At 56.9% G+C, this 57,671-nt stretch carries 46 protein-coding genes and 9 pseudogenes (1 of these 55 running past the window's edge); 21 read left to right on the forward strand and 34 right to left on the reverse strand.

The features are described from left to right. Both IPP88_12980 and IPP88_12985 read right to left on the reverse strand, forming a co-directional pair. Positions 1-795, reverse strand: a 795-nt coding sequence (locus tag IPP88_12980) for a hypothetical protein (protein ID MBL0123598.1), incomplete at its 3' end; no start/stop codon positions are given. A gap of 615 nt (positions 796-1,410) precedes the next feature. Further along, positions 1,411-1,572, reverse strand: coding sequence for a hypothetical protein (locus tag IPP88_12985; GenBank protein ID MBL0123599.1), 162 nt, complete (start codon positions 1,570-1,572; stop codon positions 1,411-1,413). A 158-nt stretch (positions 1,573-1,730) separates the two neighbouring features. On the opposite strand from IPP88_12985, the pseudogene IPP88_12990 reads away from it, so the two are divergent. Together IPP88_12990 and IPP88_12995 are read left to right on the forward strand one after the other, a co-directional pair. After that, positions 1,731-2,395, forward strand: a pseudogene (locus IPP88_12990) (heavy metal response regulator transcription factor). A 12-nt stretch (positions 2,396-2,407) separates the two neighbouring features. Continuing rightward, positions 2,408-3,801: pseudogene (locus IPP88_12995) on the forward strand (heavy metal sensor histidine kinase). A gap of 789 nt (positions 3,802-4,590) precedes the next feature. On the opposite strand, the gene IPP88_13000 reads toward IPP88_12995, so the two are convergent. Both IPP88_13000 and IPP88_13005 read right to left on the reverse strand, forming a co-directional pair. Beyond that, entirely contained in the window at positions 4,591-4,818 is a 228-nt protein-coding gene (locus IPP88_13000) for a DUF2274 domain-containing protein (protein ID MBL0123600.1), read from the reverse strand. 28 nt (positions 4,819-4,846) lie between these two features. Next, positions 4,847-5,668 carry a hypothetical protein gene (locus IPP88_13005; protein ID MBL0123601.1) on the reverse strand — a complete coding sequence of 274 codons (822 nt, stop codon included), beginning with the start codon at positions 5,666-5,668 and terminating at the stop codon, positions 4,847-4,849. An 836-nt stretch (positions 5,669-6,504) separates the two neighbouring features. Here IPP88_13005 and IPP88_13010 point away from each other — a divergent pair. Both IPP88_13010 and IPP88_13015 read left to right on the forward strand, forming a co-directional pair. Beyond that, complete coding sequence (locus tag IPP88_13010; protein MBL0123602.1) at positions 6,505-9,273, forward strand: TraM recognition domain-containing protein; 2,769 nt, start codon at positions 6,505-6,507, stop codon at positions 9,271-9,273. A gap of 57 nt (positions 9,274-9,330) precedes the next feature. After that, entirely contained in the window at positions 9,331-9,534 is a 204-nt protein-coding gene (locus IPP88_13015; GenBank protein ID MBL0123603.1) for a transposase, read from the forward strand. Positions 9,535-9,866: 332 nt separating this feature from the next. On the opposite strand, the gene mobB is transcribed toward IPP88_13015, so the two are convergent. The 14 genes and pseudogenes from mobB to IPP88_13085 all read right to left on the reverse strand — a co-directional run bounded on the left by mobB (position 9,867) and on the right by IPP88_13085 (position 27,700). Then, complete coding sequence (gene mobB / locus IPP88_13020) at positions 9,867-10,364, reverse strand: molybdopterin-guanine dinucleotide biosynthesis protein B (GenBank protein ID MBL0123604.1); 498 nt, start codon at positions 10,362-10,364, stop codon at positions 9,867-9,869. Positions 10,365-10,621: 257 nt separating this feature from the next. Next, positions 10,622-11,362 (reverse strand): molecular chaperone TorD family protein, encoded by a 741-nt coding sequence (locus IPP88_13025; GenBank protein ID MBL0123605.1) that lies wholly within the window; start codon positions 11,360-11,362, stop codon positions 10,622-10,624. Further along, entirely contained in the window at positions 11,359-12,657 is a 1,299-nt protein-coding gene (locus tag IPP88_13030; protein MBL0123606.1) for a molybdopterin-dependent oxidoreductase, read from the reverse strand. Before IPP88_13030 ends, IPP88_13025 begins: the two co-directional genes overlap by 4 nt. A 59-nt stretch (positions 12,658-12,716) precedes the next feature. After that, positions 12,717-13,529 (reverse strand): ATP-binding protein, encoded by an 813-nt coding sequence (locus IPP88_13035; GenBank protein ID MBL0123607.1) that lies wholly within the window; start codon positions 13,527-13,529, stop codon positions 12,717-12,719. Between the two features lie 73 nt (positions 13,530-13,602). Then, positions 13,603-15,087 (reverse strand): annotated as a pseudogene (locus tag IPP88_13040) (IS21 family transposase). 100 nt (positions 15,088-15,187) lie between these two features. Beyond that, positions 15,188-15,964, reverse strand: coding sequence for an IS1380 family transposase (locus IPP88_13045; GenBank protein ID MBL0123608.1), 777 nt, complete (start codon positions 15,962-15,964; stop codon positions 15,188-15,190). Positions 15,965-16,375: 411 nt separating this feature from the next. Further along, complete coding sequence (locus IPP88_13050; protein MBL0123609.1) at positions 16,376-16,579, reverse strand: hypothetical protein; 204 nt, start codon at positions 16,577-16,579, stop codon at positions 16,376-16,378. 398 nt (positions 16,580-16,977) lie between these two features. Further along, positions 16,978-17,967 carry a hypothetical protein gene (locus IPP88_13055; GenBank protein ID MBL0123610.1) on the reverse strand — a complete coding sequence of 330 codons (990 nt, stop codon included), beginning with the start codon at positions 17,965-17,967 and terminating at the stop codon, positions 16,978-16,980. A gap of 14 nt (positions 17,968-17,981) precedes the next feature. Beyond that, positions 17,982-18,680 (reverse strand): AraC family ligand binding domain-containing protein, encoded by a 699-nt coding sequence (locus IPP88_13060; GenBank protein ID MBL0123611.1) that lies wholly within the window; start codon positions 18,678-18,680, stop codon positions 17,982-17,984. 170 nt (positions 18,681-18,850) lie between these two features. Further along, positions 18,851-20,689: a 2Fe-2S iron-sulfur cluster binding domain-containing protein gene (locus tag IPP88_13065; protein ID MBL0123612.1), complete on the reverse strand. Its 1,839-nt coding sequence runs from the start codon at positions 20,687-20,689 to the stop codon at positions 18,851-18,853. Continuing rightward, a pseudogene (locus IPP88_13070) lies at positions 20,686-21,370 on the reverse strand (PepSY domain-containing protein). The gene IPP88_13065 and the pseudogene IPP88_13070 overlap by 4 nt, the downstream one beginning before the upstream one ends. A gap of 86 nt (positions 21,371-21,456) precedes the next feature. After that, on the reverse strand, positions 21,457-24,168 hold the full coding sequence (locus tag IPP88_13075) for a TonB-dependent receptor (GenBank protein ID MBL0123613.1): 2,712 nt from the start codon (positions 24,166-24,168) through the stop codon (positions 21,457-21,459). 270 nt (positions 24,169-24,438) lie between these two features. Then, entirely contained in the window at positions 24,439-25,995 is a 1,557-nt protein-coding gene (gene hutH / locus IPP88_13080) for a histidine ammonia-lyase (GenBank protein ID MBL0123614.1), read from the reverse strand. A 1-nt stretch (position 25,996) separates the two neighbouring features. Next, the gene (locus IPP88_13085; protein ID MBL0123615.1) at positions 25,997-27,700 is read right to left on the reverse strand and encodes a urocanate hydratase; all 1,704 of its coding nucleotides are present in this window, start codon (positions 27,698-27,700) and stop codon (positions 25,997-25,999) included. A gap of 125 nt (positions 27,701-27,825) precedes the next feature. On the opposite strand from IPP88_13085, the gene hutC reads away from it, so the two are divergent. Beyond that, a complete protein-coding gene (hutC, locus tag IPP88_13090) occupies positions 27,826-28,566 on the forward strand; it encodes a histidine utilization repressor (protein MBL0123616.1) in 741 nt (246 codons plus the stop codon). Positions 28,567-28,716: 150 nt separating this feature from the next. Here hutC and IPP88_13095 read toward each other — a convergent pair whose 3' ends face one another. Together IPP88_13095 and IPP88_13100 are read right to left on the reverse strand one after the other, a co-directional pair. Beyond that, positions 28,717-29,355 (reverse strand): hypothetical protein, encoded by a 639-nt coding sequence (locus tag IPP88_13095; GenBank protein ID MBL0123617.1) that lies wholly within the window; start codon positions 29,353-29,355, stop codon positions 28,717-28,719. Between the two features lie 11 nt (positions 29,356-29,366). Beyond that, a pseudogene (locus tag IPP88_13100) lies at positions 29,367-30,121 on the reverse strand (HupE/UreJ family protein). Between the two features lie 455 nt (positions 30,122-30,576). On the opposite strand from IPP88_13100, the gene IPP88_13105 reads away from it, so the two are divergent. The 3 genes from IPP88_13105 (at position 30,577) to IPP88_13115 (ending at position 33,574) form a co-directional block, all read left to right on the forward strand. After that, positions 30,577-31,236: a HutD family protein gene (locus IPP88_13105; GenBank protein ID MBL0123618.1), complete on the forward strand. Its 660-nt coding sequence runs from the start codon at positions 30,577-30,579 to the stop codon at positions 31,234-31,236. Positions 31,237-31,522: 286 nt separating this feature from the next. Further along, on the forward strand, positions 31,523-32,704 hold the full coding sequence (hutF, locus tag IPP88_13110) for a formimidoylglutamate deiminase (protein ID MBL0123619.1): 1,182 nt from the start codon (positions 31,523-31,525) through the stop codon (positions 32,702-32,704). A gap of 609 nt (positions 32,705-33,313) precedes the next feature. Beyond that, positions 33,314-33,574: a hypothetical protein gene (locus IPP88_13115; GenBank protein ID MBL0123620.1), complete on the forward strand. Its 261-nt coding sequence runs from the start codon at positions 33,314-33,316 to the stop codon at positions 33,572-33,574. 143 nt (positions 33,575-33,717) lie between these two features. Here the strand turns inward: IPP88_13115 and IPP88_13120 are convergent, their stop codons facing one another. Together IPP88_13120 and merR are read right to left on the reverse strand one after the other, a co-directional pair. Then, the gene (locus IPP88_13120; protein ID MBL0123621.1) at positions 33,718-34,095 is read right to left on the reverse strand and encodes a hypothetical protein; all 378 of its coding nucleotides are present in this window, start codon (positions 34,093-34,095) and stop codon (positions 33,718-33,720) included. 441 nt (positions 34,096-34,536) lie between these two features. Then, the gene (gene merR / locus IPP88_13125; protein MBL0123622.1) at positions 34,537-34,980 is read right to left on the reverse strand and encodes an Hg(II)-responsive transcriptional regulator; all 444 of its coding nucleotides are present in this window, start codon (positions 34,978-34,980) and stop codon (positions 34,537-34,539) included. A 75-nt stretch (positions 34,981-35,055) separates the two neighbouring features. On the opposite strand from merR, the gene IPP88_13130 reads away from it, so the two are divergent. The 3 genes from IPP88_13130 to IPP88_13140 are packed head-to-tail and all read left to right on the forward strand — an operon-like array spanning position 35,056 to position 36,352. Beyond that, complete coding sequence (locus IPP88_13130) at positions 35,056-35,694, forward strand: hypothetical protein (protein MBL0123623.1); 639 nt, start codon at positions 35,056-35,058, stop codon at positions 35,692-35,694. A 12-nt stretch (positions 35,695-35,706) separates the two neighbouring features. Continuing rightward, the gene (locus IPP88_13135; GenBank protein ID MBL0123624.1) at positions 35,707-36,057 is read left to right on the forward strand and encodes a mercury transporter MerT; all 351 of its coding nucleotides are present in this window, start codon (positions 35,707-35,709) and stop codon (positions 36,055-36,057) included. A 7-nt stretch (positions 36,058-36,064) separates the two neighbouring features. Beyond that, the gene (locus IPP88_13140; protein MBL0123625.1) at positions 36,065-36,352 is read left to right on the forward strand and encodes a cation transporter; all 288 of its coding nucleotides are present in this window, start codon (positions 36,065-36,067) and stop codon (positions 36,350-36,352) included. 339 nt (positions 36,353-36,691) lie between these two features. Here IPP88_13140 and IPP88_13145 read toward each other — a convergent pair. The 6 genes and pseudogenes from IPP88_13145 to IPP88_13170 all read right to left on the reverse strand — a co-directional run bounded on the left by IPP88_13145 (position 36,692) and on the right by IPP88_13170 (position 39,948). After that, positions 36,692-37,038 (reverse strand): annotated as a pseudogene (locus tag IPP88_13145) (transcriptional regulator). Positions 37,039-37,056: 18 nt separating this feature from the next. Continuing rightward, the gene (locus IPP88_13150; GenBank protein MBL0123626.1) at positions 37,057-37,533 is read right to left on the reverse strand and encodes a HigA family addiction module antidote protein; all 477 of its coding nucleotides are present in this window, start codon (positions 37,531-37,533) and stop codon (positions 37,057-37,059) included. A 433-nt stretch (positions 37,534-37,966) separates the two neighbouring features. Then, positions 37,967-38,404: a PIN domain-containing protein gene (locus IPP88_13155; GenBank protein ID MBL0123627.1), complete on the reverse strand. Its 438-nt coding sequence runs from the start codon at positions 38,402-38,404 to the stop codon at positions 37,967-37,969. Further along, a complete protein-coding gene (locus IPP88_13160) occupies positions 38,394-38,639 on the reverse strand; it encodes a DUF2191 domain-containing protein (protein ID MBL0123628.1) in 246 nt (81 codons plus the stop codon). Before IPP88_13160 ends, IPP88_13155 begins: the two co-directional genes overlap by 11 nt. Before the next feature lie 339 nt (positions 38,640-38,978). Beyond that, on the reverse strand, positions 38,979-39,380 hold the full coding sequence (locus IPP88_13165; protein ID MBL0123629.1) for a hypothetical protein: 402 nt from the start codon (positions 39,378-39,380) through the stop codon (positions 38,979-38,981). Beyond that, entirely contained in the window at positions 39,373-39,948 is a 576-nt protein-coding gene (locus IPP88_13170; GenBank protein ID MBL0123630.1) for a nucleotidyltransferase domain-containing protein, read from the reverse strand. The genes IPP88_13165 and IPP88_13170 overlap by 8 nt, the downstream gene beginning before the upstream one ends. Positions 39,949-40,295: 347 nt before the next feature. Here IPP88_13170 and IPP88_13175 point away from each other — a divergent pair, with 347 nt between their 5' ends. After that, positions 40,296-40,406: a hypothetical protein gene (locus IPP88_13175; protein ID MBL0123631.1), complete on the forward strand. Its 111-nt coding sequence runs from the start codon at positions 40,296-40,298 to the stop codon at positions 40,404-40,406. A 65-nt stretch (positions 40,407-40,471) separates the two neighbouring features. Here IPP88_13175 and IPP88_13180 read toward each other — a convergent pair. From IPP88_13180 to IPP88_13190, 3 genes and pseudogenes are all read right to left on the reverse strand, one after another. Further along, positions 40,472-40,851 (reverse strand): annotated as a pseudogene (locus tag IPP88_13180) (type II toxin-antitoxin system VapC family toxin). After that, positions 40,838-41,095, reverse strand: a complete 258-nt coding sequence (locus tag IPP88_13185) for an AbrB/MazE/SpoVT family DNA-binding domain-containing protein (GenBank protein MBL0123632.1) — start codon at positions 41,093-41,095, stop codon at positions 40,838-40,840. Before IPP88_13185 ends, IPP88_13180 begins: the two are co-directional and overlap by 14 nt. A gap of 298 nt (positions 41,096-41,393) precedes the next feature. Next, positions 41,394-42,239 (reverse strand): replication protein RepA, encoded by an 846-nt coding sequence (locus tag IPP88_13190; protein MBL0123633.1) that lies wholly within the window; start codon positions 42,237-42,239, stop codon positions 41,394-41,396. Positions 42,240-43,244: 1,005 nt separating this feature from the next. Here IPP88_13190 and IPP88_13195 point away from each other — a divergent pair. Further along, positions 43,245-44,462 (forward strand): AAA family ATPase, encoded by a 1,218-nt coding sequence (locus IPP88_13195; GenBank protein ID MBL0123634.1) that lies wholly within the window; start codon positions 43,245-43,247, stop codon positions 44,460-44,462. 14 nt (positions 44,463-44,476) lie between these two features. Further along, positions 44,477-45,463: a ParB/RepB/Spo0J family partition protein gene (locus IPP88_13200; GenBank protein ID MBL0123635.1), complete on the forward strand. Its 987-nt coding sequence runs from the start codon at positions 44,477-44,479 to the stop codon at positions 45,461-45,463. Positions 45,464-46,072: 609 nt separating this feature from the next. On the opposite strand, the gene IPP88_13205 is transcribed toward IPP88_13200, so the two are convergent. Then, complete coding sequence (locus IPP88_13205; protein MBL0123636.1) at positions 46,073-48,016, reverse strand: tyrosine-type recombinase/integrase; 1,944 nt, start codon at positions 48,014-48,016, stop codon at positions 46,073-46,075. A gap of 628 nt (positions 48,017-48,644) precedes the next feature. Between IPP88_13205 and IPP88_13210 the strand changes: the two are divergent. The 4 genes and pseudogenes from IPP88_13210 to IPP88_13225 all read left to right on the forward strand — a co-directional run bounded on the left by IPP88_13210 (position 48,645) and on the right by IPP88_13225 (position 52,921). Continuing rightward, a pseudogene (locus IPP88_13210) lies at positions 48,645-50,006 on the forward strand (ATP-binding protein). A 1,048-nt stretch (positions 50,007-51,054) separates the two neighbouring features. Further along, on the forward strand, positions 51,055-51,594 hold the full coding sequence (locus IPP88_13215; protein MBL0123637.1) for a 3'-5' exonuclease: 540 nt from the start codon (positions 51,055-51,057) through the stop codon (positions 51,592-51,594). A 446-nt stretch (positions 51,595-52,040) separates the two neighbouring features. Beyond that, positions 52,041-52,469: a DUF2384 domain-containing protein gene (locus tag IPP88_13220; protein MBL0123638.1), complete on the forward strand. Its 429-nt coding sequence runs from the start codon at positions 52,041-52,043 to the stop codon at positions 52,467-52,469. Positions 52,470-52,483: 14 nt separating this feature from the next. Further along, positions 52,484-52,921 (forward strand): RES family NAD+ phosphorylase, encoded by a 438-nt coding sequence (locus tag IPP88_13225; protein ID MBL0123639.1) that lies wholly within the window; start codon positions 52,484-52,486, stop codon positions 52,919-52,921. 278 nt (positions 52,922-53,199) lie between these two features. Here IPP88_13225 and IPP88_13230 read toward each other — a convergent pair. Then, a pseudogene (locus IPP88_13230) lies at positions 53,200-55,133 on the reverse strand (ParB/RepB/Spo0J family partition protein). Between the two features lie 72 nt (positions 55,134-55,205). Between IPP88_13230 and IPP88_13235 the strand changes: the two are divergent. Continuing rightward, complete coding sequence (locus tag IPP88_13235; protein ID MBL0123640.1) at positions 55,206-55,373, forward strand: hypothetical protein; 168 nt, start codon at positions 55,206-55,208, stop codon at positions 55,371-55,373. Between the two features lie 320 nt (positions 55,374-55,693). Here the strand turns inward: IPP88_13235 and radC are convergent, their stop codons facing one another. Then, positions 55,694-56,200 (reverse strand): DNA repair protein RadC, encoded by a 507-nt coding sequence (gene radC, locus IPP88_13240; GenBank protein MBL0123641.1) that lies wholly within the window; start codon positions 56,198-56,200, stop codon positions 55,694-55,696. 404 nt (positions 56,201-56,604) lie between these two features. On the opposite strand from radC, the gene IPP88_13245 reads away from it, so the two are divergent. Together IPP88_13245 and IPP88_13250 are read left to right on the forward strand one after the other, a co-directional pair. Further along, positions 56,605-56,745 (forward strand): hypothetical protein, encoded by a 141-nt coding sequence (locus tag IPP88_13245; protein MBL0123642.1) that lies wholly within the window; start codon positions 56,605-56,607, stop codon positions 56,743-56,745. Between the two features lies 1 nt (position 56,746). Next, positions 56,747-57,671, forward strand: partial view of a ThiF family adenylyltransferase gene (locus IPP88_13250; GenBank protein MBL0123643.1) — the 5' portion only. The gene runs 710 nt beyond the window's last position; the window shows 925 of its 1,635 coding nt (coding positions 1-925); it begins with the start codon at positions 56,747-56,749; its stop codon lies off the right edge, out of view.

Genomic DNA, 57,671 nt, shown 5'->3' on the forward strand with positions numbered 1-57,671 from the left:
ACGGCCGTGCCCCAATCGAACAGTGGCAGCTCGAGCGAAATTTCGTACCCACGGCGTAGCGGCGCCTCGTTTGACGTTTCGCGCGTTACACCGAATTCGAGCACGTTGATGAAACGCGTGGCTTTGCTCAATCCCAGGTTTGACGCGAGAGATTCGGCGGAAAGCTTCGCCCCCATGACATCGAGCCGCGACTGCATCGCGCGCTGCTCGATATCCGGTCGATCCTCTGCCGCCTTTGGCAGATCCGGCAATCGCTCCGGCAATGTGTACACGGTTTGTGCTCCCAAATAGTCCCAGCAAGCGCGTCAGCGCTTCGCGTGAGTGCAGGCGGGCCTGCTCGGCGCGCGCCAGATTGTGCGCGGCATCAGCGTAGAAGCCCTGCTCGCGCGCCTGCTGTAACCGGCTCCAGTTGCCCACGGATGCCATGCGCCGGGCGAGTTCAGCACTGGCAGCGGCCACCTCGCGCACTTTTCGCGCATAGCGCACTGTTTCCTCGTTGGCTAGCGTGAGTTCGGCGAAGTCGGCCTGCAGACCGCGATTATTGAGGAGCGCAACCTGCACGGCGTCATCGGCGGACAGCGGCTTCGCCAGCAATTCGCTCACACGCGCAGCAAGTGAGTCGCGTTCGCTTTCGGCCCGGACCCACTTCACGTCGGCGCCGGTTCTCTCCTTCGTGACACGTTCAACCGTTGCAAATCCGCCGTCGCGGGAAAGACTGGCACAGCCGGTCAGCGCCAACAAGAGTAGTCCGGTACCCGCGAGTCGCGCCGGGTATGCAGCATGGAATGAATTCATTTCAACCTCAGTGCTTGTGTGACTGTGGCGCCATGGAGGCTGGCGGCAGGACTGGCGACCCGGCGGGCGCAGCGGGGTTATTTCTGCCAGCCTGCGTTTTGGCCGACTCGGCAGCTTCCCTGGCATAGGTCCGCCAGCCACCAATCGCACGGACAGTATCATTGGCGTCCTTCCATGGTTTTGACTGGTCTTCACCTAGCGGGCGATAGTCCGCGAATGGTGATTGATACCGAACGAGAGGCACGGGCAGCGTCGCGTCGGTCGGATCATCGCTGAGCGCAAAAGCGCTGACGGCGCTCAGGCACAGACTGGCGAAAATCGCCCAAAGGGGTCGTTTCGCTGGTTTCCTCGATTGGTGATGTGCACAATGCAAACAAAATGCGGAAACCGCGCGGATACAACGGCTGCGTCCGGTGTCCAGTCTGGACGCACTATTCCCGCGGCTCAGGAAACGAGCGCTCGCGACGACGGTGAGGTGCGGGTGCCACGCCTGCTCCAGTGAAAGCGCTACGCTGGACACGGTCGGTGGCCTATCGGCGGCCCGCCCCCGCTGGCAGAGCGCGAGTTCGGCAACTCGACCGGCCATCCGCGATGTCGACACAAGAAATGCGATGATCACGGAAGGCATTCGGTGTCCGCCAAGCACGCGGGAAAAGCCGTCGAGGTCAGCCAGCGGATGGTGTTCTTGTAAACCTCAACGCTGGAAGTGAATTGAGCGAATGGCCCGGTCGTCGCCAGCGGGACGTTGGGTACCAAGGCGATGCGTATTGGTTTCATGGCGGGCTTCCTTCATCGACGCGTAGTGAGCATTCTGCAAACAGTTTCCCTTACTCAAGCTGACGCCGGGATTACATTTCGGTAATCTTTGACGAGCATCGATTCTGCGAGCGCACAATCGGCGCACTAGAGTGGAATAAAAATGAAAGAAAAGCGCGATGAAGATTCTCGTTGTCGAAGACGAACCGAAAACCGGTGACTACCTCAAGAAGGGGCTGGTGGAGGCTGGTTTCGTCGTCGATCTGGCCCGCGATGGCGTGGACGGCCTGCATCTGGGTGAGACCGGTGATTACGACTTGGCGATTCTCGATGTAATGCTGCCGAAATTGGATGGCTGGCAGGTACTCGCCGGCATACGCCGCACCAAGCGCGAATTACCGGTACTGTTTCTGACCGCACGCAATCAAGTTGACGACCGGGTAAAGGGCCTCGAACTTGCGCCGATGATTACTTGGTGAAACCCTTCGCCTTTGCGGAATTGCTTGCCCGGGTGCGGACACTGCTGCGCCGCACCGGTCGTAGCAGGGAAGCAGAACATATTCGCGTGGCGGATCTTGAACTTGATCTGTTGCGCCGCAGGGTAACGCGCGGTGGACAGCGCATCGACCTCACCGCCAAGGAATTTGCATTGCTGGAGCTGTTGCTTCGACGCCGTGGCGAAGTGCTGCCGCGCTCGCTGATCGCGTCCCAGATCTGGGATATGAATTTTGATAGCGATACCAACGTTATTGAAGTGGCGGTGCGCCGCCTGCGCGCAAAAATGGATGACGGCTTCGAGCCGAAGCTGATTCGCACGGTGCGCGGCATGGGCTATGTGCTTGAGGACGACGCCGGAATGAGGCGCAGACGCAAATCAATCACGGCCCGTCTGACGCTGCTGTTCGCAGCCATCTCGACGATGGTGCTGCTGGCGTTGGGGTTGTTGATTGGCAATGCGGTCGAGCAACACTTTGTCGAACAGGACATGGAACAGATGACCGGCAAGCTGGATCTGGCAGGCCACCTGTTGGAGAAAGTGCAGACGCCCGCGGATCTCAATGCGCTTGTGGCACAACTCAACGATTCATTGGTCGGTCATCACGGCCTCGCCATGCTCTTACGGGGGCCTGGCGAACAGACGCTGTTCGTCACTGCCGGCACCAGCTTTCCGCCAACCCTTCTGGTGCGCGACACCATCAAGAGTCCGCCCCAGCCGCAAGTCTGGCAACTGGACGGTCAGCCAAGTGCACAACCACGGCGCGGCATTGCCGCCTTGCTGCCGACAGGAATCGCTGGCTGGCAACCAGTACTTGTCGCGGTGGCAATCGACATCACGCACCATGAACACTTCATGGCTTCGTTCAAACGCACACTTTGGTTGTTCGTGGCTATCGCTGCCGTCTTGGCCGGGTTCCTCGGCTGGATTGCGGTGAGGCGTGGGCTGATGCCCCTGAAGGCCATTCGCGAGGGCGCGGCGGGTGTCACGGCAAGCCGGCTCAACTACCGCCTGGCGGTCAATTCGGTTCCCGTCGAACTGGAAGAACTCGCGGAAGCATTGAATGACATGCTCGCCCGCCTTGAGGATTCATTTCAAAGGCTGAAGGATTTTTCCTCGGATCTGGCTCACGAACTTCGCACGCCAATCAGCAACCTGATGACCGAAACTCAGGTGGCGCTGACCCCGCGCGCGTAGCCCCGATGAGTACGCGAGGTGCTTGCGTCCAATACCGAAGAATACGAACGCTTGGCGCGCATGATTGGTGACATGCTTTTCCTTGCAGAAGCCGATAACGGCCTGATTGTACCCAGCCGCGAACCGGTCGATCTGGCGGAGGAGGTACGCCAACTGTTCGATTTCTTCGATGCGCTGGGTGAGGAAAAAGCGTTGCACCTCTCGGTAACAGGTACCGGACAGGTATCCGGTGACAAGCTGATGTTGCGCCGGGCGTTAGCGAACCTCTTATCTAACGCCATCGCCACACTCCTGTGGACGGCAGCATTCGTGTCTGTATTGAGATGACCCGAGACGGCACTACGCTGGTGATCGAAAATACTGGCGACCCGATCCCACAAGAACATCTATCACGGATATTTGATCGCTTTTATCGTGCCGACCCGTCGCGGCACCGCAGCGGCGAAGGCGCTGGATTGGGATTGGCCATTACCCGCTCCATCATTCGTGCCCACGGCGGCGAAGTCAACGTCCGCTCGGGAGTCGATAGCGTTTGCTTCGAGATGCGGATGATATGACCAACCCCGCTGACAGCAAAGGCCACTTGCGACTTCAGCGCAAAAACAACTGCTTGATTTACGCAGCGCTGGGTAACCCGGGTTACGCCGCAACAGCCTTGAGGCAATACCTCGGCGTTCCTGTCACGGTGGCCAAAGACATCACTGTACGCACAGTATAAAAGTGCCGCAAACACCGCCAGGACGAAGGGAAGCACGACGCCGCCTGTCAGCATCGCGATACCGTCCGCGACCAGGAAAATCAGGGTGATTTTCACGAACAAGAAAAAGTGAACGGGCTGGATGATCCACGGCAGCGTGATCTTCATGGCGCTCGCAAAGCCATGGTTCCCGAATAACACCAGCGGAATGAGGAACCAGGCGTCAATAAACGCCAGCGACAACAGGAACGTCAGGAACTCGCCGTGGTACATGATGACGTGTCGCATGAGCGCCGTCATCGTGCCCCATTTAATCTCGGAACGATTGAAGATGACGATGCTAATCGCCCACAAGAGCAAGGGAAGCCAAAGCAGCACAAACCGCGATGCCACCAGCGGCTTTCGGCCACGCTTGATATCCAGATGTGAGTGATCGACCAGGTACGCGACAATGACGAGCCCCACCATCGTCGCCGTAAATACAAAACTCGGCAGAAAAGGATACGGCTTCACCACATACCAAAGCAGCGCACCGGCCAGCATGACGAGCATCCACAACCACGCATGGCGGGTGGCAAGACTGATCGCCTCACGAAGCCATTTTTTGTAGTCGCCCGGGTCAATCCCTTTCGGATCGGCCGTCATTTATCTATTTCGGTTTCTTACGCGCTTTTTGAAAGGCTTTGTCGCGCGCAAAGAAATCGGCAAGGATTTCATTGACCAGCGCATCATCCGTGATGTCCTGACCGTAGGCGGTCTTGTAGATCGCCCGGTAGGCGTCAATGTTATCGGCGTTACTCTGTTTCAATTTGAAGCTGCGTTTGATTTCCGCCGGCGGTGGCGCCAGCGGCTTCAGTTTCAATGCCATTGCGTTCATGACGTAAATCTCCTTTTGTGATGATCGATCAATCAATGGCAAGACTATCCAGCTCGAACGAAAACACGTCGAGCAAACCCTTATATTCACTCGGCTTAACCGTCGGCCGCTCGCGGTCAACAATATGCATTCGCTTTTCCTTCACGTATTCATACCGCGGCCATTCCGGACGCCGAAAAAGCCGCTCGTAATAATCGCGCTGCCACGGCTCGCGAAACAGATAGCGCACGCGTTGATACTCTTTCGCCTGCCACGCCCGCCCGTGGTCCAGAAACGCAATAAAAATATCGCGCTCAGACTTGGCATGCAATTCCACTTCGAGTGCGTGGCTGATCCCGTCTACATCGTATATGGCATCGGGCGTCTTAAGCCGGTTGCGTTCGATAAGCCGCTCCGGTGTCACTTGTTCTAGCGAAATACCGCTACGCAGAATCGCGGATTGCACGGCGAGATCGTGGCGAATATTCGACATATTAATGCTGTTGGCACGCCGCTTGTAATGGAGCATGGCGACATGGCGCTCGCGCGCCAAAACGTAGCCATAATCGCCCAACATAATGATCGGTTTATGGTAGGTCGGATACATCATTTCTTTGATGTAAAACGACTCGCGCAAAGACTTGAAATAGCCGTCTTTTTCGCGCTCCAATCCCATCACCTGCAGCAGGATTGCGCGGCTCGAAAAATGGAAGGTGGCGAGCCATTCCAGTATCGAATCAATCTTCTCTTGCTTGCGCTTCCGTGAGACCGCCGCGCCAGGAAAACGTAACCCTATTTGCTCCATATCAGACAGCCCCCTTCGGTTACAGAATCGTAACAGAAACCATGCCAGCGCACAAAGCGCCGGCATGCTTTTTTGCAAGAAGATTTAGCGACAGCGCAAAGCTTCGCGCCGTCGCGTCCTAGCGACAAAGCGGCGAGCGATTTTGCCCTAGCAAAATCGAAGGATTTGAGGCCCCCCAGGGCCGATAAAACTGGCTCGGTTTTGCGCGCCCTCCCCGCGCAAAACTTGACGGCAGCGCCGCGCCCCAGCGCGGCCAGGCGTCAACCGGGACGAGAGCCCGGCGCGCCCACGCGCCGGGCAGTCCGAGGCCGCCCCCCAGGGCGGACTGGGACGGTCTCGACCCGTCGTCGAGCGCTAAGTGGAGCGAAGCGTAACGTCGCGCTTGACCCCGTCTTTGCGGGGCGGGCGTCCAGCCCGATTCGCGCGCAGCGCGAACAAGTCCCAGGCTGCCGAAAGGCAGACTGCGGCGCAGCCCGCTAAAGGCGGGGTCAAGCGCGTAGCGCGCAGACGACGGTGGGTGAATCGCGTCCGGCCGGGAAAGCGTCCAGCTTTCCCGGCCAGCGAGAGGGCAAAGCCCTCCAAGGCAGCGTACCGTCCAGGGGAGCAACGCGGGGTGAATCGAGGCGTAGCGGGGCGTCCAGACCCGCTCTCGCCGCGAGAGGGAGGCACCTTTCATTGCCGAAAAGCCCTAGCGATCGGCAATGCCCTACCCACCGCAATAGAGGCGATTTTAGCGCGCTAAAAGCGGCGGCGCTTGCGGTGGGTACAAGGGGATGTCCAACATACCGCTCTAATGCCCGCAAGGGCTGGTTTTGGTGACGAAAAGTGCCGGATTTTCGATTGCAGGGGCCGAAGTTTCAAAGGCATAATGGCGCCTCAAATTTGGCAGCTATCGAGGCTTAATGAATCCGACTCTACAGGCATTTGTCGATGGCCATCTCAACACATTGTTGGGCTTGGCAAACCCACTATTATTCAATGTCTTTGCCCTTGTTTTGGCAACGATAATTATCGTCGATCCCCTCCCCCTGACGCCGCGCGATGAGGACACGTCAACCGTCGATTTGCTTCTAATCTGGACACGACGGGCGGGCCTCATCGTTTTGGTTTCGTTAGCCTTCGTTTTGCCGTTTTACCTGTTCTTTTTATACGGTTTAGCGCACGCCGAACTGCCGGATGCCGATGCGAATGCACGGGGTGTTCTGAAGGAGATTCTGGCGAAGGATTGGTGGCGAATCGTGGCTGGCGGGGTCGTCGGGTTGGCCATAAAGGCAATCTTTGACCGCTATGTGGCCCCTCCCCTGTCGGCGTGGATGCGGGATATCCGGATAAAGACGATCCAGGATAAGCAGTCAGACGTTCGAGAGGTGATCGGCGAACTTCAGCCGAAGCACTTCTTGCCGGCCACCTATTACAAGCCGGAATGGGTTTTTTTCGGGCTTGGCAAGAACGGGACTCCGCTATACGTGGACCTGAAGACATTCCGCGAAACCAATACGCAAATAGTCGGGCCAACGCGCTACGGCAAGGGTGTCTTGTTGGGCGCATTGGCGGAACAAAGTATCCAGCTCGGACACTCATTTATTTATGTCGATCCCAAGGATGACAAGTGGCTTCCGTGGATTCTTTACCAAACCGCGGCGCCAGCGCAAAAGCGCTTCGTGGTGATCGATCTCAACAGCGATAAAACCGGCTGGCACCCGTTCGTGGGTGGCGAGCTGCGGGACCGACGCGAGCGGATCGTCAGCGCTTGTGGGTTGTATAGCGCCGGCACGGATGCCGACTATTACAAGCGCATGGAGCGTGGCATCCTGGATCGGATTCTGCCGACTTCACCCGGCACCATTCGATCGTTGCTCGATGCCCTGGAAGCGCTCGATGGCGACGATGTACCCCTCAAGAAAAAAGCGGCGGCATTGTACGAGGGCTTGAAAGAACTGGCGATGATTCCGGCCCTGAATCCCAAGGGGGTTGGGATGACGACCGAGAGCATCATCCGGAACGGTTGGACCTGCTATTTCCGCGGGTCGCTGCGGGACCGAACGAAACTGATGGCGACGCGGCTTTTCGTGACCGAAGTGCTGCAGCAAGCGAAGAATCTGAAGGCTGAGCGGGGTGCGAATCATCTTACCTTTGCCATCGATGAACTCAAGTTCCTGGTGAGCAAAGAAGTATCGGACGCCCTGGCGACGTCGCTCTCCGATAACGTAAACATTATCGTGCTCCACCAGTCCATGCAGGACCTTCGCGGGATCGAGGATAAGCTGCTCGACAAGAACGCGATCGAAAAGAGTATCGATGTCAATTGCCAAATCAAGGTCGTGTATAAATGCGACCCGGAAACGGCGGAATGGGCTGAGCTGAAAAGTGGCACAAAGCTGGTCAAGATCGCCAGGATGGAGCGCACCGCGATTAACCGTTTTGGTGGTGAAGTCTTCGAGCACGAGCGCAGCATGGGTGACGTGGAAGAGGGGTTGATTTCGCAGAACGTGCTGCTCACATTGCCGCCCATGATCGGGGTCTTTTTTACGCCGACCGAGCTGGCACAGGTCGTGTTTACGTCGCCCGTTAAGACAGATATCGGGGATGACTTATTTAAGGAACACCCGGTTTATTCCGAATGGAAAATCGCCAATGCCAGGAAGGGAGACGGCGGCCCTAAGCCGGCCGGGACCGTGAAACCGGAACGGCCGGAAGCGGCGCTGAATGAGCCGCTGAAGCATCCTTTGACGGCAGACATGAAGCCACGCGAACGCCTCAACAGAGCGCCCATTCAACCTTCCAAGCCGGAGGGAAAACCTGTGCAAACCGCAGATAGCGCCCTACCCTCTTTGGGCCCGCCAGGAGCCGCGGCGCCGGAGATCAATCCTGCCGCACGATCATCCAGCACGGTCGCGGCCGAAACGGTGGAACCGAAGCGATCGAAACACTTCGTTGGCGTGCTGGTACTGGCCCGCGAGATGAGCATGCTGCAAATGGGCACGGTGGCGCTCGATGGCACCAAGATTCACGCCAACGCCAGCCGCCACAGCGCCCTGTCGTATGGGCACGCCGGCAAGAGTGAAGCGCAACTCAAGGCCGAGGTGGTCGAACTGATGGTGCTGGCCGAAGCCGTCGATCAAGCCGATGTGCCCGACGGCATGTCGATCCCGGACGAACTGGCGCGACGCGAACAGCGCCTCCAGAAGAACGCCGAGGCCAAGGCCAAGATTGAGGCGCGGGCAAAGGAGCGCTTCGAGCGCGAGCAAGTCGAGTTCGAGGCGAAGAAGGTGATACATGAGCAGAAGCGACAGGCCGGGAAATCCCGCGGCAAGCCGCCCACGCCACCGAACGCCGGGCCGAGGCCAACGGATCAGGTCAATCTGACCTACGAAGAATCGCGCGTCATGCCCGAATCCGGCGGCGGTTTTGAGCAGGCCCATAACGCACAGGTGGCCGTGGCCGTCGGCAGCGTGTTGGTGGTAGGCGGCGACGTCACGCAGGTCACTACCGACAAACAGCAGGTCAGATCGATGCTGGACAAACTCAACGCGTGTGCGGATCAACTGGGCAAAGCCGGGACACTGCTGGCCGACGCCGACTACTTCAGCGACGCGAACGTGAACGCCTGTGTGCAGGCGTACATTGCGCCGCTGATTTCAATGGGACGCGAAAGCCATCACCCACACTAGCGCGAACGCTTCGCCGCCGCACCACCACAGCCGACTAATCCCAACCCGCTTGAAGCGATGGCCCATAGGCTGGCGACGCCTGAGGGCAAGAAGGGCTATGCGCTACGCAAGCACACCCCGGAGCGGGTGTTCGGCATCATCAAATCGGTAATGGGCTTCCGCCAATTTTCGTTACGCGGACTGAACAACGTCAAAGGCGAGTGGAGCCTGGTCACGTTGGCGTGGAATCTGAAGCGGATGTTTGCACTGAGCCTCGCTTAAAGGGAGATGCGAGCGCATTGCTGGGTACAACATGACCAACCTGACCGAAAAATGACCGGACTGGCTGCAAAACAGCCGAGTTTGTAAACGACAACATGATTCTTTTACGAGACCTTAGGCGAAACGTCAAACTTGGCAGGCTAAGTCCGACGGGCTGCTAGAGGTTGTCAGATTCGCTCATTGATACTGCAAATAAATACGTTCGAAATTTCACGTCATTCCGATCCGCGATAGAAACGCCACCAATTGTCCTGCCGACCGTTCGGCTGCCCCGTGGCCGCCGACAATTAGCCTGACACGCCGGCCAAGATAGTTGACGCCGGCCAGCCCCGTCAACGCGTTGCGGCGTGCGCGAGGATGAAATACGCGATCGACGCCGTATCCGACAACTCCAGCAGCGTTACGTCCGGTGTTGGTAATGGTGCGTTGCTGGCGATCGCCACGATGCCCGGCCAGTCGGGCCATAGCATCGGTTTACCGACTGCCGGCCGCCACACTTCCAGCTTCGGGTAGTGACCATTCTTGAATCCCTCGACCAATACCAAGTCGCAATGCTGCATACGGTCGAGCAGATCGTCCAGCGGGGGTTCCGCGTCGCCGCGCAACTCGTGCATCAGCGCCCAGCGATCGTTGCCCAGCAGCAACACTTCCTTGCAGCCGGATTCGCGTAGCCGAAATGAATCCTTTCCCGGCCGGTCGATGTCGATATTCTTGTGGCTGTGCTTGATCAGCGAGACTACCAGTTTGCGCGAGGAAAGTTCCGGCACCAATCGCTCCAGCAGCGTAGTCTTGCCCATGCCGGAGTGACCGGCGATTCCGAAAACTTTCATGGTTCTTGGTGATCTCCTGAGTCAATACTTGTCGGGCGGTCTATTCGACAGGCTGGGGACAGGCGACGCGCGGCGTGCGATCGCCAACTAAACATTGATGATGGGAACGCTGGGGTTTCCCACCCTGCGAGCCAAACCTTGACGAGCGTGCAGATCTACGCGTTTGTCACGCTTCGCTCATCGAGCCGAATTATCGGCTTGCTTTATCCCGAGCGCACCCACAAAACCCGTGACGAACAGTACCAGAGGCGCCCATTTCAGGTGTTACGGTAGCTGAGCTCTTCGACGAACTTAGGAACACGGACGGCCGTTTGCCCGACTGTGTTCGGCATAGTCAGGACGAAGCCCTTTGAGCACCGCGGCAGCCGCACGGAAGAATGGTTCGGCCGTCGCCCGATCAAGTGCGTCCGCGAACTCGGGCACCCACTTGGAATAGTGATCAAGGATGAAACTGTCGCGGAGATCAAGAAAGTGCCCGCGCGCTTCCTGTGCTCCATCATCCGCTTGCCGTGTAAGCCAATACAGAAATTCAGCTCGATGCCCAAGTGATCGTCTGGAACCTGATTCAAGTTCTGCACGGCCATGCCAGCACCCAGATAGAACGCGCGCACGGCCAGCGTCTCCTCGGTCATGAGGTTGCGAGTTGGTGAGAGATAGAAGGACCCGTAAGGTACGACGGGCGTTTCGCCCGGACCGACCAGTAGGCGGGTGAACTCTACTAGCAGGCTCTCGCTCCAGGACTCGCGGCGTTCCAGATTTGCATCGACTACCTCCTGCATCTTCCCCAAATCGTTATCGAGGTGCTTCGGCAAGCCCAGACTTGTCCGATCCACGGCGGATATGGCCTGAATCAAATCCGGTGAAGGCCCACTAAAGAACAAGCGCCGCAACAGGTCATAAAGCACCAACTGTCCGCGCAGCCCGATTGCGCGGGCGTCCGCAGGCGTCGGCGCGGCGGCCACCGCCTGCCTTTGTACGTTCCTCTGCACCTGAATCATATTCTTGCAATCTTCACGATCATGTCCGCATAGGCTGGGAAACCCATGATCGGACTCAAGGCGTCCGGATCCATCAATTCATTGTGCAATGGCGTGTATTTGCGTGATTCATAGCCCGGCCCCATACACGGACTGAACCGGCCTCCCGCGCCGAACCCCATTTGATTACACCGGGCCGCATGCCCCGAGGCGAAAATCTTGCCACGAGTATGTTTCCCCAAGGGGTTCGTGACCTCGACCAAGTCTCCGGTCTTGAGTTTGAGATTTTTGGCCTCCTCGTCATTCATCCATACGGTGCCGACCGAGTAGGAGTTAGCGGGGAATTTGTGCTTGATGATCTTTATCGCGTTAGTCCCCACTGCCTGCGCCTCCGGAATCTGTGACTCGAACGCATCGTTCAAGGGCTGCCACGTACCTTCGCACTTAACCTCTCCAAGCCAAGGCACCATTTGGGTTCCACTCATGGCGTGATGGACTTTGCCGCAGATTAACTGGAAGGGGAATTCCTTTGCGTATTTCTGATAGGCGACATTCGTATGCGGGTTCCATACTGTCTCAAACCAGAAGAACGTGGATGGGAACTTGTCGAAACCCACGCGCTTGAGACCGAGCGGCACTTCGCCCCCTGCTTTTTCAAGCTTTTCGTTGTACTTGGAATAGCCTCCGAACCGTTTGCCGCCTTCGCTCCAGTCGAACTTGAACTCAATGAGCTTGGTGGAAGTGTTCGGGAACACTTTGTTTGGTTCGTCCGAGCCCACTTTTTTGTACCGCTGCCAGCTCATGGGCCATATCGCCACGCCCTTGTTGGCACGCAGCCACTCTACGGTGACCGGTTTACCGCGAATTTCCTTCTTATCGTGGTTTACCGTGGCCTCGCCTCGCTCCAGCGAATCGGGCGTGCCAACCAACTTATAACCTTCCGGATATTTCGGATACGGAAGCGGAGTCCCAATATTCGGTCGACCAGGCGAAGGCTCCAACATCTCATTCACGAAATCCTCTTCCGTGCGGTATTTCTCCCAAAAATCAGATCCCTTGATGTCTTTGTCGCCCAGTTCTGCCAGCCGCTTTGCAAGCAGATTCATGATTTCGGTTGGCTTTTTACATTCGTGGAGCGGGGCGATAACCGCATCGCGGTTATAAATCAATGGGTGCGACGGGTAAATATCAGCCAAGCTCTGACGCTCGACGTAGCTCGCCTCGGGAAGAATCACGTCGGCATATAGCGCGCTTTCCAGATACAGCGTGTCGATGACAACGAAAAGATCCAGCTTGTAGTTCCCTGTTGATTTCAACGTCGGACGCTGCCACGGTTTTCATTTAAAACGAGGCCACCCTATTTTGGCATAGGGGACTATGCCGCTGTGGATAAGTCGTTGGTCTGAATTGGCTTAGCTCCTTTCGCTTTGGTGTTGGCCTTGCGTTTTTGATCCTGCCGCATCGAGCTATGACTGAACCGCCAGGACTCGTTGCCGGTTTCGACGATATGGCAATGGTGAGTGAGTCGGTCGAGCAGTGCCGTCGTCATCTTGGCATCGACGAACACGCTGCTCCACTCGCCGAAACTCAGATTGGTCGTAATCATCACGCTGGTGCGTTCATAGAGTTTCGACAACAGGTGGAACAATAGTGCGCCACCCGCTTGGCTAAACGGCAGGTAGCCCACTTCGTCCAGGATCACCAGATCAACGTGCATGAGCCGGTTGGCAATCTGGCCGGCACGCCCTGTCGCTTTCTCCAGCTCCAGCGCATTGACCAGTTCCACGGTGGAGAAGAACCGCACCCGCTTGGCATGCGTGCGCAGCGCTTTGACACCGATGGCCGTCGCCAAGTGGGTCTTGCCCGTGCCCGGCCCACCGATCAGCACCACGTTCTGGGCCGCTTCAATAAACGTGGCTTGGTGCAGTTCACGCACCAGCACCTCATCGACATGCGAAGCGGCGAAGTCAAAGCCTGCCAGGTCTCGATGCATCGGAAACCGGGCAGCGCCCATCTGGTAGGCCATCGAACGCACCATCCGCTCCGCCGTCTCGGCATCGACCAGTTGTTTCATGAACATATCCGGTTTGAATTCGGTGTGGCGTGACTTCGCCACCAGTTCTGGATAGCAGGAGGCCATGCCATTGAGCTTCAGTTGCTTCAGTTCGGCGATGATCTCAGCGGACATGCGCGCCTCCATTCATCATCAGCGACGCCAATACCGGGCTTGCGAGCAATACCGATTGAATCGCCGGGGTCAGGCGCAATTGGTCATAGCGATCGACGTCAGCCTTGGGTTCTTCGGTGAGCGTCAGTGCCGTTTCCACCATTGGTGGCCTGGGCTGCGCCTGGTCCTTCAATTGCGCCAGGAGGTACAGCACATGCTCGGCACTGGGCTTGCCGACAGCCAGCGCTGCCTCGGTGGCGGCAAGGATGGAATCCAGGCCATGCACGGGAACGGCGGCGAGCACCTGTGCCATCACCCGGTCACCGCCCGGCCGATGGATCAACTGGTGTTGCAGCAGGCGTAGCGGCTCCGGCATGGCATTGAAGGGCGCGCCGTTACGGAGCGCCCCCGGCTTCTGGACGACCAGATCGATGTAATGGCGCCAGTCATAGAATGTCTGGTCACGTTCAAACGAGCGGACGTGGCCGGCCACCTTCACGTCATCGACGACGATGTCGATGGTGGCTGGATAGACCCGCACACTGACGATGCGGTGCGCATGTTCGGTTGGCACGCTGTAGCGGTTGCGCTCCAGATGAATCAACCCAGTCGACGATACGCGTGCGGGATGCTCGACGTAACCATCGAAAGGCTTTGGGCAGGGCATTAGCTTGGGCAACTCGTCCTGCAGCAGTTCGGCCACCGTCATTTCCGGCCACTCCGGATGCTTCGTCTCCGTCCACACCATCCGGCATTGTTTGCCGAGCCATTCGTTGAGCGACTCAAGATCCGTCCAGCGGGTTTCCATCGCCTCGCGCCAGATTTGCCGTCGGCGATCCAGGACGTTCTTCTCGACGATGCCTTTCTCCCAGCCCGAAGCGACATTGCAGAATTCGGGCTCGAACAGGTAATGGGAGGCCATGGCCTCGAAGCGGGCGTTGATGGTCCGGGCCTTGCCGCGACCGACCTTATCCACCGCCGTCTTCATGTTGTCGTAGATGCCACGCGTGGGGATGCCGCCAAGGGCGGCGAAGGCGCGGGCATGGGCGTCGAACAGCATCTCGTGGGTCTGGGTGGGATAGGCGGTGAGCCAGAAAGCACGGCTCGCACAGAGCTTGGTGTGGGCCAGATCCAGCCGTCGACGCAGGCCGCCCACAAAGGCGTACTCGGTGCTCCAGTCGAACTGGAAGGCTTCGCCCAATTGAAACTTGAGCGGCACAAAGGCGCGGCCACTGCCCTGCGATGACAGCTCCTGTCGAAACCGACGAACGTAGGCGGCGACACGGCCATAGCCGCCGCGATAACCCATCGCCGTGAGCTCCTGGTACATTGAGTGCGCCGTCCGCCGGTCGCGCTTGCCGCGATGTTGATTGCTCTTCAGCCAGCCAGACAACGTTTCGGCATAGGCATCGAGCTTGGTCTCCACGCGACGGCCCGGGTACTTCGGCTCCAGTACATCAGGACGCTGATCCAACCACCGATCAATGGTGCTGCGGGCAAGACCTGTTCTTCTCGCGATCTCTCGCTTGGGCAGGCGCTCCCGATAAAACATCCGCCTGACTTTGGCTAACATGGCCACTGTAATCACTCCTCAGTTCTCCCCGCCTAAAAAATAAGCAGGGTAGTTGATTCATGTGGCCTCGTTTTGCGTGAAAAAACCCTTCAGAATTGGTAGCGATTTACGCGGAAATCAACAGGCGTTGCTTCATCCCGGCTTCATCAAAGGCCGTCTGCATGTCCGATTCGACCTCGGCGACCATCGCTTGCAGGCGACTGTTGCGGGCGAGGCCAACCACGTATTGAACGTTCTTCCGATCACACCAGTTCAGAACCTTCTGTCGGCAAAAGCCGGAGTCGGCCCGGAAGATGATTCTGACGCTGGGCCACGCCTGCCGCAGCCGGGTCACGAACAGCTTCAGAATGGCCGCCGCATGCTTGGCGCCATCGATCTTGCTTGGGCGCAGGTAGGCGGCCAGCATCTGTTCGCCACAGAACACATACAGCGGCAGGTAGCAGTAGCTGTCGTAGTAGCCATGGAAGAAACGATCCTCCTGCTTGCCGTAGAGCGGGCTGTCGGTGGCATCAAAGTCGAGCACCAGTTCTTCGGGTGCGGTCTTGAAGCTCTTGATGAACTGGTCCACCAGGACTTCATGGAGTTTGACCGCGGCGGCACGGCTGCCGAGCTTCTCAAGCCGACACAAGGTCGGTGCGCTGGCCAGGTCGTCTTCGCGTCCGACGGCACTCTGGTAGGCGATGTCACGACGCAGCTGGGTGTGATTGTTCAGGTCTTCCCAGCCTTGCACCAGTCCATACACGCGCTGGCGCAGCATGTCGCGAATGCTGTGGGTGATCGAAGAGGGTTCGCGGGGATCGGCAATCGAGCGTGCGGCGGCATCGGTCAACCCCAGCCGCTGATCCAGCGCTGCCAGCAACATCACGCCGCCGTCGCTGGTCATGTTGCCGCCATCAAAGCGGCCTTCTATTACCCGCCGTCCAAGGTGCCCGAATTCAAGTCGATCTGATGATGAATCCTGAGTACAATTTGGCATCGGCGTTCCTTGTTGTGTTGATTGGCTTTGACACCAGTATCAACGCGGTTCTCAAAGGGAACGCCGACCTCAGTTTTGCATCATCGGTGAAATATTCAGGCTAATCCGCTTCCTGTTCGTCAGGCCAGCGCTTTGCCTTCGGCTTCCTTCAGATTCGCAGTCGCCCGCGACACCCTTGCCGTTCGGCTACCACTTCCCCTTGCCGGGTGTGGAGAGGACTTTCACCTCCAAGTAAGTGCGCCCTGTCGGGCGCACAAAGAAAACAGCGTAAGGCCGGAGCCTTACGCTGTGGAGTGAGAACTCGGCTATTCAGCTTCATCACTCAACAAGAGTACACGCGACGAGCATACCCTTGTCATTCACGCCGATCTTGCCGTCCTTCTGCCATACGGTGCTTACCAGATTGCGTACCGATACTTCGTAAGCCACGTCTGACAGCGTTTCGGTGTCGGTGTGCTGAATGCCCTCAAAGAGAGCACCCAGCGACTTATCGCCCGTTACATCAACATAGCGATACTTCATGTAGGTTCTCCGAATACCTCAAAATCGCCGCCTATATAGAACAAGCGTTTACAAAAGTATTCTGAGACTCACAAGCCCGAGATTCTCAGAAAACCTTTAAAAAGCCTACCGGATTCTCGCTAAACCGGATAAATGCCTACGACTGTATCTGCACGAGACTGCTGCACTTCATACTGCCGCAAGAAAGGCGTTCACATCCGAAAGCTCAACACGCCATGGTTCATTGGCACGGCCAAAAATCAGGGGCGTGCCTGACAACGTAACGCCAACCCATAGAGGCTCTCATGGACAAAATCCTTCTGTGCTCTACCGGGAGCGGCCAGAGTCTGCGACGGCCGGCAAGATGTTAGCCCGCCCCGGTGGCGGTCAAGATGAGGATTGGTTAAGGGCGTTATGCATTACCAACTTTCATCGATTTTTGCCTTACCGTCAAAATGAATTACCTTATCTCCATAGAGGGGATCATAGTAGTGCCCGCCTTCTTTGTAATCCTCATTCCAGATTTTGGTACCGTCCGCTTTGAGACGATAGAGGAACGGAGACAGATGAAGTCTCTCCAGGTGCCATCTGCCCTCTTTTCCAGAGGGAATATCTTCGCCTTGACCGTACAACATGAGACCCCCTTCAGCAAAAACTTCATGCGCGGGATTGGTTGTCTTGTATTCGTGGCTGACATTCATTACTTTATGTCCAATTTCATGGGCCACTGTTCTTCGAAACCGATCGGGCCTGGACAAATTGGTATTGTAATGACACCCCTGAGAGCCGCAGGCAAGGTGTTGTAGTAGGAATACGTCGGAAAAGATAATCCACCTGTTCGTACCGTCTTCATGGTCCAGTTGCGTCCATCGGACGTCGAGGAAAGGATAGAAAACTTCCTGAAGCGCAATCAGGTAGATCGTTCTGGAATTGTCCTTGTGAGGCTCGACCATGCTTAGAAAAGCATTTCTTGCCAACGCCGTCAGTTCGGAAGGATGCCTTCTCATGTGCTGATAGGTGTTGACATATTCGGTGTCAGGCACGCCCGGCACTTCATTGGCCTGTATCGCAAGGTACTTTGGATTCACTTCACCTGTCTTTACCCAAAGCAGGTTGATCTGGACACCCGCAGGTTTGTAGATTTCTTTTGTGGCTTGAACGCTTTGCAGCATGCGCTCAAGTGTAACTTTCTTGAACGCCGGGTCAAGATTGGACGGGAAGTACACGCCAACATCCATTGTAGGTTTGCCCACCACCAGATCCTTGTTGAAGGCGGCGACATCCACCGTGTCCACAACCTTCCAGGCTACAAGCTTGTTTTCGGCGGAAGTCGGCTGTTCGATTCCCGTCCGGCTTTGCGCACAGCTACACAAGACTATCGTGGCGAGCAAGAAAAATAGATTTTTCATGACCCGGCGCCTCATCAGTACTTGATGTTCTTCAGCACTTCATCGAATTTCGGGTTCACCGATTTTGCGAAAACGATCGCAGGATGGTCCGCCTTCAGCGCGTTGTAGTAGAACGGAGTCCCATCTGCCCGCTCTTTATCCAGCGCCCCTTTCATCTTCTTGAGTCCGTTCATGAAAGGTTCATATGCCTCGCCCTTTTGCTTGGTCTTTACCACCAGCAAGAACGCGCCTTCGGGAAATGGCGCTTCCCAGCCGGTAGGCATATTGTCTCCAAATCTGAATAGTGAGCCAGCCTCCATCACTTGTCGTTTCCCTTCGCTGGCAAGTACCCATTTTCCGCGCACGGTATAAATAATGCTTCCTGTTGCATGCGGGTGCTCACCTAAAAACATGCCGGGTTTCAACTCAATGAAAAATGATCGCGTCTGCTCGGCAAAGAGAAGCGGTCCGAAGACTCCTTCGTGGGTGAGTACGCCCACCGACTTGAGCGCATTTTCAATGTTTGGAATGATTTCCACATTCTTGGCAAGTTGAATGAACTCGGGGGAGACCGGTGTTGCTGCGACTGTCTTCTTTTCAAGGATCACCGCCTTGCTGTCCTTGGGGGAATCGTGAGAATGGCCGTGGCCATGTGACGGTTTTTCTTTACTTGCGGTTTGAGCGCCAACGCAAATGGGCAACAGGAAAAGTAACAAAGAAATTGCGAGTTTCATAATGAGTCCCTTCTATTTACGAAATTGATATGCGGGATTGTCTGCGAGATTCAGGATTTCATCTCATTGTGTAGCGTGCTACTTTGGAACTGGGTTGTTGATTCATGTGGTGGAAAGTTTGAAGACGAAGCAGCGAATTAAGCGGGGTTACTAAATTCTTCTTCTCGAACTTAGATCTTGAAATCATCAAAGGCTACGCGTGCGTCATCCACCCCCAATTGCGTCAACATCGCCCGGGTCGCGACCAGCATTACCGGTGGGCCGCAGACGTAAAAGTCGCACGCGTTCAGGTTAGAGTGAGTGCGGAGCAAGCCATGAAGTGCGACGTCGTGAACCAGGCCCGTTAGCAGCCCAGCCGCTTCTTCAGAATCTTGATTGACGTCGGACAAAACCAGCTGCCATTTGAAATTTGCAAACCTTGTTGCCAGCAGCGAGATCTCGTCAACATAGGGTGCATCCCGCAGACTGCGAGCGCCATACCAAAAATGGATAGGCTCTTTGGCACCACCTTCTAACAGAGACCGAATCATCGCGCGCAGCGGTGCCATCCCGGCGCCCCCGCCAATAAAGACTTTCTCCCGGCCGCCAGGCTGGATGGCAAAATCGCCGAATGGCCCGCTGAATCGCACGATATCGCCTTCTTTCAGGCCATACAGATAGGCGGAACCCCTGCCCGGTGGGAAATTTTTGGGAGACTGCTTGCCGTGCATGAACCGCGCCAAAAGGGTGAGATAGCCGCCTGCCTGATCGACCGGACAAGACAATGAATAGGAGCGGCGCATCGCGGACTTGTTGCGCCATTGGTCCGGAAGCTCCAGCGACGCCCAGTCGTCCGTGTGATTCTTGGGAAAGTCGATTTGCTCCCGGCTCATGGTGTATTCCGGGGTGTGTATCTGGAGGTACGAGCCTGGCTGCCATTGGACCTCTGCCTTTATTGCCGGGGCCAACACAATTTCCCGCAGGAACGGCGTCACGGCGCGAATGCTCGCGACCCTAGCACTGAGCTCAGTCCAACTTTCACTCCCACCCTGGACTTCGATGTCCAATTTGCCGTCGATCTTTAAATTGCAAGCGAGGCGATGGCCGGCGTTTACCTTGCTTTCAGCCAACTGTGCGCGATCGGCACTGGTAGGGGGCGGCACGCTACCCATTACCCGCACCGTACACAATCCGCAACTCTGCCCACCACCACAGTTGGAGGGCAGTTGCAGGCCCTGACGCGCAAGCGCGTGAAAGACCGTATCGCCACTCGGCGCAAGCAAGGTCCGCAGTAGATTGCCATCAGGCGCAAACACGCTGAGTTCGCGCCGGCCACGCCAAATTTGCGGAATGAACTCGGCAAGCCGGAAGCTCGTGATCAACAACCATGTGCCGGTGAGCGCGAGCCAGAGTCCGCCGACAGCGGTGCTGACCACCAGCACATTGTTGAAGTCCTTGCGCTCGTAATAATCCATGATGTGCAACATCCAGAAAAAATCGAACAAGCGCCAGGTTTGGTTGCGGTGCTCGAGCACATCGCCCTGCTGCGATAAGTAGACGCTGGTGTCTTCGGCATCGGCGAAGTCAACGCGCCAGACCTTGCCCTTGTGCGCGCGCGTTTCGAGCGATGGCTCCACCAATTCCGCGCGCCCGGGACGTCCCGGGCCTGTGTAGGACGAGACCGCTAAACGCTGCGCGAGATCGGCAGAAATTTCAACGCCGTTTCCGTTCAGCGCATCGACCATTTTGACGCCTGTTTCGCCGGCGAGGCGATAGACCGGCTGATCGAGCAGCCATCCCGTGGAAATGGCAAACACCGGTGCGGCAGTGAGTGGCGAGCACGCGATCTGCAGACAAGGCATTTTCCGGCCAAAGCTTCTTGGCCACCGGCGGCGCCGAAACTCACTGCCTTTTACCCGCTCCGCGTCAAGCAGGCTCATCACCAGCCCGCTGCACATCCACAGCACCAGTTGCAGACCGATCAACAGACCGATCCACTTGTGGATCTTGCGCATCCAAGGCGTCATCATGCCGTGGTCCGCCGACGAAAACTGTAGAAGACGAGCCAGGCGCCACTCAATGCGAACACAAGACCAATACCGGCGGCCGCGCGCAGCAGCGTGTTGTTGACATCGGTGCGGCTGTCGTAATCCATGATGTGCAACATCCACAGGAAATCGAACCAGCGCCACAGTGTGTGGCGGCGCGCAAGCAGCTCGCCGGTTTGCGGAGAGAAATAGAAGGTGGTTTCTGCCCATTCATCATAGCGCACGGCCCACATCGGCATCGGTATGGGCCGACGGGCAACTTCCTTGGGAACCTCGGTGATCAAGTCCACAGCCAGGACTTGCGAAGTGCCCTGATATATTTCCTTGGCCAACGCCACAATTTCTTCCCGCTTCAACGGGCTAATGGTTTCACCCAGTTTGCGCGCTAACCAACGAACTCCTGTCGCCCTGGCGAATTTCAAAGACCTCGCGTCCAAGCAATTTCTTGAGCCGCAAAGACTGAATACCGGGATACAGCGCGGCCAGCCTGCCCATATCCACCCGCTCGCCAGATTGCCCCAGCGGCTCGCGCGCGACATGCGCGAGATGGTCGCCATGAATGACATCAAGCGAAATCACCGTCATATATACGCCGCTGATCATCCAAAGCAACGCCTGCACCCCGACGATCAAGCCGATCCATTTGTGGGTGCGCCGCACCAGAACGGTAGTGTCATGGTGTCTGGTCCCTATGCAATTGCTGCGTCAGAAGGCACTGCGAGCGGAACGCTCGCAGTGCCGACAAGTGCCTACCAGCGATAGGCAATGCGCGCGTGCCAACGGCGACCCAGCAAGTCGTAGGTCATGGTGTCCGTATTGCCGTCCGTGTAGCTCGGCATATAAGGAGGCTTCTTGTCGAAGAGATTGTCGATGCCCGCCGAAATATCCAGCGCTTTGCTGACCGCATACTTCACCTGCACCGTTTGATAAAAGACACCGGGGACACTTCCACCGATCGCGGCCGGCGAGTTGATGTCGGTTGCGGAACCGATGTACTGAACCCCGTATGAACCAGACCAGGCTTCCCTCGCCAAGGTCAGCGAGCTCAATCCCCGCCATTGGGAATAGGTGCCGCGACCGCCCGTAGTTTTTCCCGTATAAACGATTACAGCTCCACCTGGAAATGGTTCGACTTCGTAGCGGGCAGGGCGCGAAATATCCGCGCTGATCGTTGAGGTGTATCCGGCGACTTTAAACTCGTAGAGTGCACCGATATCGATTCCGGTGAGTCGTTCGTTTGCGGCATTGAGTGGCTGCGCGGAAAGGAAATTCACTTCACCCGTAACCGGGTTGCGAGTAAAGCTCGACGGATTGCAGAACAAATGGGCCCGCCCCGGCGTGTTGTAGCAAACCGATAGCTTGGTTGATCCCGGAACACTTTGAATCGCATTGTTGATCTTGATGTTGTAGTAGTCAACCGTCAGAGTCAGCGCCTTGGATGGCGTCCACACCACGCCGACGGTCAGCGTTTTGGCATCCTCAGGCTTCAGTTTCGGATTGCCGCCTCCAGTGGTCAAAATGGTGTTGCCGAGCTGCGTGAAGCCGGCGGGAACACCTGCTGCCGCGCAGTTCTGCGAGACCACCGAAGATGTTGGTAGGGTACTCCATCTGCTGCATGGATCGGTGGTGGTCAAATTGCCTTCAGACACTCCCCCGAAAAGTTCCGGAACGTTGGGAACGCGAAATGAAGTCGAATAATTGGCGCGCGCTTTTACGCTCGTGATCACTTGCCAATCCAGCCCCAATTTATAAGTACTCTTGGATCCGAAAAGGTTGTAATCAGAATATCGGCCGGCCGCGTTGATGTTCAAGGATTCAATGAACGGCACTTGCTTCAAGATTGGCACAGACAACTCGGCATAAAGTTCGCGTGCGGTGTACTCACCGGCAATCGGATCCTGGCGGTTAGCGTTGGCCGCGCCCATTACGGTAAGGCTATCCGGGTTGCGCCAGCCGCTCTCCTTGCGAAGCTCTAAGCCTGACGCGAATCCCACCGGACCGGCGGGTAATTCAAACAGCTGGCCGCTGATATTGGCGCTGGCGCTTTTCTGGTCGTTTCCGCCGGTATCGCGTGTGGTCGCCAAAATGTATTTCAGCACTGCCGGTGTGAGACTGCCGTTTCCAAGGTAATTGCCGCACGGAATGGCGGCACCAACTGCGGTGCTGCATTTTGTTCGGTCGAGCGTCAGATCGACCCGATCGAGGTTAGCAACATTCGTCGAGCCGTCGATGCCGGTGTTGCGCCCCCAGTTCAATGCCGCATTCCAATCCCAGTTGGCACCGAAATTTCCCTTTGCACCGGTCAGGACACGGAAAGTCTCGGTCTCCTGAAAGAAATCGCGGGCACCGACTTCCCCAATGCGGCGCCGTTCCAACGTCAATGCTTGGCCAGTAGGATTCGTTGGATGATTTGCCGCAATATTGATGGCGCGGGTTGCCCCAAGCGTTCCCGGCGTGGCAAGCTGGCCCGAGTCGCGGTACGAAAACAGCACCTCCGTGAAAAGCTCTGTGTCCGGGGTGAGATTGAGGGCTCCAAAGGTGCTCAGGCCAAGACGCTTTATTGGGTTTACCGCATTGAGCGACTCGTTGCTGTTGTAGTTGTGGACTAGGGCCGAATACGTCTCGAAGGTCGGGGTGGCTTGAACCGCATTGTTGAAATTAATACGCCGCCCGTCAGCCAAGCGTGCGCGACCGCCGAGCGTGGACGAACTGTTGACGCATTCCAGCTTTCCATTGAGTTCGCCCAGTCCGCAGGGTGCGCGGCTGGCCATGCCGACCGCCCCGGCTTTCGCGTAGTGGATCGCCGTCATGAGCGAGCCTTTGGCGCCGGTTATTCCCCACGCCAGATCAGCGCTGGTTTCGTCGCCGTCGCTGCGTGATGGTTCGCCGTACCGAATGGCGGCTTCGCCACCATCCAGCCCCTTCTTGGTAATAATGTTCACGACGCCGGCAACAGCGTCTGCACCGTAGATTGCGGACGCACCGTCTTTCAGGACCTCGATCCGCTCGATAATGGCGACGGGAATCATGCTCAGATCCACCGAGCTATTCGCGCCGGTGCCGCCGTTCACTACACGCCGGCCATTCAGCAGGACCAACGTCCGGTTGATCCCGAGGCCGCGCAGGTTGACTTGCGTCGTACCCCAGCCATTGCTGGTCCAATAGGCACTGGTCTGGTTACCCGCGAAGCCGGCAGATGCGGGTAGCCTCTGCAGCAGTGTTTCAACCGAAATGGCCCCGGAGCGCTGAATCGCCTCGCTATCAATAACAGTGACCGGGCCTACACCGGCGATCTGATCCTGTTTCAAATTGATGCGACTGCCCGTCACTTGTACTTTTTCAAGTGACTCAGGCTTGCCGCCTGTCGCACCGGAAACAGGAACTGCTTGCTGTGCGAACGCGCTATTGACAAGAAAAAACACGCCAATCGCGATCGCAGTTTGGGTAAGTTTATGAGCCATGATCTTGTCAACTTTCCATAAAGTGATTAAGCCGCTCAATTGCTCAGCCGAGCGGCGTGGCTGTCGTTACGTGAAATCATTGTTGGATCGTTACCTATCGTTCCCACCAATCTTGTCTGTGTCGTAACCAATCATTGCCCATGTAAGGATAAAGCAAATGCGATGCCAAGCTTGGCAAATGGTTGAACGGAATCGACGAACGCTAGTCTTGCGAATGCAAAAATATTCGGATACACGATGATTCATATCCAAGAGTTTTGGTGACACGGATTAAGAGCCAGCCTGTTGAGCCGGTAGCAGCCAAAGTGCCGGTAAATCCGGCAGTGCTCGTAAAACATGCGAAATCGAACCATTGCGCACCAGATTCGTCGCATGTTCGATGTCCGGTGATAGATGACGATCCTGCGTCAATGCGGAAACGCCCTTCCGCACCAAGGCGTGCGCTCCTTCGATGGCTATTGAGGTGCGCAACGGGCGGAGAAATTCGATACCTTGCGCCGCAGCCAGCAACTCGATGCCCAGGATGTGCGCGGTGTTGGCAATCATCGCTTGCAGGCGGCGTGCCGCGAAGGTGGCCATGGAAACATGGTCTTCCTGATTGGCGCTGGTCGGCAGGCTATCCACGCTCGCAGGATGTGCGAGCGATTTGTTTTCCGACGCAAGCGACGCGGCGGTGACATGCGCGATCATAAATCCGCTATTCAATCCCGCATCGGCGACAAGAAAGGGCGGCAAGCGCGACACGCCGCTGTCGATCAGCACCGCAATCCTGCGCTCGGAAATGGCGCCGACTTCTGCGATCGCGAGGGCCATGCCGTCGGCGACCAGCGCCACGGGTTCAGCGTGAAAGTTGCCGCCGGATATCATCGCGCCATCCTCGGCGAAAACGAGGGGATTGTCGGTCACCGCGTTGGCTTCGCACTGCAAAACGATACTCGCGTGTCGAAGTTGGTCCAAACAGGCACCCACCACCTGTGGCTGACAACGCAGCGAATACGGGTCTTGCACACGGTCGTCGCCGTTCACATGTGACTGGCGAATTTCGCTGCCGGCAAGCAGCGCACGAAAATAATGTGCGACGGCGATTTGGCCAGGCTGGCCACGCAATTGATGAATGCGTGGATCGAATGGTCCATCACTGCCACGGGCCGCATCCACCGTCATTGCGCCAATGACGAGTGCCGCCTCCAACACTGGCTCGAAACTGAACAGGGCATGCAACGCGAGCGCGGTGGAGACTTGTGTGCCGTTGATCAGCGCCAGGCCCTCTTTCGCGCCAAGGATGAGCGGCGCGATGCCGGCCGCCTCCAGCGCCTCGGCGGCATTCTTGCGCATGCCGTCAACAAGCATTTCGCCTTCGCCAAGCAACGCCAACGTCAAATGCGCAAGCGGCGCCAAATCTCCCGATGCACCGACCGATCCCTGCGATGGAACAAATGGCACGAGGCCGCGGTTGTACACGGCCAGCAGAGTGTCGATGACGCCATCACGCACACCAGAGTGCCCCCGCGCCAAACTCGCGGCTTTGAGCACGAGGATCAGACGCACGACCTCGGGCGCCAATGGTATGCCGACCCCGACACTGTGCGAGCGGATCAGATTGAGCTGCAAAGACGCGACTTGTGACTTGGCGATACGCTGGTTGGCGAGCTTGCCAAAGCCGGTATTGACGCCGTAGACCGGCGCATCGCCGTCAGCCGCGCGTTGCACGACTTCTGCGCTAGCCTGGATTGCTTCTCGCGCGGAGGCCGGCAAGGTCAGTTCAACGCCGCCAGCGTGAATTGATTTCAGAGATTCCAGCGTGAGTTTGCCAGGCTGTATCTGCATCTCAAGCTTGCAACATCGGCAAGTTAAGGGCTTTTGTGTGCGCGCATTCGATTGCCGCGTCATAGCCGGCATCGACATGGCGCATTACGCCCGTGGCGGGGTCGTTCCACAACACTCGCTCTATTCGCTTTGCCGCCGCGTCGGTGCCATCGCAGACAATTACCACACCGGCATGTTGCGAGTACCCCATGCCGACACCACCGCCATGATGCAGCGATACCCATGTTGCCCCGCCCGCAGTATTGAGGAGCGCATTGAGCAGTGGCCAGTCGGACACCGCATCACTGCCGTCGCGCATGGCTTCGGTTTCGCGATTGGGAGAGGCGACCGAGCCGCTATCCAGATGGTCGCGGCCGATGACGATAGGCGCCTTCAACTCACCACTCCTGACCATTTCGTTGAATGCCAGACCGGCACGATGCCGTTCGCCCAACCCGAGCCAGCAAATGCGCGCGGGAAGCCCCTGAAAAGCGATGCGATCAGCTGCCATATCTAGCCAGCGATGGAGGTGTTTGTCGGCCGGAAACAGCGCCTTCATTTTTGCATCCGTCTTCCGAATGTCTTCGGGATCGCCACTTAGTGCGACCCAACGGAAAGGGCCTTTGCCCTGGCAGAACAAAGGGCGAATGTATGCAGGTACGAAGCCTGGGATGTCAAACGCGTCCTTCACGCCTTGATCGAGCGCGACTTGACGAATGTTGTTTCCATAGTCGACAGTGGGGACTCCCATGGCCCGAAAGTCGAGCATGGCTTGAACATGCACTGCGCAACTTTTCGCGGCTGCCTCGCGTAGCGACGCATGCTGTAACGTGTCTGCTTGTGCGGCGCGCCAACTTTCAACGCACCAGCCCGATGGCAGATAGCCGTTGATGAGATCGTGCGCAGAAGTTTGGTCGGTCACCAGGTCGGGGCAAATGCCGCCGCGCCGCGCTCGCTTGACCAATTCGGGCAGTATGTCGGCCGCGTTGCCAAGCAGCCCGATCGAGACTGCCCTCTTCTCAACTGCGTATCGCGCCAATCGGGCAAGTGCATCTTCTAGGTCTATCGCCTGCTCGTCGAGGTATCCGGACTTGATACGAAATTCGATGCGCGATTGCTGGCATTCGATGTTTAGCGACGAAGCACCTGCAAAACTGGCAGCCAGCGGCTGCGCGCCACCCATACCTCCCAGGCCTGCTGTGAGAATCCAACGACCCGCAAGGTCACCACCATAATGTTGCCGACCCGCTTCGACAAAAGTTTCGTAGGTGCCTTGGACGATTCCCTGACTGCCGATATAGATCCACGAGCCAGCCGTCATCTGGCCATACATCATCAGGCCTTTGCGGTCGAGTTCGTGGAAGTGCTCCCACGTTGCCCACTTTGGAACCAGATTGGAGTTCGCGATCAATACCCTTGGCGCATCGATATGCGTACGGAACACGCCGACGGGCTTGCCTGACTGCACGAGTAGCGTTTCGTCTTCGTTCAGTTCGCGTAAGGCCTTAATGATGGCGTCGTAGCAAGGCCAATTGCGAGCAGCCTTACCGATTCCACCGTAGACAATTAGCGCCTCTGGATTCTCGGCCACCTCTGGGTCGAGGTTATTCTGAATCATGCGATATGCCGCTTCGATGAGCCAGTTTTTACAGGTTATCTGCGTGCCGCGCGGTGCGCGTACGAGGCGCGGTTTAGACAGTTTGGCAACACTGGACAGGTCCGACATGGATTCCTCTGTGTGGCAGCATGGGCAACGCATTAACTCTACTTGTATAGTCAAGCATATGCAAGTAGAATTTTTCGTACGATTCTCCTGCACAATCTCTCTAACGGGAAAGTACAATATTTCATATGACCCTTACATCAAAGCGCCACCTTCAGCCGAGTACGCTGCCTATGGCGCCATATGCTCAGGTGAAGCAGTTTCTGAAGGAAGGGCTGTCCGAAAAACGATGGGCACCAGGCGCCTTGATGCCTTCGGAGGCCGAATTGGTGGCTCAATTTGGCGTGAGCAGAGTGACAGTAACCCGAGCGCTACGCGAGCTCCAGGCGGAAGGATTGGTCAATCGCTTGCAGGGCGTTGGAACATTTGCGGCGCATTTGGCCCGCATGTCATCTACGTTAAGTATTCGCGATCTGCGTGAGGAGATTGCAGCGCGTGGCCATCGCCATCACACTGCCGTGCATGTCGCAAAAAAGGAGCGCGCAACGGCAGAGGTGGCTGGCCGGTTCCGCCTGGCTCCAGGCGCACCCATATTTCACACTCTGATTGTTCACTTTGAGAACGACGTCGCTCTACGGTGCGAGGATCGCTATGTGAATCCCGCCTGCGCGCCAGATTACCTAAGCGTTGATTTTACGCAGCTCACGCCAACCCAATACCTGCTGCAAGTCGCCCCACTTTGGGAGGCGCATTACTCAATTGAGGCCAGCGTTCCTACTGCGCAAGAAGCGCGTTTGCTCAAGATTCGCCCGAATGAGCCGTGCCTAGTAATGACTCGCGGTACTGAGAGAGGCGGAGTAACCATAACGCAGGCAAGGTTGGTGCACCCCGGGTCACGCTATACCTTGCACGGCAACTTTAAGCCCTGACCCGAGTAATCGAGCTGGCCAACGCCGGCCGGACACGAAAAGCTTAGCAGAACATAGGTTTGCAAAGCCCGTCCCACTATCATGGTTGTGAATCAATTACCGACCGGTTAACAGTGCGCCACGGCAGCTCGTACAAAGGCGACCATGCCCCTATGGCTGTTTGATGTTCGCATAAAAGCCACTCACTCGCAGCTTAATAACGACATCTTTCTGAGTCGGATTTTTCCACCACCAACCATGTGTACCAGCAAACGGCGCCTTAAGCGAGCCGCCGGACTTCGCTGCGGTACCTTTCTCAAACGAAATAAATGCTCCGTCTGGACCTGCGGTTGGCTCGCCATGAAAGTCAAATTTCACGTTTGCCCCGCCAGCGTCCCATGCGAATGCCAGCATTTCGCCCTCGTCCATGAGGGCCTTATATTCAATTTGGCCATTCGGCGCTAGCTTCACTTCAATTTCGTCAAAGCGAAGCGGCAAGGCGGATACGGTGGCGTATTTCCTGGAGGTGGCCTCTTTGCCCGCCGCATCGGCGTTTGGTACAGGGGAAGCGGGTACGGTGCTTGGCGGCGCAATAGGCATGGATGTCGAGGCAGCTTTTCGCTCTCCCATTGCTGTTAATCCCAGCAGCCTGCCCATCCCAGTCAAATCAATCCCAAACTCGGCCGGCAGAATCGCAACCACCAACAATGCCGCGGCAATCGCAAGCGCAAAAACAGTCGCTCTCAGTGGCCTCATTAAGGGAGCGGTGCCGACTCCAACTAAAACATTTGGATTTGCTGTTGAAGTCATACTCATCTCCATTAGTGGTTTACAAAATAGCCTGTTAGCTGAAAGCCAACCAACATAAATCCCGCAGCCATGATGGCGGTGTTGGCCACAATTGCATTTCTTTCAAAGGCCGGAGCGAGACGCATGTAGGCTATCCCGATCAGCATGCAGCCGAGAGCAAGCAATTGCCCCAATTCAACACCAACATTGAAGGGAATGATGTTGGCGACCAACCCGTCTTTGGACAGCGAGAACTCCTGCAGTTTGGTGGCCAAGCCGAAACCATGGGCCAATCCAAACCCTAATACCGCTGCGCGAACGTTCGGCTTGAAGCCAAACCATTGCTGGAACGCATTGAGGTTATCTAGCGCTTTATAGACGACGGATAATCCTATCAACGCATCAACCAGAAAGGGGTTCGCGTGCACACCGGCAAGCACACCAAACAGTAGGGTGACGCTATGCCCCACCGCAAACAAGGTCACGTACAGCGCAACATCGCGCATTCGGTATAGAAAAAATATGACACCCAAAAGAAAAAGCAAATGGTCATAGCCTGTGACCATATGTTTGGCGCCTAAATACGCAAATGGAAGCAGTTGTGCTCCGCAGCTTGTTCAATAAAGGTCTTATCGCCATCCGCTACACCGTGACTCATAGCCATGGTGCTGGCCAACAGACAAATCACAGTAAAGAAGAGAACCTTGAAGTGGTGCGCTGTTTTCAGCAACCAAGTATCTTTCCCAGATGCAAGATGGCAGGCGTGGTTGGGTGATCTATTCCGCATGAACTGGCTGCACTCTGATGCGTGTACAGAGCAGTCTCTTCCAATTCGCGCGTGGCTGGGCAGGGTCGGCATAGATTCCTCAAAGTGGCCGCATATGGATTATCGAAACTCTACTTGTCTATGCAAGCATATGCAAGTAGACTTTCTGTGAATGATGACACTACTTTGAAAACCGACATGTCGCCCGGATTGGCTTTCTTGTGGCCATTTTGACTATTACTCTTTCCACTGGTCACACAATTGTTTTGACAGATTGGCTGTCTTTTTTACAGATCGGGCAGCTGGATGCCAAAGGTTCAACTAAGAGACCAGTTGGATAGATACCGAAGAAGCGACGCGCGGAACGCCATTGGCGGACAGGATTGCTCGCCACATGTTGGACAATATGAAAGGTCTCAATTTTCCTTGCGCAATACGGTCCATTTATTGATAGCGCGACACATGCATGCGGCAACATGCAGCGCATGCGCGGATGCGGTACTTATTTCCTTTGGCGCTTTACTAGCGCTTCAAATTCAATGTGCGAATGGCGGCTCGAAATGCTGTTGATTCGTGCCGAAAATATCGAATTTCAGCCATGGGCCAATGGGGGTGGACGCACCCGTGAGCTTCTCGCTTGGCCGACGACTACTAGTTGGAAGGTCAGGGTCACTCTGGCCGAAATTGAGCAAGATGGCGCCTTTTCGCCATTTCCAAAGGTGAAGCGTTGGTTCGCTGTAGTGACTGGCCAGGGCGTGGAGCTGAGATTTCCAACTGGCAATCGCATGGTTGTGCAAGGGGATGCGCCACTTTGTTTTGATGGGAAACTTGCTCCCCATTGCGGGTTGCTGAATGGCCACACGCAGGATCTCAATCTGATGGCCCGCGAAGGGGTCGCGGCAATGAGGCTAGTTCAGCCGGACATAAAGTGGCTTGAACCTTTCGACCAACGTGGGATATTCACCACTGGTGCAGGATGGCTATACCCGCAACCCGCAGGCTCCAACGGAGGCAGTCGGATGCGCCTTGAGCCCAACACATTGCTCTGGGATATCGCCGGTGAAGGCATTCGATATGTTCCTGACAGCCAGCACAGTCGCGCGTGGTGGTTGGGATATTCCGGAAGTGTAGCGTGAAGAATACTTTTAGGTCGCGGAACGTGCGGCTGGAAAGGCAACACAAGGCGGGACCAGGGGGGACTTTCAATAAGCGTGCCGCGCCGCCGGCCACTGCCCGGCACGGATAGTTGTGGAGAAATAGCCGATTGGCTCATGAATCACAATCGATAAACGATCATCTCGCCAGTTCACGAGCACAGGCGTTGAACTGGACTGTCCGACTGGTCGCGCTTTGGACTTTCTACGTTTCGATTTCCCGCGACGCGCACCCGGCTCGGGCGATCCCAAAGGTAAGGGGCACTCCGTGACATTAAAGCGATTGTGGGCTCCGCAAGCCTGGGTAGGAGGGCGCTGGCGCCACGGTGTGTCCCTGGGGATAAACGCGCAAGGACACTGGGATGAAATTGCAGCGGATGTACACACGCCGCCACTCGAAGCTCTAGTGCTGAACGGCCCAACCATTCCTGGTTTAGTCAATGCTCATAGCCACGCATTTCAACGCGCGTTCGCGGGTCTGGCCGAGCGCCGCGATGCAAACTCTGATGATTTTTGGTCTTGGCGTGACCGAATGTACGGCGTCGCTTCACGTATATCTGCTGATCAAATGCGCGCGGTTGCCTCCCAGCTATTTATAGAGCTACTCAAAGGGGGCTATACACAGGTATGTGAATTCCACTATATTCACCGCGCGGAAACTGGTAACAGCTTCGACGATCCGGCGGCCATGAGTGTTGCACTCGCAGACGCATCGGAGGACGCAGGTATTGGGCTCACGCTTTTGCCAGTGCTGTATGAGCGTGCCGGTTTCTTTCTCGATCATCTTCGGTATGACCAATGCCGATTTGGTGGTACGCCTGAACTGAATTATCAACTCTGTCAGTCTATGCGAGCGCTGCAGCGAAGGCTGGTTACGTGCGGAGTAGCGATTCACTCTTTGCGTGCGGTCTCTAGGGACTCCATAGCCAAACTACTTGGCCTTGTAGGTGATGACAATATACCCATCCATATCCACATCGCTGAGCAAGTGCATGAAATCGATCAATGCCTCGCCGCAACCGGGGCCAGGCCAATTGAGTACTTAGTTCGTGAATTTTCAATTGATTCGCGGTGGCTCTTGGTCCATGCAACGCATGCGACGCCCGGCGAAGTTGACTCCATTGCGACGAGTGGTGCTTGTATCGCCATTTGCCCGACAACTGAGGCAAATCTTGGTGACGGTCTGATCAACCTCCCGGCCTGGCTATCTGCAGCAGTGCCTATGGCAATTGGCTCAGACAGCCACGTGTCACGAAGTTGGGTGGAGGAGTTGCGTTGGCTTGAGTATGGCCAGCGCTTAAGCCTAAAGAGGCGCAACATCGCTGCTCATCCTGAGTCCGGGCAGCCAGCTACGGCCGCGCGTCTATTTGACGCTGCGCTCGATGGAGGGCGCCAAGCGTCGGGAAAGGCAAATTGGGGTTTCGTCAAGGAGCGCGGGCCGATGCTTTAGTCCTTGATGCCCAATCGAATGCGCTTCTCGGCATACCGACGTCGCACGCTTGATGCGCTCGTGTTTGCTAGCAGTGAGCCCGTAATACGCGATGTCTTTGTTGCTGGCGAACAGAGAATATTTGGGGGTAAACACCCGCATGAAGTCCGGGCCCGCAATGGATTCTCAAGAGTGATGCGGTCGCTATGGGGATAGACGTCCAACCAATTGGTTTCAAGTTCGGAGCGCTTTCGAGGTCCCGCCGAAGATGCTCAAAATTCCGCCGCTGCGGAGTATCGTAGTAACCATCCCCCGGCAAAACCGGGGGCTTTCGCATCGCGGGGCCCCTCAAGGGGGCCTTATCCGCGACTAAAGTCAAAAGCCCGCAAATTCCAAGAGCGCCTTAACATCCGAAACTCGAACGCGCCAAATCACCAACAGCACCAAATTCCATTTCATCGCAAATGCGACTGCCGGAACTGTCAAACTTCTACTGCCACCCCGGCAGAGCCGGGGTCTCCCGCTGACGCTAGGTTCCACAGGACTCTCGCACTGCCATCTGAGTACGCTGAAAACGACGACGAATGGGGCAATGAGAACGAAGCCGTTTGGCACGCCGTTGCAAAATTCTTGGACCAAGAATTAGCCGCGATCACAACTGACCGGACCGCATTTGAAGTTTCTGCAAACCGCTTCAATGCGTATACGGTCAATGGTTTAGTTAGGCCGCCCGAGTTTCCTCCTGCTCTCTTTTACCCTGCCGCGCAGGCAATTCGCAACTACCTGCGAGAGGCGGCAGGTTACTGGCGCGTCAAGTTGCATGCGATTCCAGCCGGTCAGCTTTCTACAAAGCGGCCATTCACCGATGGAAAAGACGTTCATCTGAATTGACGCCGGTCATTTCCAGCGCGCCGGTCAAGACGAGCAGCACGATGGGCAGAAACGTCCGGCACAGCGGTCAACGCTTACCGGCGCCCGCATTAGAAAGAAAACAGCGTAAGGCCGGAGCCTTACGCTGTGGGGTGAGAACTCGGCTATTCAGCTTCATCCTCAACAAGAGCACACCCGACGAGCATACCCTTGTCGTTCACGCCGATCTTGCCGTCCTTCTGCCATGCGGTGCTTACGAGGTTGCGTACCGATACTTCGTAAGCCACGTCTGACAGCACTTCGGTGTCGGTGTGCTGAATGCCCTCAAAGAGAGCACCCAGCGACTTATCGACCGTTACATCAACATAGCGATACTTCAGTTTTCCGTCGACAGATTTGCCATTGTGCATGACAACCCTGGCGGCAAAAAACGCTGGCTTCGCCTTTTTACCCGGTTCAGCTTGCGGCTGAACCAAGCGAATGTCGCTGATGTAACCAAGAGCGGTGGTGGTCGAGGCAGGGGCTTGTTTTGATGCGTTCATGGTGGTTCCTTTCATCGGTGAAGAAAAAAGGGACACCACTTCTGCGGACCCGTTAGGGACACCGCAAAGCGGTGTCCCAAGGGAGGTTTCAAAGCAAGTTGCTTCTAGCGTCAAGTTGCCCTGGCGCGTGGATGAAAGGTAGGGCCAAGCGGCCTAAGTTGTCAATCGTGACGCCGAACGCGCCGCGAGCGCGCGCGCTGTCACGAATACGAAATTCACACCAGCGCAGTAGAGACAAAGCGAGTGGGCCTGATTGTCGATCGCGTTACTACTGTCGGAAGTTAGCGCGCTAAATCATCCCGGTTCCCAAACTCTGATAAGCCATCCGGAGCCGGATTCGCATGCCTTGCAGCGGTCTGTGCCGGCATTGATTGACCGGACATTTATCGCAGCGCTTGTTGCTGCTTACTCTTTGCCTAGGCGAGCCCTGGTGGCATGTCGTTATGCGATGCGCAAAATTCCGGATTTGCGCCGTTTACCGATTTCCAAGCCTGAAAGCGATTCAATCAACGGGCATCCGACTCTGCCTCGCACCGATTGACACTGCGTCACCAACGATTTGAGATGCCGGTGCATCGTCCGCAGGTCTTTCAACTTCGCCTCGACGTCGGCCAGCTTTCGTTCGGCCAGGACCCGCGCGTCCTGGCAGTTCTGACCGTCGTCTAGCTGCAGCAGTCCCCTGACTTCCTCCAAGGTGAAACCCAACTGCTGCGCCCGCTTGATGAAGCGAAGGCGTGCGACATATCGGTCGTCGTAGCGTCGAATTCCGCCAAGCGGTCTGGCGGGTTCATCCACCAGTGCTTGCCGTTGGTAGTAGCGGATGGTTTCCACGTGGACGCCGGCGCTTTCGGCGACCTGGCCGATGGTGAGATTGTCGTTCGTCATGCGCTTGACTCCGTAGTCGGGTACAGGAATATGCTTAACATAGACAAGAGTCCCCGCCGTTGACAAAGGTTCCGCATGAGACAGATTTTGCTGGGTTTGATGCTCGCGATCGTAAGCGCTGCCGGCGCACTGGCCGCCGAGGTTTCGGCGCCGACCGTAGGAAGTTGTCAGACGCCGCTTCTGCTCGACAAGCAGGCGATCGCGCTCAAAGAAGCGTTCAACGCTGCCAAAGGCAAGGTGCGCCTGCTGTTTGTCGTCGATCCGATCTGCCCGGCTTGTCTGCGCGGCATCGATGAAATGAGCCAGGACGTCCTCACGCCGAATGCCGGCAACGCACAGCTCGCCACTTTTATCGTTCACCTGCCGGTGCTGGGTGCCAAAGAGAAAGACACCCAACGCACTTGCAAGTTGCTGAAGTCGAATCCGGCCAACCATTTTTGGGATCCGCAGGGCAAGTTCGGCCGTACGTTATCGAGCGGTGTGGAACTCAAGGACAAAAAGGGCAAGTGGGTTTATGCCTGGGACGTTTGGTTGATGTATGGACCCGATGCCGAATGGACCGGCAACAATCCGCCGAAGCCCACACTGTTGATGCATCAGTTGAACGCGCTATCGGAAGGATCGCAATACGATTTCTACGACAGCGAAAAATTTGCCGCGCAGGTGGCCGATGCGCTAAAGCGCGCCGGCAGCCCCACCAAAACCGAAAAATAGAGGCAGATCAACATGATCTCAAAAAACGTTTACCGATCGACGCTGATCGCCAGCGTAGTGGCGGCTTTGGGTGCGACGGCGTGTTGCGTGCTGCCGCTGGTGCTCGTGACGCTAGGCCTGGGCGGCGCGTGGATGGCGTCGTTACGCTCCTTGGAGACATTCCAGCCCCTTTTTGCGGCCGTGACATTTGCTTGCCTAGGCTACGCCTTTTATTCCCTTTACATCCAACCAAGACATTGTGCGCCCGGTGACGCCTGTGCCTCACCCGCAGTCCTGAGGCGCCAGCGGATTGTGTTCTGGCTGGTCGTGGCCGCGATCATCGCCCTGGGCCTTGCTTATACTTTCATTTCCAATCTGGAGTAATGTCATCATGACTCGTCGCAAATTGCTGCTCGCTACTGCTATCACAGTACTTTTTTCCAACTTCGTTTTAGCGGCCGAACCCCAATCGGCGACGCTGGCCGTGGAGGGCATGACCTGCGCGGGCTGTCCCATCACCGTGAAAAGATTGCTGAAGAAAGTGCCCGGCGTGTCCGAGGTCAGTGTTGACGCGAAGACACATCTGGCACAGGTGAAGTTCGATCCGGACAAGACCCAACCCGATCAACTGGCCAAGGCGGTTACCGATATCGGCTATCCGACAACGGTGAAGAAGTGACGGCAGTAAGCCCGATCGTTTTGGAAAGCGTCATTACTTGCCCCGCGTGTGGGCACGTGGCACAAGAGACGATGCCGACCGATGCCTGTCAATGGTTTTATGAATGCACGGGCTGCAAGACACTACTCAAGCCCAAGGCAGGCGATTGTTGCGTGTTTTGCAGCTATGGCACGGTGAAATGTCCGCCCATTCAGGAATCTCGATCCTGCTGTGGTCCCGCTGTGCGGAATGTTGCCTAGACATCCTGACCAGATCGCTCCCGCTTAGCAGCCAGTTTCTCAATTTCACATTCGCGAATATCCGTCCCCAAGCGGGGGTTGTCTAGACGGTCCCGACGGCTTAAATGGTCGCGAGCCGCTGGACCGTGTCCGGATAACGCTTTACCAGATTGATCAGAAGTGCCGCTTGTGCATTCGGCTTTGCGCGTCCCTGTTCCGAGTTCTCCAGTGTGCGAACATTGGTTCTAAGGTACGCCGCGAATAGAGCGCGCGAAAACTTCAAAGTTTTTCGCACTCAAATCAGTTTATGGGCGTCACTTTCGGCGCCGGTTTGTACTCGATCGAATGCGTACGCAATGTCCGCTTGCCCTGCCGTGCTTCAGCGAGCGCCGTCATGCCTTCAGCCAATTCTGTGAGGAGATCGCGTTGGGGGGCGCGCACGATTTTCGCTTTGACGATCGTTTTCATCATTTTCTCCTTGCGAGCTCAGGCTTTTTTCTTGATGCCAAAAGCCGGCGTATTAGCACCGGACAAATGCGTGACCCCTGCGTTCGACTTACTCGACAGCTTGCCTGTGGTAGGCGTCGAACACCCTGCCTCCAAGCCGACGCGTCCTCTCACGTTGCGAGTACGCGTCTTCACCGACGTGTCCACGGACTTTTTCGACGAAACCCGTCGAAGCGGCGTCACGCGCGCAATGATTTCTTCTCCGACCGCGTCTCTCGCCTTTTCGAGTTCGTAATGCCGCTGCAAATTCATCCAGAACTCTGCTTCCATCTCGAAAAATGCCCCAAGCTTCAACGCCGTTTCAGGCGTTACGGACCGCTTGCCTTCAATGATTTCAGACACCGCAATAGGTTGCATGCCGGTATTCATCGCCAACCGGTACGGCGTAATGTTCATTGGCTCCAGGAACTCGTACTTCAATATTTCTCCTGGTGTCACCAGCGGGATAGTCCTCATATAAATACTCCTCCTAACTATTAGACTGGCCTCCGCAGCAGCACGTTCGTTTCGATCGCGATCATGCGGCGCGTCGCCTGGTTTCTGCTTTCGCGCGCTTGCTTCCATGCGCGTCTTGCAGCGACTCGACGTCCGAAAATCGCGGATCCGCTTTCAGATGCTTGAGCACGCCGGCGCTTCTTCCCTTCGCCCTCTTAAGAATGGTAATTCGACTGTTGTGCTCCAGAATATCCAGGACGTCACCGGACAAAACGCGAAGCCGCTCACACAGCTCCTTGGGAAGGGTTACTTGCCGTCTAGAACTGAGGATGGGCACGATGACTCCGCTTTACAATTTGTGTAAACGTAAAGATAGAGCAGGCGTTTCTCTTCGTAAAGAAGTAAAGCGGCATGGATCGGACGACGATCAGAGGCAGTATTTGAGAGCCTCTCATCAATCGGGAGGAAGCACCGTCACCTGCGTCCGTTTGAGTAGCTTCTTGAAATCGGCATCGAACGTAACGAGGTGTTCGCCCAGTTGAATCACTGCCGCCGCAAGCCATGCGTCAGGAATGGCATTCGCAGCCAATCTTTTTTCGATACATAGTTGGCGGAATGTCGGCCACTCGGCCCCAAGAGCGGGCATCTCAACGCCCGGCACAACCAACAGCGCATCCAGGAATTCCACGGCGTCTTTCGGCGGTGTCGGCTGAACAAAGATTTTCGGGTTGGTGACCAGGCGCAAAAAACTGGCCGCAACCATTGGCAGGAGCTTCAGGCTCGCGCCTTTGCCACAAGCGGCAATGGCCTCCTCCAAACATGTGTAGGCGATTTTATGATGAGGATGATCGCTCCGTGAAACCGCGAGCAGCACGTTGACGTCAGGCGTCATCGTCGGCGGCATCCAGCATGGCCTTGTTGCTGCGCGGATCTAACCCGACAACCAATCCGCCGCGCCCTTTGAACACGGGAAGTTTGCGTCTGATGACCTTTGACGCAGGGGCGGACGACCGAAGCCTAAGTTGCAACCCTTCCTCGATCAGTCGCGTGAGACTTGTTCGCTGCCGTGCAGCGAGGGCTTTTGCATTCACCAGCAAGGAATCGTTAATGTCGAGAGTGGTCTTCATGGCACGACTATACAGATTTCTGTATATATTGGCAATCCCATCAACTCAAGCGTTGCGATTCATCGACGCGCTGTGGAATACGATTCGTTATTCCTAGTAATCCAATCGCCTTCTTCAAGGTTCGCACAGAGCGAGAATAGCGACGAACAAGCCATGCCCGAACTCGACTCGGAAGCCATCGACTTCCGAGCGGCTTCCGAGTTGTTCACACCGGTGCGCAAACTCAAACGGGCGGACCTGGAAACGCTGCCCCCGGTAACCAAGCATGAAGGACGCAAAGAACTTTGAGATCCGTTTCTGCGGAGTTGACCACTTTGTTCCGCCCCAAAAACAAATCACTTACGAAAGCTTTTCCAAAACCTTCGCGCACCGGATGACCTGTTCACTTAGGTCTTCGGTAACTTCTTCACTGCCTTCATATTCAAAACCGTTGCGCACATCGTGCGCGTCCGCCAACACGCGCCATATGTCAGTGCCGACGGACATCGTATGCGGCAAACACTGAAAAACAATGTACCTGTTTGCGGGTCGAAAGCCTTGTTTGCGCAGCGCCGCCAGCGAAAATGCATAGGCAGCACTGTATCCGAGCAAGAATTTTCCAGACAGTGAAATTCCTGGCGCGCCAGCATCCTGCAAGCGATCTCTGCCGCTCTGGATCTGGGTTGCAATCTCGGATTGGGAGGATGGTTCCTTTTTGAGCTGCCCAATCTTGACCAGATTGTCGAGCTCTTTGTTACTCATCATCGTCCCCGATCAAGACGATTTTCGGTCCCGCCAGGATAGAAACAAGAAAATGATTTTTACTTTTCAGCTTCCGCTGATATTCGGCCGGCCGATAGACGGTAAGTGATATTTTTCGTCCGAGCTTTTCTTCAACGGGTGTCAATTGCGGATAGAGGTCAGCACTGCCAAGCGCTTTGGCGAGTACAAATAGGTCAATATCACTCGTTGCAGTGTCTTCGCCCTTGGCGACAGACCCATAGAGGAAAGCGCGCTCTATTCGACTAATGAACGGCAGAAGCACTTCTTTAAGAATATCCGCCACACCGAAGGTCTTACGAACAATCGCGCTTAACTCAGGGTAAATTGCAGACTTGGTGTTGGCTTTGTAGCGCACAACCCGACCGATGTTTTCTCTTACCAACAGACCTGCATCCGTCAATTTACCAAGTTCCCTTTGCGCCGATGCTGAGCTGAGGCTTGTCGAAGCCATTAATGCACGAAGATGAATACCGTCTGGCCGCATAAACACGTTGCCCAGTATGGCTTTTGTTGCTTTCGAGAACAAAGCGTCGCTGATTTTGCTCATGCGCTGTATTTTAGCTCAACTGCGCTAACTTTGAGCGCAGACGGAGCGTCGCCGAAATTTGGATGAACCAGCGCACCCTACTTCCAACTTATAGTTCTGTCGTCAATTTATCCCGTTGCGCATTGAGGCGTTTCACCGGAATCCGCTTCACATGCACAAGGTCGCGCTCGTCAATTGTCCAACCCTGTACCTACGCGATCCAGATTACCCAGTTGTGCGCGACCATGGGTATCCAGCTTTCTATGACTGTACGTCCTTCAAACCAATGCATTAGCTCGGTTTTGGCTGGGTCGTCGGACTCGCACAGCGCTGAGTAATCTGAATCGCGCAGATACAACTCGGAACTCATCGAGCAATGGGGCAGCGGCATACATCGCATGACGGCGACGTGCAACGAAGCCGGGCTTCAGGTCCCCGCGCCGGAGGAAATCGGAACTCGTTTTCGCGCAACGTTCTAGACCGAGCGCAAAGGTTCGCCCATCGTGGAGTCAACAGATAAGGCCATTCTGGACGCCATGTCCCGCTACAAGCCGCATGTATCGTCTAATTTGGCGAGCCGTTTGTCGAATGTGCCAAGCGGCAAATGGCCGGCCTTTCGCGCGAGTTCAAGCACCAGGCAATCCGAGAAACCGAGCGAAGGACGCGCCTGAAAAATTGCCAGCGCCAACGCGACTACGTCCGCGTCCTGTAGCGTTAAGCTGTTGTGATTGAGTAACAGCTCGATTGCTTTCGCGATCTGTGCCGGTGTTCGTTCATAGACTGCATCCAGCACCCAAAGCGTTTCGACCAAGACGACGTGCGACACCACGCTCCATTTTCAACGAAAGCTTCGGCGGCGACTACTTGCTTCCCATCGTCTCGCACCAACAAGCGCACCAGCAGGTTGGTATCAACGGCGCGCATGCTTCTTGCGCAGGTATTTTCTAATCCCGTCTTTGACGCTGTTTGACGTCTTTGGTTGCCCCTCCGCGAACAGGGCATCATGAATTTCTGCCGAAGTATGCCGTCCGGCCCGACGAACGACGACTTGATCGTTACTCTCATCCCATTCGAGGATCGAACCGGGGCCAACGCCAAGTTTCTTGCGCACTTCGGCCGGAACAGAAATCTGCCCTTGCGTGGTAATTTTCGATTGAGCGATTGACATGAAGAGACATTACCATGGTAATGGATAGTCGTCAAGTGGTGCACCGATTCACCCTTCCTGTGTAGCTCAGCAAGCTCAATACCAGGGCTGCTTTCATCAAAGCATTGCGCGACGAAGACAGAAAGCGGACCGAAGCATGGCTGGACAATAATTTCAGACACGTAGGTGTACGTTCGTCTTTTACGCTCGACGAGCACTTCTTTTGAGAATTTATGCGACGATCACACTCTCCAAATTGGAGCAGTGGTTTCAGACCTTTTTTGAAGGCCTCGCTCGCGAAAATTGGGCATAAAAACTCTTATCGTGACATCGGGATCAGTCTACTAACGCTGGTTTTCGAAGGCAACAATACCAAGCCGGCGTCTTGAGTTGGGTCTACCTTCGCGTCCGGGTAGACGGACAAAACGCTTTTGAGTGCGTCGCGAAGTTTCCATTTGAATTTACGCGAACAAACGGTTTCCGTTCCGAATTGGACTTGCAAGGCTTCCCACGGGACTACCGTGCGCTTGTGCAGCGTAAAGAATCGATAAGTGAGCCAACAATAGAGATCGAGTTCAAAGGGCGATGCCTTTAAGGCGCGCAGTGCGCGCATATCGATAGGCACGCCATTGCTGAATTCATCGTAAAACTTCTGGCTGAGAACGACTGTGGATTCGAAGAGGCCAGCTTGCGCGGGCTTGGACGGATCCCACCAGAGCTGCTGTCGGTCGGCTATTTGCATGCCGTTAACTTCCCAATTCACCGCGTCGATAGTCGGCGTCTTCACCATCGCAATGCGCGAAGAAAACAATCGAAGCATTTGTTCCTTCGTTTGGGTAATGCTGCCGTTTGGGCCGCCGCTGGCATCGTCCAACCCCAATTCATGGAGGAAGGCAGAAAGCGATCTACCGAGTTTTATCTCCGGACTTTTCTGATGCTTTATCTCGCGGCCTAACCAGGCGAGTAACAGGCGCGGCTTTGACCCAAATGGGTACCCAATGGATTTCGCCACATTCGTGACTTTGGTTTTGCCACTCGGCAGAGTTTGTTTTTGTGATTCGAGATACATGCCGGGCTGAATTACCAGCGACCACTCGCCAGAGGTTCTTCCCCATACCGCTGGATTGCCTTTGGGTTCTCGATAAGGCAGAGTGGCTTGCACCATCACGCTGTTGATGTACCCTACTTCGCCGGCGTCCCACGCGTTCTCTTTCTCGATCGCTTGGTACTCTTCGTAGAGTCTGTTGAATTTCTGTTGGCGTGTCTTGGAAAACTGAACGACGTTCGTCGACGGCGAATTCTCTGCGCCCTCCTCGTCTATCGTTTGTTTTTCAGTATCCAAGGAATTCCCTCGAAGAATTTTGATAGAGGATAAACATGCGAAACAATCTTGTCACGAATAAATAGGAACACTTTGCGGTTTTTTCTTCATAAATCTCATTTGCTGGTAGGTACCGACGGGCGGTGGGCAACGAAGTTGTCCACGGCACGGAAGGTTCTAACTATCAGTTTCTTTCAAATTTCTATTTTCTAAAAGCAAGTACTAAAAGCAAAGCTATAAGGGGCCGCTGGAACGCCAGCACTGGCGCGGGTTTCCAGCCAATCGCGTTCCGGATTATTCGCTGGCCGTTCCTGTTTATGCGTGACCTTGTTCTCGTTTATTCGCAAGTCGTTCCCGAATATTCGCAGACGAGCGTTCCTGTTTATGCGTGGATAACTAGGTCAATTCACAGCCTTATCCACAGATCCTGGAAATGTGGACGTAACGACTGCGGCGTTCCCGTTTATTCGTGAGCTGGCTGACAGTGCTGATCTGCCCAAACAGGACGAATGCGTGTTGCGACGTGGCACTTTCCCCCCAAATCCGCATTGGCCGTTCCCATTTATTCGCAAAAACAGCTTCGCCGGCGCCCTCCTCCTTGGTTAATCGGCCAGTCGCTACTTTTGCGCGTTCCAAAATATTCGTGCCATCTGGAACAGGACCCGGTTCAATTGTTCCCACCTTATTACAGGCGTTCCTAGATATTCGCACTCTTTGAACAAAAGCGCCAAAAATATTGCCTTATTCAGAAGAAACACACCCTGTGCATAAAAAACTTCTTAACGTGACACATGCCATAACATTGTAAGTATAGAATGGGGAAATCTTCAATAGTTAAAGGTTTCCGCAATGGATATGGCTGACTCTGGTTTGCCAAAGCAAGTGAAAGGAATTTCACTTGAAGACGTAAGCGCACTCGCTGAGCGTGCAACCAGCGCTGTGCGCAAGGTGCGGAGCCGGATGTTGTCCCCTACTTCTCGCAAAACCGCTCCGGTGCTGACGAGCACCCAAGTGTGTGTGCTGTGTGGGATCGACAAAAACCACATGAACTATCGCCTCACCAAAAAGGATCTCCCTGCGGGGACCATGAAGGGACAACGCAGCTCACGTATGTTCACTTTGGCAGAGACAAGGGTATGGATCAAGGACTATCTTGGCGTCAGACGCCCAGCAGGTGCCAAAGGGATCGTTATCACTGTTGGCAATTTTAAGGGCGGGTCTGGCAAGACCACCACCACCATGACCCTTGGTCAGGGTCTGAGCCTTAAAGGGATGTCGGTTCTCTTGGTGGATCTCGATCCGCAGGGTTCTCTAACAACACTAACGGGATTGTTGCCAGATGCGGAAATTGATGACGAGGCAACCGTAGCGCCATTGTGTTTCGGCGATCAGGAGGATATTCGCTACGCGATCCGTAAAACCTATTGGGATGGGATTGACCTGGTGCCGGCATCGCCTAGCCTATACTCAGCCGAATTCGCGTTACCCGCCAGGCAGTCCAACGAACGGGGATTCCGATTTTGGGACGTCTTGAACCAAGGGCTACAGTCTGTTCGCGACGAATACGACGTTATCCTAATTGATACGCCGCCATCGATGAGCTACCTCACGATGAACGCGCTCATGGCGGCCAATGGATTGATCGTACCCATGCCCCCCAATGCCCTGGACTACGCCAGTTCGGCGCAGTTCTGGTCGTTGTTTAGCGATATTGCCAGCGGACTGCAAAAGAACAAGCAATTTGAGAAATCGTTCGATTTTGTGCACGTGCTGCTCTCTCGCGTCGATATGACCGACGCCGCGTCCGCCGTGGTCCGCGAATGGATTACCGCGACCTATGCCGAAAGGGTTCTTCCAGTTGAGATCCCGAAAACGGCCGTCACATCTGCGTCATCCGCGGAGTTCGGCACGGTCTATGACATTGGTCGATATGAAGGTAGCCAAAAAACCTATCATCGAGCGAGGGAAGCGTATGACCGATTCGCCGAGCTGATAGAGCAGTCAATACTTCAGACGTGGTCAAACCAGGGCGCTTCTTCGCCCGATCTCTTGCTGGCCGCTCAATAGAAGGGGGCGCAAAAATGGCACTTGCTAAACACTTAAGAGAAAAGTCGCTTGGGATCGGTGCGGAATTGGATCAGCCCGATGCAGGGGAGCCGAGATTGAATCGCGCGGCCAAGACTGAACCAGGAAAGATGTTCGCCTATCGGGGCGAGATGCAAGCCAAGGAGATTGAATTTGCAGCCCTTCAGGCGCAGTTGGAACAGTTTCAGGGCAGCACGCCCGTCCGCAAATTGGATTCCACACGGATACGCGTGTCGGAATTTGCGAATCGCCATGAAACAAATTGGGATACGAAGGACTTTCAAGCGTTCAAGCGGGAAATCGCCTCGGCCGGTGGTAACGTTCAGCCAATCAAGGTACGGCCAATCACTGGGGATCCCAATGCCGATTTTGAACTGTGCTACGGTCACCGACGCCACCGTGCCTGCCTTGACCTAGGGCTGATGGTCAGCGCCGAAATCGCGGATGTGAGTGACGGTGAGTTGTTTGCGGCGATGGCCCGGGAAAACCTTCAACGCAAAGACCTGTCCGCATACGAAACCGGCAAGAGCTACAAAAAGGCTCTGGCGAAGGGATTGTACGTAACCCAAGTTCAACTCGCGGCGGCGCTGGGCATGACCCAGGGTCACGTGTCACAGGCGCTCGTGGTGGCCAACTTGCCTGACGACGTGGTGAACGCGTTTCCGTCGGTGCTCGATATCCAGTACCGTTGGGCCGCTGATATCACCGAGCGGCTAGTAAAGGATTCGGAGGGCTTGCTGAGGACTGCACGAGCCCTTGCTGCAGAGCGCGGAAAGCATTCCGGCGGGGAGGTGTTCGAGGCCCTGCTCAAATTGCCCCAAGCAAGGAACATCGAGGTCAAAGTGGGAGGGAAAACGGCCGCCGTCATCAAGTCCAAGAACGGCGTGGTGACCTTGAGCTTCAAGAAGGGAAGGGTGCCGGCGTCCAAAATTAGCAAGTTGAAAAAGCTCGCGGAAGACATACTAAGGGATGGCGACGATTAGCTATTAACGGTTAATATCTGGTCGGTCCGGCCCCAAATATTAACCGTTAATATCCATTAGGCGGTCCCCGGATTGGCCATAAAGGGAAGGGCGCCGGAATCGATTCTGGACCTGGTGCCGGCAGTATTTCTCCTGGATCCACTGAGAACATCAGCAGTATTTGGGGTAGTGACAGCCTCCCTGTTACTACCCCAATTTCGCTTTGGGTTGGACACAACGGGTGTGCCCGTTCTCACTCTGCAAAAGCCCCAAGCGTTGGCTAGGGCGCGATCAAGTTGAAAGCGTTCCCCGTTCGCCCGGCACAACTCGGGCGGTGTTAAATGGTTTAACAACGCTCGCCGTCCATCGTCCAATGACTACAGTGCAAGCCGTCACATATGCATGGAGCCTAGGTCAAAGCGGGCGGGAAAACGGCCGCCGTCATCAAATCCAAGAACGGCATGGTGACCTTGAGACTCAAGAAGGGAAGGGCGCCGGCGTCCAAAGCTAGCTTGTTGAGAAAGCTCGCTGAAGAGCTTTTGGGCGAAGACGACAGCTAGGTATTAACGGTTAATATTAGATCGACTTGGCCGAAGTTTTTGCCGTAAATATTCAAACCGCGATCCCGTCCTAGCGAGGCTTGTCCGGGGCCGCCCCAGGAGCCGGGAAAGAGGATCGAGTGGCCAGCAGCCGTTCACTTTTGTCCGTCTGCCGATATTTTCCCGTGGTCTCAATCGAGGCATGCCCGCAGTTTTCCTGAATGATGCTCAAGTCGGTGCCGCGTTGTGACGCGTGGGTGGCATAGGTATGCCGCAACCAATGCGTTGACGCTTTAAGCAGCTTCTTCGCCTCATCACTCCCTTTGTCCAATTGCGGGATGACGCGTACAAAGGCCTCATGGGCGATCTCGTAGACGGTCGCCGGCGAGAGGGTCTGGCTGGCGTCGCGACGGCCATCGAGGCTGCCAATCAATGCCGCAGGTGGTTGAAGCGCGAAGGGGAGTTCCGCGATCGGGAGTAACCGGTTTTCCGGGGAAACGAGGCCCCGATCGATCCAGTGCTCGATCAGATAGGGGAGCACCCATTCCAGCAGCACGACCTCGCGCACCTTGTTGCCCTTGCCCACGACCGTCAGAAAGAACCCGATTCCGGCATCGGGCGTCTGTTCGCGCGTCAGGTGGTTGGTGGTCGCGCCCGCGATCTCGCTCGCGCGGAGCCCGGTGCTATAGGCCAGCAGGACCGTCGCACAGCGCCGGCGCCCTTCGGGTGTGTCCCGGTCCGCGAGCCACGCGGCCTGGCACTTTTCCCAAAGGGGTTGGGGTAGGTGGCGCTTGGCGAATTGCGGTTTGTGGCTAGGCGGGGGCAGGGCGGTATCGCCAAACGGGTTCGAATCCAGGTAGCGCTGTTCCACCAGCGTCTCACACGCCGATTTTAGGACCGTGACGGCATATTTGATGCTCTCTGGCGACAAGGGTCCGGCGAACGGTCGCCAGCCCTCGCTAAACCGCCTTACTTTCTTCTGTCGCTTCCCGCGGCGGATATCCTCAGGGGTCAAGGTCGCGATCCAGCGCTCGGGCGGGAAGGGCGCCATCAGGAAGGCGACGTAGGCATTGGCGTCATCGGTGTTGAGCGACGAAAACGCCTTGCCCCGTTCGACCACCGCCCAGAGCAGGGCGCGTTCCAATTCCTTACGGTAGGCGCGCAGCGTCTTCGGTTTGTACGCGAAACGCGATAGCACGAAGTGAATCGCCTCCAGGTCATTTTGCGCATTGATGCGCGCGGCGCGATCCCCCCGGTTGCTGCCCTGCGAGCCGTCCAGCGCCGGCACCATGGCCAGCCGCTCCAGTGGGGCGACGCTCGTTCCTGGGGACGCGAATAAAGGCGGGGAGGGCAGGGGGGTGAGCGCACGCGCCTCGACGGGAACCAGTTCTCCCAAGGTGCGGCGATGGGTGTCGAGGAACGTGAGCACCGCTGCCGCCTTGACGGCGCCGACCCCCGACAGTTGATCGAACCAGCGCGGGCCCGCGCGCAACAGGGCCGTAAAATCTCCCATGGTTTTGACGTGGGCGCGGCGAAGGGTGCCGGCCAGGCGCGGTTGAAACCACCAGGCGACGAGCGAGGCGGGCGTCGGGCGATCGGACAGCGCCGCTAACGCGTCGACCGCGTCGATCGCGGCGTCAACCAGAGCGGTCGTAGGGCGCGTGGCCGGCAACGGGACTTCGGCCTCGTAGGCCTCGAGCTGTTCGCTAAAACGCCAGCCGGCATAGCCGCGCCGCGCGACAAATTCATCGAAGGTCTCCCGCAGGCGGGGCGGCCGCGGCGGGCGGACGGGGGGCACGTAAAGCAGACTCTTGGCAAGGTCGCCCCGGTCGGCGCGCTGCGCGCGCAGCTGGGCGCGCGTGAGAATGTCGCGGTGCTTCCGCATAGCCACGCGAGCATCGGTCGTTCCCAGGTAGCGCTCAGCCGCCTCGCCAAGGTCGAGCCCAAGGAACGCAGATTTCAAGAAAGCGACCTCATCGGCGCTTAACACCGGCGTCGGCCTAAGGGTTTGATTCAGCAAGCTTTGGGTGGCCATAAACGCTACTTTAGATGGGTCATTTTCGTCTGTGATAATAATAGTTATCACCAGTATAGCAGGGTTTTGAAGGGCAGGGCGGGTAAAAACTCGCGGACAGAGAATTGTCCTCTGCCGGGACACAAAAATGTCCTTTCTCGGGAATGTCGACGCTCCGCTGTGTTGGGAAAATTCTTTGTCCAGACCTACAAGTCGGCGCGGTGCCGCCATGGACATTTCCGGGACAACATTGCGTCGACCCAAAGGGTCAGGACATTTTTGTGTCGCGCCGACAGACACAAGAATGTCCCCAACAAGCGAGAGCCTTACGATCAAGTGATGAAAATCAATCACTTGTCGACATGCAAATAGGGACAATTTTTTGTCCGCGTCCTAAAATGTAGCCATCTGATTGCCCTAGTCACTGGCGTGCCGTCGTGGCCTACCTCACGGCATGGCATTGCTGATGCCGCGGGCGTAGCGGTTCGCGCCGGGATAAAGGCAGTAAATGGCAGGGTCGCATAGCGGGAGGCCATGGTCCCGTTGCTGCGCGACAACGTGTTGGACAGTGACGGCGGTCGCGTCCCCACGCAGAGCCTCGGTCCTTCAAGTATTATTTCCACTCACCTTTCAAGCCCTTCCTGACCTCATGTCCATCCCCTCGATCGACAAAGCCGAATTCGGCACCCGCGTCAACCTGGTGCTGTCACCGGCACAGCCGGTCAGATCTATCGAGAAACTTAAAGGTCGCGACCCAGAGATCGAGCTCATTGAGCAGGCGCTCTATGCAGCCGGCCGCCATGTGTTCATCTACGGCGACCGCGGCGTCGGCAGAGCTCGCTCGCCGCGACCGCGGCCTTTCAATACCAGTCTTCTGACGCGAGCCCCATCTTTGTCGGGGGAAGTGCGGACGATACGTTCAAGTCCATCATCGCCAACGTGGCCAACAAGGCTCTGGGGCGAAGCCGCACCGAATCGGTCAAGGAAACGAAGTCGTTCGGGCTGGAGTGGCGCGGCCTCAAATGGACCGAAGGCCAGGAGGTCACACCCCTAGATATCGTGGCCCGGATCCAGTCGGTGGGGGATGCAGCTGAGTTGCTGCGCGAAATCGCGGCTCGCCATTCTGCGAAGCCCATCATCGTCATCGACGAGTTCGACACCATCGCCGATGAGGCGGAACGCAGTAAAGTTCGCGAGCCTCGTGAAGCACCTGGGCGACCAGGGAACCGATATCAAGTTCATCTTCACCGGCGTCGCGGAAAGTCTGGAAGCACTCATCGGCGCCCACCAATCGGCTCATCGCCAATTGGCACAGATCGAGCTGGCGAGACTGCCGTGGGAAGCGCGTCGCGAGATTGTGGAGAACGCCGCCAACGCCTTCGATCTCTCTGTCGACAACGACGTCAACTGGCGCATCGCCATGGTAAGCGATGGCTATCCGTTCTATGTACATCTCATCACCGAACGGATGCTTTGGGCGGCCTACAACGAAGAGGAGCCGACCACGGAACTCAGCTGGGCGCATTACCACTCGGGTCTCCGCGCCGCAATCGCGAGCATCAACGCGCAGTTAAAACAGCCTTATGAAAAGGCCGTCACCCATCGAGAAGAAAACTATGAGGATGTGGTGTGGTCGACCGCTGACGGCGACGACCTGGATCGCTCGCTCACCGCCATGTATGAAGCCTATCGGGTGATTGCGCGCAAACGCGATCGGCTTGAGGCCATGCCGAAACCCAAGTTCAATGACTTTGTGCGAAGGTTAAAGCAGCCCTCCTTCGGTCGCATTCTCACGCAAGTGCCGAAGCGTCCCGGCTGGTACACCTATACCGAACGCATGTTGCGCGGCTATGTAAGGATGCAAGCCGAGGTCAACAACATTGAACTCACCGGTGAGCGTGAAGCGCCGCGTCAACAGATGCACGTCGCGAACGCTCGCACCGGCACGCATGGTCCCTCCATTCCCCGCGGAGTACGCCAGAGCAAGCGCATTAGCGAGGACAAGTCATAACGTCACGCAGCGCACGGAAAGGACGGATACCCTCATCCGCGTAAAGCCTTAGGGGGCTACGGCAGCCGCTGACCAGCACGGGCACGCGCTAAATTCGTTCATCAACGACGCGGCAAAGCTTTAAGGGAGGTGTATGGGCTTCTTGAGTGCGTTAATCAAAGTGGTACTGGGCAAACCGAAGGGGTCCGAACCGGACGCTCCACCGGATGCCCGCGAGGCGGACAGCGGCGTGGGCTACCGCGTGACGATGTATGGGCCCGGTGGGCGACCGGCTGTCACGCCAGTGGTCTCACCGGTGGAGCTCGCCAACGCCATGGATCGTTATCGGCACGTCATCACCAACGAGCTGCCGGCACTGGCCACGCGCGATCAGTGGTTTGCCGAGACCACGCATGCCCGGCGCGTCAAAGAGAGTTCACCGAAGGCGCTCACCTGGTTGACGCCGTTCGTGCCCATCGAGGTCGCCCGGCATGAGGCCTTAAAACCGATCATCGATGTGGGACTGATGCACGTCGGTCGCGTGCCGAAGACGCTGCGGCAATTGATTCGCGAGCGACGTAAAGCAAAGGCGCCTTATGCGGATCTGTTGCGGGCACTTTATGGGGCCTGCCTCCTTGAGGAGTTTTGCGAGACGATTCGTTTTGAAGGCCACAACGCGATGTTCAGCGCGAGCTTCGTCGACATGAATGAACTCACCGCACTCAAAATCGACTATTTCACATTGGGCTATCGTCACGTCGCCACCCTTCTGCAGACTGACGTGAAGTGGCTAATCGAAGTGTTCGGAGAGCCTCAAGAGCATCAGTCGTTCGCGAGCGTGTGGCCGCACGTTTCACGAAACGCGATCGCTCGCTATTGCTGGGGCGAAGTGCACACCCGGCAGAAACATAGTTCCGTCAAACGCGCAGCGCCTGAGGCGATGGAGCATTGGTTGCGGGAGACCTTGACCCGTAACTTGGGGTATCAGCAGGAATATCGGGATCGGATCGCGGTGCGCGAACCCTTCGTGCCCCAGGCGCCCGTCGATATTGAAGCGGCGTGGGCAGCGATGCGCGTGCCATTCGCGGTCGCTGATCTGGAGACGACAGGGTTTTCCGCGGCGTCATGCGAGATCATTGAAATCGCCGCGGTACTGGTGGATCCGGATGGGTCGATCACGGGCGAAATGTCGGTGCTGGTGAAACCCGTAAAACCGATTCCGACCGAGATTACTCGCCTCACCGGCATTACTCAGGAAGAGGTAGATCGCGCTGGGTTGGCGTTGGCCGAGGCCTTGACGCGGTTCAAGGCGGCGGTTGGGGGAAGAGGCGTGTTTTTCCATAACGCGCCATTTGATCGTGGGTTTCTCGTCGCCGGCACCGCGACCTCCGGCGTGCGGGTGACGAATGCCATTTTAGATACGCTACCCGTGGCGCAAACGGCCTGGCCAGACCTCGCGAGCTACAAACTGTCGACGTTGGCGAGCTATGTGGGGGTGACGACACCGCCACATCGAGCGCTTGCGGATTCTCGGGCCGCGTTGGCGGTGCTGCTGGCGGCGCGGGCTAAGGCCAGTCAGGATCCGGCACCGGTGGCCATCGCGACATGAGGAGCGCGTGCGACCGATGAGTGTGATTGAGATTCGCTCGCAGACATTCGTTGGGCTGCGGTTGCCAGGCTCTCGAAACAGAACATCGATAGGCGCTATGTCGGAGCGGACAAGAAGATGGCGCTCACCTGTACGGATGCGTTGACCAAAGCAGCATTGGCTGCGGGCATTCCAACCTTCTCCGCGGTGGAAACCCCCGTGCGGCGCACGCAGGGACTCTGAGGCCACTATTCGCCGGTGGACGATGCGGCCTGGAAGGCGACCGAGTTGATCGTCACAGTACTCAACGGCTCGGACATGCCCGGCGATATTCCGCACGTGGTGACGAGCCAAAGTATCGTCATTAACTTGCTATAAATATTTCCGCCCAAGACTCAGCTAAAAGTTGAACTTATGCGCCAAATGGCGCACTATAACAAGACAAATGACACAACTAGGAATAGACAATGGCTGAAGTGCTGGAGGCGATGGGCGGGCTTAGGACCTTGAAGGTGGCACCGGCCAACACCCAGGAATGGGTTCAACGGATTGTTGCGGGTCTTCCCGCGCAGGCGGCCTTGGCTTTCAAGGGCGCATTGGGACTGAACAACGACCAGCTGGGAGCCCTCCTGGGCTTAAGCCGGCGTTCGGTCAATCGCCTCACGCCCGCCAAAGCCGTCTTACCGGCGGTTGCCGGCGACCTCCTCTATCTGTCCTCATGCATCCTGGCACTGGCGGTGGACGTCTTCGAGGACCAAGACGCCGCCACCGCGTGGTTGAAGTCGCCGCAACGGGCGTTGGGCAATGCCGTGCCTTTGGACATTGCCACGACCGATATTGGCGCGAGAGAAGTGGAAGCGCTCCTGGGCCGGATCGAGCACGGTGTTTACTCCTGATGAAGGCGTACCGCTTGGTGAAAGCCAAGCATGCATTGGATGCCTTCAACGGCGAAGGGGCGAAGCTCTATGGCGGTCGCTGGAATGCCGTCGGCACCCCGATGGTCTACGCGGCCCAAAGCCGCGCGCTCGCGGCGATGGAGACGCTGGTCCACACGGCCGGCGCTGACCGCCACATTCAATACGTCATGTACGAAATCGAGATTCCGGACCCGTTGGTTCGGACTTTCGACCGTAAGAAACTCCCGTCGGATTGGCAAAGCCTGACGCCGCCGGCGAGCTTGCAGGCAATCGGCTCAGCGTGGCAGGCGAGCCAGCAATCGCCGGCGCTCCTGGTGCCCTCGGTGATGATTCAAGAGGAATGCTGCATCCTCTTGAATCCCGAACACCCGGGCACCCAGGATATCCAAATCTACTATCCGACGCCGTTCGAGTTTGACGGCCGCCTCTAGCTGAAACGTCCCATTGCTGCCGCCGAGGACCACCAGTGCCCAATCCCATAGCTCCCCAGGGGACCTTCTCGCCAGCATCGGGGCCAGTGCGCTATTGCCCAACCGGGCGCAGTAAAGTCTGTCGCACTCCGGCGTCCCGCCTGTGCGGCGGGGCGCGTTTTTGGGGAAGGGGTTGGGGCTGTTGGCTGTTAAAACGCGCGCGGCATACCTGCCGCGCGCGACGCGCAAAAGATGTCCCAGCCGGAAACCAGCCGGGACATCTTGCTTACTCGCTCGCCTCAGCCTCCGGGGAGCGTTTCTGCTTGTGCCCCCTGCACCACTGCCCGGAGCATTGCTGGTAGCCAACCTGTGCCCACCGCCAGCCGCTCCGCTTCGCCGGCCAGATCGTTCTTCTTGAGCTTGGCCAGCCGCGCCGCATGCTCCGGTGCGAACACCTGTACCGCCTCGATGGCTTTGGCCTTCGACACATGGGCGAAGTAGCCTTCGGCGGTTGGTGTCCACCACGGGTGCATGTCGAGGCCTACCGCCTGCGCCAGTGCGGATGCAGGCAATGTGTCTTCGCGTGGCGTCACCGCGCCCACCGTCGCAGCTACGCACACCGCCAGCAACGACAGCAGTTCCTGCTGTGGCAACGCCAGCAGTTCCGCGAACAGTGCGTCCGGGTCACTGGGTAGCCGTGCCGACCACGCCTGCCGTACTTCCCGCAAGCCGATCAGGGCGTGCGACTGCGCCACGTCCGGCGCAAATGTATCCAGTCCATCCTGCGGCGAAGCGCTGATGTTGATCGGCTGGGGTGAAAACGAGCGGTCCGAACGGTAGCCATCGACCACCACGCGCAGCGCAAGGCGATGCACCACGGCCACCAGTGCTACTTGCGGATGGCGGGCGACCTCTGCTTGCAGCGCCGCCGTGCGGTGTGCGCTCAAGCGCCGCGCCAGCTTTTCGGAAATACCGGGCGCTATCGGTTCTGCCTCGCCTTCGCCATCACTATCCGCCTGCATGCCTTGTTGTTCCTGCGCCCGCAATGCCTTGGCCTCGGTCTCGCGCAACAGCCCGCGATGGGTGATTACCCCGCCGGTATGATCGACAGCCACGATAGCTCCGGCCATCGTCAACACCTCGGGCGCAAACACCAACAGCGATTGTTCGATGATGTCGAGTTCAACACCAAGTTTGTCGCTTTCCGCGTAGAGGGGCGAGGCTTCTTCTTCCGCGATGTCCTCGGCATCGTCGGCATTCAGTCTGTCGTCGATGGCCTGTAGCCGCGATTGCAGCTTGGCGATGCGCTTGGCCTCCGTCTTGTTCGGTGTGCGCCGGTCACGGCGGGCGCGCTGGAAGCCGTGCAGTTCCGCCGATGTAATGCGCGGCACCGTTTCGACCCATGCCCAACCTTCCGCACGGGCACTGTCCGCAGCGGCTGCAAGTTTGTCTCGCGCCAATGTATCCAGCAATGTCGCATCGGAGAGGAACACGCCCCGTGTGTCGTCCGAGAACAGGTCGCGCCGCACACCACCGCCTGCGGCCTCGTAGGTCTCGATGCCAACGAATCGCGCCAGTGCATCGCGCGTGGCGTCGATCTCGCGTTCGGTCAGGTGCTCGCGCAACGCCTGCGCGCTACGCTGCCACTGCGGCGCATCATAGAACGCCGCCTCCTGTGCGGTGTGGTCGTCCGTGATGGCGAGCGCCATTAACTGGTCGAGCGTGACAGTATCGGCACGATAGTCGGCCAGCAGGCGCGGCGAGACATTTGCCAGCTTCAAACGGCGCTGCACTACAAGCGGTGTCACACCAAAATCAGCGGCAATATCTTCGACAGGCCGACCTTCGGCCACCAACGCGGCGAACGCCTCGAACTGCTCGCCGGGGTGCATGGCCTCGCGCTGCACGTTCTCGGTCAGGCTCACGGTACGTGCCGACGCATCCGGCACCACCAGGCAAGGTACGTCATGGGTCTTGGCAAGCTTGCGCCGTTTCGCCAGCAGCTTCAATGCCGCCAGCCGTCGCTTGCCTGCGACGACTTCGTAATGCTCGCCATCGCTCGATGCGGTGACGGTGAGGTTTTGCAGCAGGCCGACGCGGGCGATGCTCGAAGCCAACTCGGGAATCGACGCGTCGCCGCACTTGCGCACGTTGCGGCCGAAGGCCGCAACTGCGACAGCGGAACCAACAGCAGTTCCTGTGCCGTAACGGTAGCAGCGGCAATTGCCTGCAGCGGCGGTTTTCTTGATGGGTAACGGTGTTCATGGTGATAGCTCCTATCCCTTGCGGGAAGTTGAAAACAAGAATGGATGAAGAAAAACTGGTTATCGATTTCACGGTGTCGTTGTTTGCATGCGCGGCCCTCCTGTGGTTTTCAAAATCGACCGGATTCCAAGATTCGGAGCCCGGTGTTGGCTTTGGTTTGTTCGGCGCAGTGACCTGGGCTGATCGCTGTTGCCGCCGTCTTTCCTGAGTTCATCGCCCGCGAACAACCGGGCCAGCAAGGGCGTTGCCGTCAAGGAAGAAGCGCAGGGTTGGTGCGGCCCGCAGCCGCAGGCGAGGACACGGCCCTGCGCGCCTTGACGGACGGGCACTGCGGGCTACGGTCGCGGAATCAGCGATGAAGGAGGGGAAAGACGGATGACCGGCCTGCGGCCAGAGAGGCGACGGACCAACGCCGCGCGGCGAGCGCCCCTGCGTGCCAAGGGCACGCCTGGCTGGAGGTAAACAAAGCGCGCAGCCTTTACTGGACGTCAAGGACGCAGCAAAAAAGGGGGGCAATGCCCCCTCGGGCTACAACAGCCCGCGTTCCGCCATAGACAGGATGTCGCCGCCGGCGACGATCAGGTGATCCAGCACTCGCACGTCCACCAGCGCCAGTGCCGACTTCAGCGTCTGCGTCAGCATCTCGTCAGCGCGCGACGGTTGGGTCGAACCGCTGGGATGGTTATGCACCAGTATTAGCGCAGCGCTATTCCTGGCCAAGGACTCCTTGACCACCTCGCGCGGATACACCGATGTCTGGCTCACCGTGCCGCGAAACATCTCGACGAATTCGATGACGCGGTTCTGTGCATCCAGATGGATGATGGCGAACACCTCGTGCTCCAGCGCTCCCAGCTTCACCCGCAGGAAGTCGCGCACTACCTGCGGCGAGTTCAGGACTTCGCAGTTGCGCATCTGTCCTGCGAGCACACGTTGCGCAGCCTGCAACACCTCGTCGGCATTGGCCGGACGGTAGTGGCCCGCGACATCGCGAACGAGAAGGGAAGAATCGAGAGAATGAGTGCGTTTCGACATGATCGTGCTCCAGTCCGAATCGGGCGGGATTGCCCGAGACCGGAAAAGCACGCCGCAGCGCAAGCAGTCAGGGATGACAAACGGCCGCCAGGCCGCAAGCAGGCGGAGCGTGCGCAGTCCTTGACGGCGAGACCGGCGTGGTACGGTGAATCGAACAGGCAAGCCTCCCGCTCCTTTCGGCGATCTCCAGCCCGACCTTTGCCCAGATCTGACACAGCGGCGAACGCATTCGCCTTCTGCGCAGTAATGCGCACGAGGAACTCGCGCGTATCGTTGTGCCCGTACCTGTAACTATTACCGCAGGTTGGGATACTGCCGATAGTGATTTCCCACCTGAACAGGTAGTGTCATTGGCTGGTGATTTCGGCATACTGATAAAGTTACTACCTTTGGAGAGGCCCGCGATGAAACCTGACGAAGAAGAGAAGAAGAAAAAACCTCACGACGACGAGCACAAGCCGCCGCACCCGCCACATCCGCCGCCTCCACCGGCGCCCGGACCGGACAAGCCACCAAAGCCGCCACATCACCGACCCGTCGGATAGCATGCAGCCATGGTGGGAGCGATGGTCAAGGCGGTACGATGATGAGCTTGATCGCTTAAGCAAAGGCGGTATAACCTTTGCCAAGGATGAGCAGGAGTGGCAAAAGGGCCGGCTGGTTCTAAATCTGAGCTATACAGTCGCCGGTGAACCTCTGGAACTTGTCGCTCATTTCCCGGACACTTACCCATTCACGCGCTTCGAAATTGTCGCTCCCAAATTGGATCTTGTCCGTCATCAGAATCCGTTTGGTAAGCATCTTTGCTTGATTGCTCGTTCCACCAGAAACTGGAACATTGATGACACGCTGGCTGATTTCCTGCTTGCGCGTGTTCCCTTGCTGTTGGAGCTCGTAAAAGCACCCGCGAACTCCAACGCAGGACAGGAGGAGCCACAGGGTGAGCCGTTCACGGACTACTATCCATACGTAACTGATACCAGCGTTATGGTGGACAGTGGATGGAAACTTGATCCCAGTATTACGGCCGGCCAATTAATAGTTACAGGCAGCGCGAACCCCATATTTAGGGGGGCAGTTGTCAGGGTGACTAGAGACGGAACGACCCTGGCTGCAGCCGACCCCGCGATTGCCAAGCTTTTCACTACAACCTTTCAAGGACGCTGGGTGCGCTGGCACGAACCGATCAAAAGTGACACTTTCAAAGGAATTCTTGGTGTTATAGCCACCAAATTTCCTTACTTGAAGGTTCCCAAGTTCGGCACTGGCCGGCAGCCGCTGCCTGAGGTGATTGGCGTCGTATTCCCCGAAGAAGTCCGCCAAGGTGAGTTTGAGGACGGCTGGATATTCTTGATTAGAGACAGTCAACATGAACCATATCTTGCGCGAGCCGTCCGTGCGGGACGTATAGACGTGACGGGGCGAATACCGGAATTGCAGGGGTTGCAAGACAAGCGTTTCGCGGTCATCG

It is taken from the genome of Betaproteobacteria bacterium (assembly GCA_016720925.1).
In the GTDB taxonomy this organism is placed as follows: domain Bacteria; phylum Pseudomonadota; class Gammaproteobacteria; order Burkholderiales; family Usitatibacteraceae; genus UKL13-2.

Coding starts and splice junctions, on each gene's coding strand:
- IPP88_12985 (MBL0123599.1), bottom strand. CDS start 1,572: ATGAAACCAATACGCATCGCCTTGGTACCCAACGTCCCGCTGGCGACG.
- IPP88_13000 (MBL0123600.1), bottom strand. CDS start 4,818: ATGAACGCAATGGCATTGAAACTGAAGCCGCTGGCGCCACCGCCGGCG.
- IPP88_13005 (MBL0123601.1), bottom strand. CDS start 5,668: ATGCCGGCGCTTTGTGCGCTGGCATGGTTTCTGTTACGATTCTGTAAC.
- IPP88_13010 (MBL0123602.1), top strand. CDS start 6,505: ATGAATCCGACTCTACAGGCATTTGTCGATGGCCATCTCAACACATTG.
- IPP88_13015 (MBL0123603.1), top strand. CDS start 9,331: ATGGCCCATAGGCTGGCGACGCCTGAGGGCAAGAAGGGCTATGCGCTA.
- mobB (MBL0123604.1), bottom strand. CDS start 10,364: ATGAAAGTTTTCGGAATCGCCGGTCACTCCGGCATGGGCAAGACTACG.
- IPP88_13025 (MBL0123605.1), bottom strand. CDS start 11,362: ATGATTCAGGTGCAGAGGAACGTACAAAGGCAGGCGGTGGCCGCCGCG.
- IPP88_13035 (MBL0123607.1), bottom strand. CDS start 13,529: ATGTCCGCTGAGATCATCGCCGAACTGAAGCAACTGAAGCTCAATGGC.
- IPP88_13045 (MBL0123608.1), bottom strand. CDS start 15,964: ATGACCAGCGACGGCGGCGTGATGTTGCTGGCAGCGCTGGATCAGCGG.
- IPP88_13050 (MBL0123609.1), bottom strand. CDS start 16,579: ATGAAGTATCGCTATGTTGATGTAACGGGCGATAAGTCGCTGGGTGCT.
- IPP88_13055 (MBL0123610.1), bottom strand. CDS start 17,967: ATGAAAAATCTATTTTTCTTGCTCGCCACGATAGTCTTGTGTAGCTGT.
- IPP88_13060 (MBL0123611.1), bottom strand. CDS start 18,680: ATGAAACTCGCAATTTCTTTGTTACTTTTCCTGTTGCCCATTTGCGTT.
- IPP88_13065 (MBL0123612.1), bottom strand. CDS start 20,689: ATGATGACGCCTTGGATGCGCAAGATCCACAAGTGGATCGGTCTGTTG.
- IPP88_13075 (MBL0123613.1), bottom strand. CDS start 24,168: ATGGCTCATAAACTTACCCAAACTGCGATCGCGATTGGCGTGTTTTTT.
- hutH (MBL0123614.1), bottom strand. CDS start 25,995: ATGCAGATACAGCCTGGCAAACTCACGCTGGAATCTCTGAAATCAATT.
- IPP88_13085 (MBL0123615.1), bottom strand. CDS start 27,700: ATGTCGGACCTGTCCAGTGTTGCCAAACTGTCTAAACCGCGCCTCGTA.
- hutC (MBL0123616.1), top strand. CDS start 27,826: ATGACCCTTACATCAAAGCGCCACCTTCAGCCGAGTACGCTGCCTATG.
- IPP88_13095 (MBL0123617.1), bottom strand. CDS start 29,355: ATGACTTCAACAGCAAATCCAAATGTTTTAGTTGGAGTCGGCACCGCT.
- IPP88_13105 (MBL0123618.1), top strand. CDS start 30,577: ATGCAGCGCATGCGCGGATGCGGTACTTATTTCCTTTGGCGCTTTACT.
- IPP88_13120 (MBL0123621.1), bottom strand. CDS start 34,095: ATGAACGCATCAAAACAAGCCCCTGCCTCGACCACCACCGCTCTTGGT.
- merR (MBL0123622.1), bottom strand. CDS start 34,980: ATGACGAACGACAATCTCACCATCGGCCAGGTCGCCGAAAGCGCCGGC.
- IPP88_13130 (MBL0123623.1), top strand. CDS start 35,056: ATGAGACAGATTTTGCTGGGTTTGATGCTCGCGATCGTAAGCGCTGCC.
- IPP88_13135 (MBL0123624.1), top strand. CDS start 35,707: ATGATCTCAAAAAACGTTTACCGATCGACGCTGATCGCCAGCGTAGTG.
- IPP88_13140 (MBL0123625.1), top strand. CDS start 36,065: ATGACTCGTCGCAAATTGCTGCTCGCTACTGCTATCACAGTACTTTTT.
- IPP88_13150 (MBL0123626.1), bottom strand. CDS start 37,533: ATGAGGACTATCCCGCTGGTGACACCAGGAGAAATATTGAAGTACGAG.
- IPP88_13155 (MBL0123627.1), bottom strand. CDS start 38,404: ATGACGCCTGACGTCAACGTGCTGCTCGCGGTTTCACGGAGCGATCAT.
- IPP88_13160 (MBL0123628.1), bottom strand. CDS start 38,639: ATGAAGACCACTCTCGACATTAACGATTCCTTGCTGGTGAATGCAAAA.
- IPP88_13165 (MBL0123629.1), bottom strand. CDS start 39,380: ATGAGTAACAAAGAGCTCGACAATCTGGTCAAGATTGGGCAGCTCAAA.
- IPP88_13170 (MBL0123630.1), bottom strand. CDS start 39,948: ATGAGCAAAATCAGCGACGCTTTGTTCTCGAAAGCAACAAAAGCCATA.
- IPP88_13185 (MBL0123632.1), bottom strand. CDS start 41,095: ATGTCAATCGCTCAATCGAAAATTACCACGCAAGGGCAGATTTCTGTT.
- IPP88_13190 (MBL0123633.1), bottom strand. CDS start 42,239: ATGGTGCAAGCCACTCTGCCTTATCGAGAACCCAAAGGCAATCCAGCG.
- IPP88_13195 (MBL0123634.1), top strand. CDS start 43,245: ATGGATATGGCTGACTCTGGTTTGCCAAAGCAAGTGAAAGGAATTTCA.
- IPP88_13200 (MBL0123635.1), top strand. CDS start 44,477: ATGGCACTTGCTAAACACTTAAGAGAAAAGTCGCTTGGGATCGGTGCG.
- IPP88_13205 (MBL0123636.1), bottom strand. CDS start 48,016: ATGGCCACCCAAAGCTTGCTGAATCAAACCCTTAGGCCGACGCCGGTG.
- IPP88_13215 (MBL0123637.1), top strand. CDS start 51,055: ATGCGCGTGCCATTCGCGGTCGCTGATCTGGAGACGACAGGGTTTTCC.
- IPP88_13220 (MBL0123638.1), top strand. CDS start 52,041: ATGGCTGAAGTGCTGGAGGCGATGGGCGGGCTTAGGACCTTGAAGGTG.
- IPP88_13235 (MBL0123640.1), top strand. CDS start 55,206: ATGGATGAAGAAAAACTGGTTATCGATTTCACGGTGTCGTTGTTTGCA.
- radC (MBL0123641.1), bottom strand. CDS start 56,200: ATGTCGAAACGCACTCATTCTCTCGATTCTTCCCTTCTCGTTCGCGAT.
- IPP88_13245 (MBL0123642.1), top strand. CDS start 56,605: ATGAAACCTGACGAAGAAGAGAAGAAGAAAAAACCTCACGACGACGAG.